Raw genomic sequence first — 54,853 nt, forward strand, 5'->3', positions numbered from 1 at the left:
CAGGGCTCTACAGAATCATTGCCGTTTCCATCCCGTTGTCGACCTCGGCACCCTCCACACAAACCCCACGAGTCTGACGCAGCGCCTACATGGACAAATGTTGACCCTCGACAAGGACCGGAACAGAATGATCGAACAAACCGCCCATATCGGATGTCCGACCACACCTCATTGATGCCAGAATGACCTGACTACACAAGGAGGTCCACAACATGTCTGTTTATCGATTCAAGTCCCGTGAAACCGGTGATCTGGTGATGCTGAAGCAGCACGGCCAGCGCGTGCTGGAGATCATTGGCAAAGACCCGGCGCCCCAGGGCATTGTGCTGCCACAGCAGATGCCGGCTGCGGTACAGGCCCTGCGTGACGCAGCGGTTCAGGAAGAGGCCGATCAAACGCGTCAGCGCGAAGAAGCCCAAGCCAAGGGCGAGCCACCGCCCGAGTTCGATCACGTCAGTCTGCGCATGCGCAGTGCGCCTTTCATTGAGATGATGCAGCGATGCGAACAGGCTGGGGTTGAAATCGTCTGGGGGGTGTGACTAAGAACACCCCCCTGCGCTGCTGACGCGGCTTCCCCCCTCTCTGGCGCGCCGTCGGCGCTTGGAGGGGAGACGCACCCAGTGGCCCGGCGAAGCCGGTTCCACAGGCGCCCTGGACTTGGGGCATTTCGCTCCGGAAGGACTTTCGCGCTCCCTGCGGCATGCGCCAGTTCTGTCCGCGACGCGACAGGCCGGTCTATTTTTACAAAGCGTTTGCTTGCTGAAAATAAAGCGGCCTGCTAAGGTGCGAAGTCATGAGCATCGAGACCGACGTATCAAAACCCTCGCAGGCCGAGCCCGTGCGCCGCGCCCGGGGCAGACCCCGCAAGGCTGTGCATGAACGGGACGACGGAAACCGCCGGCAGGAACTGCTGCGGGCCGCCGCACGCTTGTTTCGTCAGCAGGGCTTTGGCGCCACCAGCACCCGTGACATCGCCACCGCCGCAGGCATGCGGTCCGGCTCGCCCTTTTATCACTTCGAGAACAAGGAAGCCTTGCTGGCGGCGGTCATGCAGGAGGGCATGAAAAGTGCGCTGCAGCGCCAGGCGAGCGCTATGGACACGGCAGTTGCGCAGGCGGCGGCATGCGGCCACACGCTGAGCGCACGGGAGTGCTTCAGGGTACTGGTGCGCAGCCATTTCGAGGTGTTGCTGGGCCCCGACAGCGACTTCATTCCCGTGATGCTTTACGAATGGCGTTCGCTCTCTGCAGCGCAACGCAGCGAGGTGAACCGGCTGAAAGACAGCTACGAGGCGGTTTGGGTGCCGGTGCTCAAGGCCTTGCACGCCAGCGGCGAGTTGCATGGCGATCCGGCGCTGGCGCGCATGATGCTGTTCGGCGCGCTGAACTGGTCGGTGCAGTGGTACGACCCGGCGCGCCAGGCCACGCTGGACGACCTGACGGCGTCCGTGGTGCACCTGTTCCTGAAAAGGCTGGAATGATCCCCTGTGCTGTTCGGTGGCTGCCCTCTCGGTACGTGTTGTGTGGCCAACCATCTGCCGTGGAGCCGATCTTGAAACGTGGAGGAATGACATGAGTCCATCGAACCAGTTGCAACCAGGCTACCGATCGGTCTTTTCCCCTCGCCTGATGGCAGGGAAGGTCGTGATCATCACGGGTGGTGGCTCGGGCATCGGCCGGTGCACCGCACACGAACTGGCCAGCCTGGGCGCCCACGTGGTGCTGGTGGGACGCAATCTGCAGAAGCTGCAGGACACGGCGGCAGAGATCGTGAGCGACGGCGGGCGCGCCAGCTTTCACAGCTGCGACATCCGCAACGAGGCGGCGGTCCAGGCGCTGGTGACGGCCATCGTGGTCGCCCATGGCCGCATCGACGGGCTGGTGAACAACGCCGGCGGCCAGTACATGACCCCGCTGGAGAAAATCAGCGCCAAAGGCTGGCAGGCGGTGATCGACACCAACCTCACCGGTGGCTTTCTGATGGCGCGCGAATGTTATGTGCAGAGCATGGAAGCGCATGGAGGCGCGGTGGTCAACATCGTGGCCGACATGTGGGGCTCCATGCCCGGCATGGGCCACAGTGGTGCGGCCCGCGCGGGCATGGTGAACTTCACCGAGACCGCTGCGCTGGAATGGGCAAAAAGCGGGGTGCGCGTGAACGCGGTGGCGCCGGGTTACATCGCTTCCAGCGGCATGGACCACTACCCGGAAGAGGCCGGTCCCATGCTGCGTGAGATGCGCACCACGGTGCCGCTGGGCCGCTTCGGCAACGAAGCCGAAACCAGTGCGGCCATCGTGTTCCTGCTCAGCCCGGCCGCGAGTTTCATCAGTGGCAGCGTGGTACGCGTGGACGGAGCGCGGCCTCAGGTGCGCATGGGTTGGGGGCAGGTGGCGGCGCCAGCGGATGTGCAGATGCGCGATGCGGTGAAGGCGTTTGAGGGGTTTCACCGGTATGTGATGCCCAAGGTGTTTGCGGGGGACAGCCCTCCATCCAACCCACTACCGCCAGCGGGAGAGGTGGCATGACTCGGCGCGTCGCTGGAAACGTGAGTTTGGGCGCCCAGGGGAGAAGGGCGCAGTGGATCAGCAAGGGCAGTCACTCCCTCTCCCGCATGCGGGATAGGGTTGGGGTGAGGGCCATCGCATGAGCTTCAGCACGGCCTTCAACCCCCACACCGAAGCCGCGCAACAGCGTCGAGCCGCCATGCTCGACCGCATTGCCCAACTGCGCGCACTCGAAGACCGCGCCGCAGCCAAGTCGGCCCAGTCCAAAACGGTGTTCGACAAGCGCGGCCAATTGCTACCCCGCGAGCGCATCGCCCTGCTGCTCGACCCCGGTGCACCCTGGCTGCCGTTGTGCTCGCTGGCAGGATTTGGTCAGGACACCAGAGACCCGGAAAAATCCGTACCCGGTGGTGGTGTGGTGGCCGGCATCGGCTTTGTCAGTGGCGTGCGCTGCGTGGTGGTGGCCAGCGACTCGGGCATCGAGGCGGGTGCCATCCAGGCGCGCGGGCTTGAAAAGATTCTGCGGGTGCAGGAGCTGGCGCTCGACAACAAGCTGCCCTTTGTGCACCTGGTGGAAAGCGCAGGGGCGAACCTCACCAAATACAAGGTCGAAGGCTTTGTGCACGGTGGCTCGCTGTTCCGCAACCTGGCGCGGCACTCCGCTGCTGGCTTGCCGGTGGTCACCGTGCAGCATGGCTCGGGCACGGCGGGGGGCGCCTACATGCCGGGGCTGAGCGACGTGGTGATCATGGTGCGCGGGCGCTCAAGGGCGTTTCTGGCGGGGCCCCCTTTGTTGATGGCCGCGACTGGTGAGGTTGCAAGTGAAGAAGAGCTGGGTGGTGCCGAGATGCACACCAGTGTGTCTGGCTTGGGGGAGTACCTGGCGGAGGATGACCGTGAGGCGCTGGGTTTGGCGCGGCGCGTGGTGGCTACCCTCACCCCCACCCTCTCCCGCACGCGGGAGTGGGAGCAAGGCACCGCACTCGGCGCAAAGGGCGGGGGTGAGGGCGTGTGCGAACCCAAGCTTTCCACCGACGACCTGCTCGCCCTCATGCCCCCCCACCACCGCGAACCGGTGGACATGCGCGAAGTCATGGCGCGCATCGTCGATGGATCGGACCTGCTCGAGTTCAAGCCTCTGTACGGCCCCGCCACGCTGTGCGTGCAGGCCCGCATCGGCGGCCATGCGGTGGGCATCATCAGCAACAACGGCCCCATCGACGTGGCTGGTGCGAACAAGGCCACGCACTTCATCCAGTGGATGTGCCAGCTCGGCCACCCCATCGTCTACCTGCAGAACACCACCGGCTACATGGTGGGCAAAGACAGCGAGCAGGGCGGCATGATCAAGCACGGCAGCAAGATGATCCAGGCGGTGACAGGCGCCACCGTGCCGCAGGTCACCATCCAGTGTGGGGCTTCATTTGGCGCCGGGAATTACGGCATGTGCGGACGCGGCTTCAACCCGCGCTTCCTCTTCAGCTGGCCCAACGCGCGCACCGCCGTGATGGGCGGCGAGCAGGCCGCGCGCACCATGCGCATCGTGGCCGAGGCCGGCATGGCGCGCAAAGGCATCACGCCCGACGAGTCCCAGATGCAGCAGCAGTTCGACCAGATCGTGCAGGTGTTCGAGAGCCAGGCCGACGCGTTTCACACCAGTGGCCTGGTGCTGGACGATGGTGTGATCGACCCGCGCGACACGCGCGCGGTACTGATCTTCTGCCTCGACACCTGCGCCGAATCAGCGCAACACAACCCGCGACCGCTGCCCTTTGGCGTGGCGCGCATGTAAGAAAGCACCCAGGAGACAAGGCATGCAATTCACCCACGAACACCGCGAAATCCAGAAAACCCTCAAACGGTACATCGACGAGCACATCAACCCGCATGTGGACGAATGGGAGGCGGCCGAGATGATGCCCGCGCACGAAATCTTCAAGGGCCTGGGCGATCTGGGCTTGCTGGGGCTGACCAAACCCGAAGCTTATGGCGGTGCCGGTCTCGACTATTCGTATGGCATGGCCATGGCCGAAACGCTGGGCCACATCCACTGCGGCGGCGTGCCCATGGCCATCGGCGTACAGACCGACATGGCCACGCCCGCACTCGCGCGTTTCGGCAGCGAAGAGCTCAAGCGCGACTTCCTGACGCCCGCCATCGCCGGTGACACGGTGGGTTGTATCGGCGTGAGCGAACCCGCGGCGGGCAGCGACGTGTCGGCCATCAGGAGTGTGGCCCGCAAGGACGGTGACGACTATGTGATCTCCGGCCAGAAAATGTGGATCACCAACAGCCTGCAAGCCGACTGGATGTGCATGCTGGTCAACACCAGCGATGGCCCGGCGCACAAGAACAAGAGCCTGGTGATGGTGCCCATGCGCGAAAACGGCAAGCTCCTCAAGGGCATCGAGGTGGCGCAGAAGATCCGCAAGATCGGCATGAACAGCAGCGACACCGGACTCATCTATTTCGACGAAGTGCGCGTGCCGCAGCGCTACCGCATTGGCCAGGAAGGCGCGGGCTTCATCTACCAGATGCAGCAGTTCCAGGAAGAGCGCCTGTGGTGCGCCGCCAGCACGCTGCAAAGCCTCACCAACTGCATCGAATGGACGGTCGAGTGGGCGCAGGAACGCAAGCTCTTCGGTGCCAGTCTGGCCGATCAGCAGTGGGTGCAGTTCAAGCTGGCCGAACTCAAGACCGAAGTTGAAGCCCTGCGTGCACTCACCTACCAGGCATGTGAACACTATGTGGGCGGAGCCGATGTGACCGAATGGGCCACCATGGCCAAGCTCAAAGCCGGACGCCTGAATCGCACCGTTCCCGACACCTGTCTTCAGTTCTGGGGTGGCATGGGCTTCACCTGGGAAAACAAGGTTTCACGCATGTTCCGCGATGGACGCCTGGCGTCGATCGGGGGTGGGGCGGATGAAGTGATGCTGGGCATACTGGCGAAGACCATGGGGATCGCGAAGAAGGCGATGAAGTGAAACCCCTTCACGCGGGCCCCCACCCCAACCCTCCCCCAGAGGGGGAGGGAGCCGAACGCCCGGCACTCTTTGGACAGAGCCGAGACGCCGCTGTCCCCCTCTTTTCCCACACGGCAGAAGGGGAGAGAGCAGAACCTTCCCTCTTTCCCCCTCCCCCTCTGGGGGAGGGCAGGGGTGGGGGCTACCCCGCCCACACATCACAGGACCACCAACCATGACCACACCTCTCACCGTCGAACGCCACGGCGACGTCGAGCACTGGACGCTCAATGACCCCACGACCCGAAACGCCCTCACCGACACCATGGTGCTGGGCCTGTTTGAAGCCTGCATTCGCGCGAAGGCCGATCCCACACTGCGTGGCATCGTGCTCACCGGCGCAGGCGGTGCCTTCTGCGCCGGCGGCAGCCTGAGCAGCCTGGCCGGCGTCATCGGCCAGCCGCTGCAGCCCGGCGAAACCGACCCGCTGATCGCGCTGAACCGCGCCTTTGGCGACGTGCTGCACGCCCTCACCGAACTGCCGCAGTGGCTGCTGTGTGCGGTCGATGGCCCAGCCATGGGTGGCGGCTTCGGGTTGGTGTGTTGTGCCGACATCGTCGTGGCCACCGAGCGCGCGAGCTTTGGCACGCCCGAGGTGACCCTTGGCCTGCCACCGGCACAGATCGCGCCCTTTGTCTGGCAGCGCCTGGGCGACGCCACCGCAAGGCATTGCCTGCTGGGCGGCCTGCGCTGGACCGCGACACAGGCGCAAGCCGCTGGACTGGTGAACCGCGTGGTCGACGACGACGTGCTGGACACCGCCGTGGCCGAAGCCACGCAGGCATTGAATCGCGCTGCCCCGGGAGCGGTGGCTGCCACCAAACAACTGCTTCATCGCCTGCGCGACAAGATGCCCGACCTGCGAGACGAAGCAGCGAGGGCCTTCGCAGCGGCCTTGCGCAGCCCTGAAGCTGCAGCCGGTCTGGAATCGTTCGCCAAGAAGCTGCCACCGCCATGGCTGAAACAACCATGAAGCGGCTGCTGATCGCCAACCGGGGAGAGATCGCCCGCCGGGTGATCCGCACCGCCCACACCATGGGCATCGAAACCGTGGCCGTGTTCAGCGACCCTGATGCCGTTGCCCTGCATGTGCGCGAGGCCACTACGGCCTTCGCGCTCGGCGGCACAAGCTCAGCCGAATCCTATTTGCGCATCGACCGTCTGCTGCAAGCCGCACGCATCACCGGCGCCGATGCGGTGCACCCCGGCTACGGCTTCCTCAGCGAAAACGCGGACTTCGCCCAGGCCGTGATCGACGCTGGCCTGACCTGGGTCGGCCCGCCGCCGGCTGCCATTCGCGCGCTGGGCAGCAAGTCGGCCGCCAAGGCGCTGGCGCTGCAGCACCGTGTGCCGGTGTTGCCTGGCTACTTCGGCGCCGACCAGAGCGACGCCACTTTCATGGCGGAGGCCGAACGCGTTGGAACGCCCTTGATGGTGAAGGCCGTGGCCGGTGGCGGTGGTCGCGGCATGCGTCTGGTGCATCGCCTCGAAGACCTGCCCGCTGCCTTGAAGAGCGCAAGATCGGAAGCGCTGGCAGGCTTTGGCAACGGCGACCTGCTGATCGAACGCGCCGTGCTGCGCCCGCGCCATGTGGAGGTGCAGGTGTTTGCCGATGCACACGGCCATTGTGTGCACCTGGGCGAGCGCGACTGTTCGGTCCAGCGCCGTCACCAGAAGATCATCGAAGAAGCCCCCAGTCCCGCGGTGCCGCCTGATCTGCGCGAAGAGCTGGGGCGCTGCGCCGTGGCGCTGGCGCAGGCGGCGGGTTATGTGGGGGCGGGCACGGTGGAGTTCTTGCTCGAAGAAGCAGATGCTGTAGAAGCCACCACCCCGGCCAGCTTCTTTTTGATGGAAATGAACACGCGGCTGCAGGTGGAACACCCGGTGACCGAGATGCTTACGGGGCTGGATCTCGTGGAGTGGCAGATCCGCGTGGCGCGCGGCGAATTGCTGCCGCTCAACCAAGATCAGATCATCTTCAATGGGCACGCCATCGAAGTGCGCCTTTGTGCCGAGGATGAGCACTTCACCCCGCATACCGGCACAGTGCAAGCCTTCCAGCCGCCGCCGCTCACCCCTGGCCTGCGCTTCGACCACGCCCTGGAAGCTGGCAGCGAAATCACACCCCACTACGACGCCATGCTGGGCAAGCTCATCGCTCACGCACCTACCCGCACTGAAGCCATACAACATCTGTCTCACGCACTCGACGCCACCACCGTGCTGGGCCTGCCCACCAACCGCGTCTTTCTGGCTGCATGCCTGCGCCATCCGGTGTTCGTGGCAGGTGACGCGCTCATTCCTTTTCTGGCTGAACATGGGGACGAGCTGCGCGAACAACTCCAACCCTCACCCGATGCTGTGCTTGCCGGTGTGCTGGCTGCCACCTACCACGCGATGACCCCCGCCGCTGCCCTGCCATCCCCCTTCGCCCGCCCGCTGCGCTGGCAACACGACGGGCACACGCTCGAACTGGCGGTGCAGGAACGAGGGCATGGTGCCCTGAGCGTGACGCTGGGCGAGCGCAGCATTCAAGCAGGCGTAGCCCAGGACAGCGTGACCATCGACGGTGTCTTGTGGCGGGTGCATGCCGTGTCACTCGGTGGCGGCCGCTGGCAGGTCCAGGTGGGCGCACACACGCTGGCACTTCAAGACCTCAGCCACACGCCCCGCGAACGCGAAGGCGGTGCCTCAGCCGCACGCGAGTTGCGGGCACCGTTCAACGGCAAGCTCATCGCCGTGCATGCGTTGGCCGGCGCCGACGTGCAGAAAGGCACACCGCTGTTCGTCATTGAATCCATGAAGCTCGAACACCAGATCACTGCCCCACGCGATGGTCGGGTGGAGGCGGTGTCGGCCTCGCACGGTCAGCAAGTGGCGCCCGGTCAGATCCTCCTTACCTTTTCTGCGTAGCATGAAACAGCCCCTACGCTCACTTTGTTCGCTGCCCCCGGAGGGGGCACGTCAGTGCCCTCGGGCGGCCGGGCGTCACTGACATGACCTCCCAACCAGACTTCAACGCCGAAGACCGCACCGCACTGATTGACACGGTTAAGCGCTTCGCGCGCGAAGCGATTGCACCGAACGTGAATGCGTGGGAGGAAGCGGGTGAATTCCCGAAGGCCTTGTACCCAACGGCCTCACAGCTGGGCCTGTTGGGGCTGGGCTACCCGGAACACCTGGGTGGCACGCCCGCGCCATGGAGCGCACGCAACGCCATGTCGCAGACACTCGCCCGCTTCGGCGGCAGCGGCGGGGTGATGGCCAGCCTGTTCACGCACAACATCGGCCTGCCGCCAGTGCTGGCCCACGGCACAAACGAGCTGCAGGCAGAGGTGATTCCGCCGGTGCTGCGCGGCGAGCAGATCGCCGCTCTGGGGATCACCGAACCCGGTGGGGGCTCCGACGTGGCCGCGCTGCGCACCACCGCAAGGCGGGACGGTGATCACTACGTGATCGACGGCGAGAAGGTCTTCATCACTTCCGGCATGCGCTGCGACTGGATCACGCTCGCCGTGCGCACAGATCTTCAGAGCAAAGGCGCGTCAGGCATCTCCATGATCGTCGTGCCCTGCCACCTGCCCGGCATATCGCGCACCCGGCTGCACAAGATGGGCTGGCTCTGCAGCGACACCGCCCACCTGCGGTTCGACGGCGTTCGCGTGCCCTCGCGCTACCTGCTGGGTGAAGAGGGAAAGGGTTTTCGCATCATCATGGGCAACTTCAACGGCGAGCGCCTGGCCCTGTCTGCGATGGCGCTGGGCTTCGCTGAGGCCTGCTTCGACGAGGCCCTGGCCTGGGCACAACAACGTCAGACCTTCGGTGCAACGCTCATCGAACACCAGGTGATCCGCCACAAGCTCGTTGACATGCAGATGCGCATCCAGTCCACACAGGCGTGGGTCGATACATTGGGTGCGCGTGCCGATGCGGGTGATGTCGGGCCAGACTGGGTGACCGGTGTGTGCCTTCTGAAAAACCACGCCACCCAGGCGATGCAGTTCTGCGCCGATGCCGCGGTGCAGATTCTGGGCGGCATGGGCTACATGCGCGGCACGGTGAGCGAACGCGTCTACCGCGAAGTGAAGGTGATGATGATCGGCGGCGGTGCCGAAGAAATCATGAAAGAACTCGCCGCCCGCCAGCTGGGTCTGGGCTGAAACGCGCCATCTCCGGCACGTTGGCGCACTCCCCCACAATCACCCCACCATGAGCAAAACCATCACGCCTCCCACCGAATTCGAAGCCGAGTTCATCAACGGTCTCAAAAACATCTTCGAAGAAAAGATCGTGTTCAACCAGGTGCTGGGCCTGAAGATCACCAGCCTGCTACCCGACCGGGTGGCCGGGCGCATCGACATGAAGCGCGAGCTGGTGGGCCACTACAGCCACAACCGCGTGCACGGCGGTGTCATCAGCGCCTGCCTCGACGCCATGGGCGGCCTGGCCTGCATGGCCGCCATCGGCGCGCGCCACATGGACGAAGCGCCCGAGCAGCGCCTGCACCGCTTCAGCAAACTCGGCACCATCGACCTGCGCATCGACTACCTGCGCCCCGGCATCAGCGACCACTTCGAACTGCACGCCGAAGTCATGCGCCTGGGTTCGCGTGTGGCCAGCACCCGCATGGAGTTCCGGGGGGCGGACGGAAAACTGCTGTCGACCGGGGCGGGGGCTTATATCGTTTCCTGAGCGCGGCCCCACTCAGGTTCGGGAAGATGCCGGCAGGTCAGCGTTTGCCACCACCGTTTCCGCCGCCCTTGCCACCTCCATTGCCGCCGCCTCGGCCGCCACCGCTGTTGCCACCGCCTTTGCCGCCACCACCGGAACCCCCGTTGCCAGCGCCGCCGCCCTTGCCGCCACCGCCGGAGCCACCGTTGCCGGCACCACCGCCTTTGCCGCCGCCGCTAGACCCCCCATTGCTGGCGCCGCCCTGGTTGCCTGATTTGCCGGCGCCCAGACCGCGCGTGGTGATCGTGTCGCCCGCAGCGGCCAGTCGCTTGTCGCCGGGAGGGTTGCGCTGCGTACGGTCCGCCGTGGTGTCGGTTTCAGTGTCGGAGTCCGTTCTGGTCTTGATGGCGCGCGGCGACTTGTTCGCGGCGCTCACCACATCGCCCAGGCGGACGTTCATCGAGTTGGCGATGGCGCCCCATCCCATGCCACTGTCGCGCATCGCCTGAACACTCGCCTCAGCCGCGCCCAGTTCGGTGCCGCTCGGGTCGGTCACGCCCTGCTGCGCCAGGCTTTCGGCGGCGATCAGGGAAGTGAAGGTCGGCTTCTTCTGCGGTTGGAGCACCGGCGCGGTCACTGGATCGACCGGGTTAACCACCACCACCACGTCCTGGGCCGTGGCAGCCAGACTGGTGAATGCGACGCCCGTGACCAGGGCGCGAAGAAGCTTCGAGAGTTGCGGGTGCATGTGTTGTTCTCCTGAGAGTGGTGGGGAACGCGATGCTAGGTCCACCGAGCCGGCAGAGGCGCGAGCAATTGTCAACAGATGTAGCAATGCCCAAAACGACTTACTCAATCGAGGCGCTTGTGGGCCGCTGCACGGACTTTCCACCTCGCAGGTTGGGTTTCTGTGGCTGTGGCCCCACAGCATGGGCGCCCTCTAAAAAAGGCCATCCTTTTGCTCGGGTTCTGCATCGAACAGATCGGCCTGCGGCAGCTTCAGCAACGCCTGCGCCTGCACCACGGTGCCGGCCAGCCATTGCTCCACATCACCTTGCTCGATGGGGATCACGCTGCGCTTGTCCTGCAGCGCCAGTGGCAGCGGCTGTCGCGAGGCCGGGTCCATTTCCGGCTTGTGCATGCGGCTCATCAGGGGGTGGCTGTTGGCGCCCAGGGTGAGCATGGTGTAAGACTCGTGAACCTCGCCGGTCTGGCGGTCCAACCAGCGGCTCCACAGCCCGGCCAGTGCCCATGGCCGGCCGTCGGCGCGCTTGAATTGCCACCACACGTTCTTGCCCGTTTCCCAGTTCGGTTCATAGAACACGGTGGCCGGCACGATGCAGCGTTGGCCGCGCGCCCACGCATCGCGAAAGCTCGCTTTGCCCGCCATCTCTTCAGATCGCGCGTTGTAGGTGGCGAACTTCACATCGGGTGTGTTCGAGAACGGGGGAATCAATCCCCAGCGCCCGGCCACCAGCTCCAGCGAATACCCCGCATCGTCCCGCGACCTCCGCACGAACGGCCCCTGCTGCCTGGGGTACAGCTCCTGCGCGAACACCTTGGTCAGCCAGGGATCGCTGTTGGCGCGTCCTATGTGCCATTCGCGTTCGATGCAAGCCTGGTCGGGGGAGATGTAGCGGGTGCACATGAGCGGCAGGATATCGCAGGCTCCTGGCCCGGATTCGTCAACCGACTTCGGGTGATAGTTCGCGAATGGCCTGGTAGTGGGTGAGGAACACTTTGCCACTCAGGGCGTGCAGAAACTCGGTCGCTTTCAGCCGGTCCATCACGGGTCCCTTGACTTCTGACAAATGCAGCCGAATGCCGGCGTCGCGCAGGCGCAAGTCGATGGCTTCCAGGCTTTCCAGGGCGCTGCCGTCGATCTCGTTGATGGCCGAACACTGCAGCACCACATGCTCCAGGCCGGGGCGGCTGGCCATGGCGCTGTTGATGCGGTCTTCCAGCGCACGCGAATTGGCGAAGTACAGGCTCTCGTCTACCCGCAGGCTCAGCAGCCTGGGGCTGACCAATACCGTATGCCTCTGAACGTTGCGGAAGTGTTCGGTGCCCGCCACCAGGCCCACCTCGGCCATGTGCGGGCGGCTGGTGCGGTACAGGTACAGCGCCAGCGACACCGCCACACCCACCACCAGCCCGGTCTCCACCCCCACACCAAGGGTGGTCACCAGCGTGGCCACCACGGCGATGAAGTCGGACTTGGCATAGCGCCACGTCTTGCGCAGGATGCTGAAGTCCACCAGCGACAGCACCGCCACCACAATCGTGGCGGCCAGTGTGGCCTGCGGCAGGTAGTAGAGCGCCGGCGTGAGGAATAGGGAGGCCAGCAGAATGCCAAACGCGGTGAAGACACCGGCAGCTGGCGTTTGTGCACCGGCGTCGAAGTTGACGATGGAACGGGCAAAACCACCGGTGACGGGAAAGCCCCCCGTGAAAGCGGCCGAAAGATTGCTTGAGCCGAGCGCCACCAACTCCTGGTCGGGCTCGATGCGCTGGCGGCGTTTGGCCGCCAAGGTCTGCCCGACCGATACAGACTCCACGAAACCGACCACACTGATGAGCAGCGCCGGCACCAACAGTTGCTGCCAGAGACCGAAGTCCCAGACCGGCATGGTGAAGGGGGGAAGACCCTGTGGCACGGTGCCGACGATCCTCACGCCATGCGCCTGCCAGTCCATGCGCCAGGTCAGCAGCGTGGTCACGGCTATCGCCAGCACCGGACCGGTCTTGGCGATGATGTCCGCAGCTCGCGGCCGCAGACCCAGGTTCATCATCAGTGGTTTGAGCCCACTGCGCACCCAGAAAAGAAACGCGATGGTGAGCGAACCTATTGCCAGGGTGAGACCATGGATGTCACCCACCTGTGACAGCAGGGATCGGGTGAGTTCGAAGAAGTTGTGACCTTCGGCCTGCACACCGAAGAGCGTTTTGAGCTGGCTGGCCGCGATCAGGATGCCCGAGGCCGAGATGAACCCCGAGATCACCGGGTGGCTGAGGAAATTGGCCAGGAACCCCAGGCGCAACAGCCCCATGGCCAGCAGCAGAAGGCCGGAGAGAAAGGCCAGCGTGATGGCCACGGCCCAGTAAGCGTCTGATCCCGGTACGGCATGCTGGCCGATGGCTGCTGCCGTCATGAGCGAAACCACCGCCACCGGGCCAACCGCCAGCACACGGCTGGTGCCGAAGATGGCGTAGAAGATCAGGGGAGCCACGCTGGCGTACAGCCCCACTTCGGGAGGCAGGCCGGCGAGCATGGCGTAAGCCAGGCTCTGCGGGATCAGCATGATGGTGACGATCAGCGCCGCCACGCCGTCGCTGACGAATGTTTCCCGGTTGTAGCGACGGCCCCATTGCAGCACAGGCAGCGCAGGCAGCCACTGGCGCCAGGCGGGAGGTGGGGTCATGAGAGGTGCCTCAGGCTGCCAGATTGAACCGATCTGCCGCTGCAAAGAGCCCCGAGGTATGAGATAGCCCCAATGTTGGCCATGGCTTACGGTCTTTCACACACACAGAACTGCTCGTACAGCACCTGGATCACAGCCAGTGCCTTGGGGCTGGTCAGGCCGTAGACGATGTGCTTTCCCTCGCGGCGCGTGCTCACCAGCGCCTCATCTCGCAACACAGTGAGTTGCTGTGACAAGGTGGGCTGGAGGATGCCGAGCAGTTCTTCCAGTTCGCCCACGCGGCGTTCACCCTGAGACAACTGGCACAGGATCAACAATCGATCGGGGTTCGACAGCACTTTCATCAACCGGCAGGCCCGCCCGGCGGCCGACTGCATTTCTTCCAGGTCCATCTTGACGTTCTCCATCGGTGCACTCACTCGTTGGGTTGGTGGGATTGACAAACAATATATTGACAAATATATTGTTTGTCAATATATTGTTAACAGCTCATTCAACAGAGGACACCATGAACACGAAGACAAGCGCAAACGCACAACCCCAGGTGCATGGCATGTTTGATCCTGCCACCTGGACGGTGACCTACGTGGTGCACAGCGGTCCCGGAACCGATTGCGCCATCATCGATTCGGTGCTCGATTACGACGCCAAATCCGGACGGACCCGTCACACATCGGCCGACAAGGTGGTCGACTACGTGCGCGCCAACGATCTGCATGTGCAATGGATTCTGGAGACCCACGCCCACGCCGATCACCTCTCTGCTGCACCCTACCTGCGCGCCGAGCTGGGTGGAAAGATCGCCATCGGCGGAAAAATCACCCAGGTGCAAAAGGTGTTCAAGGACCTCTTCAATCTGGAACCCGAATTCAAGCTCGATGGCTCGCAGTTCGACCACCTTTTCAAGGAAGGCGAGACCATTTCGCTTGGCGCGATGGCGGGAGAGGTGATGTGCGTGCCAGGCCACACACCCGCTTGCGTGGCTTATCGATTCGGCGACGCGGTGTTCGTGGGCGACACCCTGTTCATGCCCGACGTGGGCACCGCGCGATGTGACTTTCCCGGTGGCGATGCCCGTGCGCTCTACGCCTCTACCCGCAAGCTCCTGAGCCTGCCGCCCGAAACGCGCCTGTTCATGTGCCACGACTATCCACCCGACGACCGTCCGGTGGCGTTTGAGACCACGGTGGCCGAGCAGCGGGCGAAGAACATCCACGTGCACGACGGTGTGAGCGAAGACGAGTTCGTCGCCATGCGCACGCAGCGCGATGCCACCCTGGAAATGCCCACGCTGATCCTGCCCTCGGTGCAGGTCAACATCCGCGCAGGCGCGCTGCCGCCGAAGGAAGACAACGGCGTGGCCTATCTGAAGATTCCCTTGAACACACTCTGATCCACCATCCACACGCACCCAGGGCAGCACCATGACCACCGTTTCTGTTTCGCTTCAGCAACAAACCGACTACCGTTTCGAGATCCACTTCGGCAACGAACTGCCCATCCTGATCGCCGATGAACCCGCCCCGCTGGGCAAGGGGGAAGGTCCTTCTCCGGCGCAGTTGCTGTGTGCCGCCGTGGGCAATTGCCTGAGCGATTCGTTGTTGTTTTCCCTTCGCAAGTTCAAGCAGACCCCTGAGCCCATCCGCTGCGACGTGCAGGCCGAAGTGGGACGCAATCCGGAGGGCCGGCTGCGCATTCTCACCATTCACGCCAGCCTGACGCTGGGCGTGCCCGCGAGTTCGCTGGAGCACCTGGACCGCGCCCTGGCGCAGTTCGAAGAATTCTGCACCGTCACCCAGAGCGTCCGGCAGGCCATCCCGGTGCAGGTCACCGTGGTCGACGCAGAAGGTGTCACTCTGCATGACCAGAGCTGACATCAAGATGTCTCGGGGCAGCAGCTCATGATCATGGGTGCATTGACCACTGTCGGTGGTCTTTGGGCCCTGCAGAAGTGTGCCCATCTGGGCATCGTCAGGGGCTTGCGTGCACCACGCGTCAGCCATGAGCTTCGATCGCACGCCTCAGGCCTGCCGCGTGATCAGGTCACGGAGATTGATATCCCGACTACCGGCGGCAAGCGCTTGTCAGCCTGGCTGGTGATGCCGCCGAGAAGCTCCGGGACACCTCTGCCAGCCGTGCTGGTGATGCACGGCTGGGGGTCGAACGCCGCGATGATGTGGCCGGTTGTGCCGCCGCTGCATGCGGCCGGTTTTGCCGTGCTGCTCATGGACGCGCGGTGTCACGGGCACAGCGATGACGAGACTTTCACCTCGATGCCGCGCTTCGCGGAGGACATGGCTTCGGGGCTTGCCTGGTTGAGAACGCAGCCCGCCATTGCGGGCGACCAGCTGGCGCTGCTGGGCCACTCGGTTGGCGCGGCCGCCGCTTTGCTGCACGCTTCGCAGCATGACGACGTTCGCGCCGTGGTCAGCCTGTCTGCTTTCGCACACCCCGAAGAGGTGATGCGACGGTTCATGGCTGAAAAACGAGTCCCGTATCCCTTGTTGGGCTGGTACGTTCTGCGCCATGTACAGAAAGTGATTGGCACCTCCTTTGACAGAATCGCCCCCCTTCGAACATTGGCCGCCGTGAACTGTCCCACCTTGCTGGTGCACGGTTTGTCCGATCGCACGGTCCCGGTGGAGGATGCCCGACGATTGGTGGCTGTGTCCAGCAAGGCGCGGTTGATGCTCGTGGAAGGTGATCACGATCTGCGCGACGCCCTGGCACCCCATGGCCCTGCGCTGGTGGCGTTTCTGCGCGACGCCATCGAAACGCCAACTGACAAACCCCACAGCGGAGCCGGCTGACCCATGTTGTCCCTCTCACTCGGCCCGATCGCACTGCCGGTGGCACCCCTTGTGCTGTTGTGCGCCGTCTGGGGCACATCCTTTCTCGCTTCTCGCCTCGCGCGCAAGAGCGAAGACGCGGCTCAGGGCGAGGTGGCTGGCAACACCGTGTTCCACGCCGCGCTGGTCGGCTTGCTGGCAGCGCGCCTGGCCTACCTGGTCATCCATGCCGATGCCTACCTCGCGTCGCCGCTGTCGGCGCTGGATGTGCGTGACGGCGGCTGGAACGCACCTGCGGGACTGGTCGCTGGTTTGGTCTGGTTGGCATGGCGCAGCCTGCGCTGGCCCAGGCTGAAAAAAGCCTGGCTCGTGAGCAGTCTGGCCGGTGTGACCGTCTGGTGGCTCGCATCCACCGCGATCGGTCTGGCTGGCTCGCCGTCCATGCCGGATGTGGAGCTGGCCGGACTGGAAGGGGGCGAATCCCTCACCCTGTCGCAGGCGGCTCAAGGGCGACCCGTGGTCGTCAACCTGTGGGCGACCTGGTGCGCGCCCTGCCGCGTCGAGATGCCCATGCTGGCCGCCGCGCAACAGCGCGAAACAGCCGTGGGCTTTCTCTTCGTCAATCAGGGCGAGTCGCCCGCTGCGGTGCAAACCTACCTGCGCCAGGAGGGTTTGCCGCTGCGCGAGGTGCTGCTTGACAAGGGATCCAGACTCGGCGAAGCCATTGGCTCACGCGGTATTCCTGTCACGCTTTTCTACGATGCACAGGGCAGGCAGGTCGATGCCCACTTTGGCATCCTCAATGCTGCCGCACTGGAGAGCCGCTTGCGCCAGCTTCGACCAACCAGATGAATACCGTCACCCCATGAATACCAACACCAAGACCTCCTCACCATTCAACTCGCCCGCCCAGACCTGGAACCAGCGCTTTGCCGCGCCCGGTTTCCTGTTCGGTTCCGCGCCCAATGCCTGGCTGCGTGAGCACGCATCCGTCTGGTCGCCGGGCGAGCGAGTGCTGTGCGTGGCCGATGGCGAGGGCCGAAACAGCGTCTGGCTGGCCGAACAGGGGCTCGACGTGGAGGCCTTCGACATCGCAGAGGTGGGCGTGGCCAAGGCCCGTGACCTCGCTGCGCAGCGGGGTGCGACGGTCAACTTCTCAGTTGCTGACTGTGACGACTACGCCTGGCCCGAGGCGGCCTGTGACGGGGTCGCTGCCATCTTCGTGCAGTTTGCAGACCCGGCCCTGCGCGAGCGGCTGTTCGCGCGCATGGTTCGTGCGCTGAAGCCTGGGGGCCATCTGGTGCTTCAGGGGTACACGCCCAGGCAGCTGGAATACAAGACCGGCGGGCCGCCGCTGGCTTCGCATCTGTATACCGAGGCCCTGTTGCGCGAGGCGTTCGCCGAGCTCGATATCGTGGCGTTGCGTGAATACGAAGAGGATCTGGCCGAAGGCAGTGGCCACCATGGCCGTTCCGCCCTGATCGGGCTGGTCGCCCGGCGTCGCTGATCGCGACATGTCCATGCACCTCCCCGACAAACGCTTTGCCAACCGCCTGGGCACCACACTGGTCGTGCTTCAGTTCGGTTGCATCCTCCTTCTGGCCGGGTGGGCCGCACCGGCATTCCTGGCGGGGCAGGTGCCAATGGGTGCGTGGTTCAGCACCGTGCTGGGTGTGCTGCTGGGCGCGTGGGCCTTGTCCAGCAATCGGCTGGGCAACTTCAACATCCGGCCGGTACCGCGCGAGGGCGGGACGCTGGTTCAACAAGGACCCTACCGCTGGATCCGCCACCCGATGTATTCCGCTGTGATCGCCTGTGGACTGGCATGCGCGTGGACCAGCGCCACCTGGGGCGCCTGGCTGGTGCTGGCTTTGCTGGTGGTCGTGCTGGTGGTCAAGGCCGCCTTCGAAGAACGGTGGATGGTCGCCGCGCATCCCGGCTATGCCGGCTATCGCCTTCATACAAAGCGCTTCCTGCCATGGATCGTCTGACTCTTTGTGCGCCAACCTGTTGTCAGGTGGTCCTTGCACGGATTCTGGCGACGCGATCCCAGACCGCGTCAGCATCCTGCGCATCCCGGCCACGCCACGCGATCACCTGATCGGGCCTCACGATCAGCAGACCCGCGTCCAGCAGGGCGCCCACCTGGTCCGTAGTCAGCATGAGCAGCTTCACATCGAGTCCTGCCGCGTGTCCTGCGTCTGCGAGCGCTTGCGCCTCGGCTTGCAACTGGCTGGGCGCGAGCACGGTCCATTCGAAGCCCAGCAGGTCGTACAGCGAGCGCTCACCCTCGAGCCAGCAATGGGGCAGGCGCCCACCCGGGTTCGTGGTGGGGATGTATTCGTTGGCCTGGTCGGTGGGTATGTGCGCTGGGTCGCTGTACACCAGCGGCGAGTGGTCATAGCGTTCACCGAACGTGACACCCGGAATGTTGAACTCGCGACGCACGTGCGCGCCCAGTTCGGCGCTTGCGTGGGCGCGCAGCTGTTCGCCCTCATTTCCATCGGCCTCCAGCGCGGGCGTGGCTTCGAACAATCCCACCGAGTCGGCAAACTGACGCGCATACGCTGTGTTGCGCAGGCCGATGGGTCGGCGTTCCTGCTCATAGCTGTCCAGCAGCGATGGGTGTGACTGCCCCTTGACCACGGCGGCGAGCTTCCAGGCCAGGTTGACCGCATCGCCCACAGCGGTGTTGTAGCCCAGACCGCCCGTGGGCGTGAACAGGTGGGCGGCGTCGCCTGCAAGGAACACGTTGCCTTGCTGGTAACGCTCGGCCACCAGCGAGTGGCCTGCGATCCAGATGCCGGTTGAAAGAATCTCGATGTCGAGGTTGGCCATGCCGCTGGCTTCAGCAAAAATGCGCCGCGCGTCCTCGTGCGTCCATTGTTCCGGGGTTTCGCCAGGTTGAACGGCCGCGTGGAAGGCGAACTCGCCCCGGCCATCCACCGAAGCCATGAACACCCGTCGCTCGTGATTGACCGACACGTACATCCAGGCGATGTCGTGCGGAAACTGCTGGTAGAAGGCGGGGGCACGCAGGTAGATGGCAAACATTTTGCCGCCCATGAACTGGCGCTGCAGACCGGTGGCCCCCACCATGCCGATGCCGAGTGCATTGCGCACGGAGCTGCGGGCGCCATCTGCACCAATCAGGTAGCGGGCGTGCACCGTGACCGGCTTGCTTTCCTTCGCTACAGGTGTCACCTGCGCGGTCACGCCATCGGCCGTGTCTTCAAACGACTGCAGTCGCCAGCCAAATCCGATTTGTCGGCCTGTGCGCTTTTCCGCGTGTTCACGCAGCACCGCTTCCACAAACTTCTGCGATACGCGGTGGGGCAGTTCGGCCGCGCTCCACGATCCGCCCAGCTGTTTGATCTGCTGCGTGGCCTGGGCGGCGGTGGGCAGCCGCAGGCGGGCCAGTTCATGGTGCGCGAATCGGGTGAAGTAGGCGATGTCGGTGGGGTGATCACCGGGCAGGCCGAGTGCGCGCACCTGTTGTGAAATGCCGATGCGCCGGAAATGCTCCATGGTGCGCGCCTGGGTGGCATTGGCCTGCGGGTTGAAGGCGGTGCCCGGCTTCGGGTCCACCACCAGACAGGCTACATTCCTGAGGCCAAGTTCGTTTGCCAGCATCAAGCCGCATGGACCCGCGCCAGCGATCAGGACGTCCACATTCAGCTCGAGGCCTTGAGCAGTGAGCAGATCCATCGGCAGGTGGTCCGGCAAGGTCTGGTTTGGCATGTCTCGGTCCCATATAGTTAGGTTACCTTAGTAATTCCATTCTACGCATGAAGCCGGTTTCAACAAGGCCCCCCCGGGCCAGCGATGCCTGGCGCCTTGGCAATGCCGGTCGGGTGCTGGGCGACGCGCTCACGCGTTTCGAAGCCCGGGTGCTTGAACTCATGACCCTCGCCGGCCATGGCCACACACGGCTTTCTCACGTCAATCTCACCCGACATCTGGATCTGGAGGGAACACGCATCACCGAACTGGCACGCCGTGCCCACATGACGAATGCGGCCATGACCGAGTTGATCGATCAGTGTGAAGCCCTCGGACTGGTGGCGCGAGCCGTGGATGCCAGCGACAAGCGCGCCCGCATGGTGCGTTTCACCGATGCAGGGCGCGACTGGTTGATCGCCTTCGGAAAGGCGGTGAAGAAGGCCGAGCGCGAACTGTTCACAGAGATCGGCCCCGAGGCCTGCGCAGTGCTGCTGGATGGCCTGGGACGCTACGCCGGCAAGGTGCGGTCAATCCGGGTGGGCACCAGCAACGATCCCCAGTGATTGCTGGTGCGAGGTTGAAGCGGCCGGTGGTGCCAGGAGCCTGCGCGGCAGAACGACATCGGCTGCAACCCATGGAGAAAAGTCCCACTTCGCCCCCGTTTTTCCGGCTGTGGCTACGGCCACAGTCCTCAAAATCGGCGCCGAATTGGGCTCTTTTCCCACGCGTTTCGCTTCGATGCCTTCTGCCGCGCAGGCTCCTAGGTCCGTCAGCGGCACTTTGGGTTGCGCTGGTGGTTAGGCGAAAGGGCGTGAGCGCCTCCTGTCAGGCCGGTTCCGTTCCGGCGCCGCCAATGGCAGACTGCTTGTGGCTCACGTGGTACGCCGTCAGCACATGGGCCGCGATCATGTCCAGGCTGGGGCGGGTGTTGCCCTGCTTGTCGGTCCACACCTTGGGTGTGAGCGAGCCGGAGAGTGCAATGGCGTCGCCATCAGTGAGGGCGAGCAGGGCGGCGCAGGGAGCATCGTCAAAGGCGATGACGTTGACGATGTGTTCCTCATCGGCCTTGTTGCGTGCCAATACCCTGGCCACCATATACGAGCGGCCCGTCTTGTCCACGCGGCGCGAGGCATCTCCCATCAGCCGACCTGCGATCAATCCGTCAATCATGTGTGGGCCTTTTTTTTGGCTGAAAAGAATCAGCTCCGCCGCCTGAAAAAGCGCCATCCAGGGCACCGCCGGGTCGGCTCTGCCGAACGGCCATTGCCGCCCCCTTGAGGGGGTCGCGCGAAGCCCGACGCGGGTGATTTGTTGTACTCACCTCGGCTTCACAAAGTCTGAGGCGATCCAGGCTTGCGCGCTGTCCACCGTCAGTTTGAAGGTGGGTGGCGCCGGCACGCAGGCCAGCAATTCCTGGAACTCATCCAGCGCTCTCAAGTTGGCGGTGGCGCCTTCTTCGTCGGGAACAATGGCCAGTTCCACCCGAATGCGCCGGCCATCGACCGACACGCTCACGTTCTTGTTGAGTTCGGCATGGCGCTGCTGTTCGGACCGGCGAATCACCTCCTTGGCCGTTTTGACCAGGGTGTTGAAGGTGCCGGTGTCCAGCGGCTTGGGGTTCTTCTTGTCGCGGCCCATGGTCCAGGGGCCCACCAGGGCGGGCTCTGCCTCGCCATCGAGGTACATGGCCACCGCCCAGCCGTCATCGTCTTCGTTCTTGATGACGCGGGCGGTCCAGTGTTCGTCGCTCCATACGCGGTCTTCGTGCACGGGCTCGTGGGTGTCAGCGCTCATTTGTGCGGTGGGCGTAAAACTCATTGGCCCTGGACGGCCAGCAGCTGCACCTGGAATTTCAATGTGCTGTTGGGCGGGATCACGCCGGGAATACCGCGCTCGCCGTAGGCTGTTGCGGGTGGGCAGGTCAGGTCGGCGGTGTCACCCACTTTCATTTCCTGCACCGCCTGCGTCCAGCAGGGCACCACCCGGTTGAGCGGAAAGCTGGCGGGTTGGCCGCGCTTGAACGAGCTGTCGAACTCGGTGCCGTCGAGCAGCGTACCGCGGTAGTGCACCTGCACCGTGTCGGTGGCCCTGGGCTTGGTGCCCTGGCCGGCGGCGCTCCATTTCATGGCCACACCGGAGGCCAGTACCTTGTCAGCGGGCAGTGCAGTGGTCTGGGCGTGGGCGGTGAAGACGCTCGTGGCAAGGACGGTGGACAGGAGAGCGACCAGGGTGTAGCGGTGTGTCATGGTTTGAAGGTGGGTGGCATTGGGGGGAGGCAGGTAGGGCGTGCGCAGGTCTGCAGTGGTTCAAGAACCGGATCTGCATTCTGCAGAACGAAGGCTTCCGTGGGCCCATCGCCTGCGCCAATGAGGCGTGTGACCGCAGACCCGACGGTCAACTGCCCGTTGCTGAAACATGCAAGGGTAGCCGAAGCGCAGGCTACATGTTGCTCTGGGTCTGGAAGACCGGTGCCGTTCTCGCATCTTTGCCATGGAAATGCGCGATACCAGCACCCCTGACGCGCCTGCCGGGTGTGGTCTTTTTTTGTGTTCGCCCGCGGGGCGCTTTCAGCCGCTGGAGCCATGGTGCGTGAAAGCGCTGACGCAGGTGCTGCGATCCCTGGACAGCAACTCGCTCGCCACGGTTGCCCGCCCCCCATCCACCAGCCAGGCGTCACCTCATGGCATTGATCTTTTCCAGCATGCCCGCTGGCCATTGTTTGGCTTCGGCGGACGCCAGATAGATCTTTTGCGCGTGCTCGCGGAAGGCGTCAATGTTGGGCTCGTACACGTCCAGACCCTGCTGGCGGAAGCTCTCGGCCAGTTCCTTTTCTCGCTTGAGGTGTTCGGCCGTGCTCCAGGCGATGGCCTTGTCGGCGGCAGCCTGGAAGGCTTGCTGCCTGGCGGGCGTCATGCTTTCCCAGATCTTCATGCTCACCGTGAGCAGGTCGTAGCCCACCAGGTGCGAGGTCAGCACGATCTGCGACATGACCTCGAAGAACTTCATGTTCTGCACGTTGGGCAGGGGATTGTCCTGGCCGTCGATCGCGCCGGTCTGCAAGCCGGTGTAGGTCTCGGCGTAGGCCATGGGCGTGGGGTTGGCACCCAGCGAGCGGCCCAGCAGGGCCCAGCTTTCGCCGGGAGGCATGCGCAGCTTGATGCCGGCCAGGTCGGCAGGCACGTTGATTTTTTTCTTGGGCTTGAGGCCGACCTGGCGCGTGCCGAAGAACGTGGGCCCGAGGATCTTCACCTTCAACTGGTCTTCGACCATCTTCTTCATCTCGGTGCCCATGTCGCTGGCGAAGAAGGCACCGAGGTGGTTGGCGTCGCGGAACAGGTAGGCCGAGGTGAGCAGCGACCAGGCGGGCACCTGTTTGGAAATGTCCTGTGGCCCGATGTTGCCCATGTCGAGGTTGTTGCGCTGCAGGGCCACGAGCTCCGTGCCCTGGCGGTACAGGGTGGAGTTGAGGTAGACCTCGAGCTTGAAGTCGGCTTCCACGTCTTTGCCGAACATGCGCATCATGTCGGCGCGAATGTCGCGGTCGGAAAACACGGCGGCAAAGCGCAGCGGGGTGGTGCCCTGCGCCCATGCGGGCAGGAAGGTGGTGGATGCCAGGGCAGCGCCGGCAGCGATGGCGTGGCGGCGGTTGATGTGACGGTTCATGGCCAATGTCTCCTGTGGTTTGGGGTGAAAAGCAAGCAGAAAAAACTCAGTCGGCGCGCAGTTGCTGGTGCACGGCCCGGATCGCCAGTTCGTAGCCGAACGCACCGAAGCCGCAGATGACGCCCGTGGCGGCCAGCGACACCAGCGATTTCTGGTACAGCTCGTCGCGGCGGTGGATGTTGGTGATGTGCACTTCCGCGAGCGGCTTGTCCAGCGCCTTGAGCGCGTCCAGCAAAGGAATGGAACGGAACGACAGCCCCGCCGGGTTGATGACCACGGCGGCCGCGGTTTCGCGCGCTTCGTGCACCCAGTCGACCAGCACCCCTTCGTGGTTGGATTGGCGAAATTCGCAGCCCAGTCCGAGTTCGCTCGCCACCCGGCGGCAGAGCTGCTCAACCTGGGCCAGCGTGGTGCTGCCATACAGCGTGGGCTCGCGCACCCCTAGCAGGTTCAGGTTGGGTCCGTTGAGGATGTGGATGGTGTCGGTCATGGCGATGATGTATCGGGTCGTCGGCCGGGATGGGTCGGGTGACTGGTCAATGGCGCGGAGTGCGCATACATTGGTGGCTGCGTTTTTCAGTCCATCAAGGGGTGCCACCAGGTTCTTGCCGCCGATTCTTGACCCGGACCAGGAAAGACTTTCCAAACTGGAAACCGATTCCGCCATACAAAAAACCCACATGAGCCTTGCACTGGATCGCGGACTTTCCCTGCTGGAACACCTGGCCGCCCATCCCGGCGGTTTGGCGCTGGCCCAGATGGCGTCCGATCTGGACATTCCACTGAGCGCCTGCCACCGCCTGCTGGACGACCTGCAGCGCCGCGGCTATGTGCGGCAGCTGCGCGCGCAGGGCGACTACATGCTCACCACCAAACTGGTGTCGATGGGTCTGGGCTACCTCAGCACGGCGGGCATCGTCGACATCGCCGAACCGTTGCTGGAGCGGCTGGCTCAAAGTTCGGGGGAACTGGTTCGCCTGTCGATCGTGGACGACGACCGCCTGACCTGGATCGCGAAGGCACAAGGCATGCGCCAGGGCCTGCGTTACGACCCCGACATGGGCATGGACGCGCGTCTGTCCTGCACAGCGTCTGGTCATGCCTGGCTGCTCACGCTCAGCGACGAACGCGCGCTCGACCTCGTCACCCGCCAGGGCTTTGGTTTGCCCGCCGACTACGGGCCCAAGGCGCCCACCACCGTGAAAGCCTTGCTGGGCTATCTGCACGCCGCGCGTGTGCGGGGCTACGCCATGATCGACGAGGTGTTTGCCCCCGGCATGAGTGCCATGGCCGCTCCAGTGATGCGCCGGGGGGAAGCGATCGGTGTGCTCAGTATCGCGGGGCCGCGCATCCGGCTCACCAGTGAGCGCATGCACGCCCTTGCGTCTTCACTGCTGGCTGCAGCGGCCGAGCTGGGCCCGATCAGCAATGGTTCCAGCCTGTTCGGGCGACCGCCACTGGGCAAGGGGTGAGCCTGCGCCTTTTCAACCAGCTGTGGCACAGTGCCCCATCTTTTCCCATTGCCCAAAGGAATCCACTCCATGACCTCATATGCAATCGTCACCGGCGCCGGAAGCGGCATTGGCCGTGCCTGTGCCCTGGGCCTGTTGGCCGAAGGCTGGCACGTGGCCTTGATGGGTCGGCGTGCCGACGCGCTGCAGGCCACCGCTGAAGCCGCTGGCGCAAACGCCGCCCATGCCTTGGTGCTGCCCTGCAACGTCGCCGACGACGAGGCGGTGGCGGCCGCCTTTGCGGCCGTGCGAGAGCGCTTCGGCCGACTCGACCTTTTGTTCAACAACGCCGGCGGCGGGCTGGGCGCGAAGACACCAGATCTGGTGAGCGCTGCCGAATGGCGTCAGGTCGTGGACGTGAACCTCAATGGTGCGTTCTACTGCCTGTCGCAGGCTTTCAAGCTCATGAAAGAGCAGGCGCCCATGGGCGGGCGCATCATCAACAACGGCTCCATTTCGGCTTACGCGCCCCGGCCGGGCTCCATTGCCTACACCGCCACCAAGCACGCGGTCAGTGGCCTGACCAAGACGGCTGCGCTGGACGGTCGACCTTATGGCATTGCCGTGGGTCAGATCGACATCGGCAACGCCGCCAGCGAACTCACGGCCCGCATGGCCGATGGTGTGCCCCAGGCCGACGGCAGCGTCCGGCCGGAGCCGCGGATGGAACTGCAGGCCGTGGTCGAGACGTTCATGGGCATGGCGCGATTGCCTCTTTCGGCCAATGTGCTGTTCACCACCGTCATGGCCACCAACATGCCCTACATCGGGCGCGGCTGACCCTGTTGTGCGCAGTCCCCTGGCCAGGCCATCGTCGCGCAGAGTCGCCTGCGACCCCGGGGGATGCCGTCTTGCGTGACGGAGTTGGCGTCAGACGGCTTCTTGCGCGCGCCGAACCGCACTATGCTTGACGCCATGCGTGCGCAGGGGCCTGAGTTTCGCCAGCGCGACCGAATTGGACGGATTCCACCCGCGGAGAACACATGGCGAGCGATTTGGATACGGTCAGGGTGCTGAGGGCGCTCTTCAACGACATGCCGCGTGCGCCGGAAGGCCTGTCGCAGGAAGAGACGGTGGCCTGGGTGCGGCAGTCGATGATCGACTACGAAGGTGGCGACATGGCCTACATGCTCGAACACGTGACCCGCAACGCCATGCTCGACATCGCCTTGCGCCTGCGCGAAGACGGCAACCTGCAGGACGACGCTGCCTTTGACGAAACGGTGGAAATGCTGTCCACCCCGGAGGGCCGCAAGACCTTCATGGATCGCATCATTGCCGCCCAGAAAACCGTGGACGCCACGGCGCGCTTGCTGCGGCGCGCCAAGCGCATGCCGGGAGAGCCCGAACCGCATTTCAGTTCGCTGCCTGAAGAGATCCAGCGCTTCATTGATGGGGGGCCCAGTGGCCCGGGGCCGCTGTATGCCGAGTATTCAGCCCGGGAAGACGTGATTGAAATCGGCGTGTTCCATGCCGCACCGGCGCAAGTGCATGAGTTTTCTTGGGGTTTCGTGACCGAGCACGAGCAGGCCTGGCACATCTATGTGGCCGATGTCTGGCGCCGGGGAACGGTGGGCTACTTCGACCGCTTCGACCGGGTCTGGCAAAGGGAAACAACCGCCCCGCGTGGTGGCCCTTTGCTGGCCTCTCCTGTGCCGCCAGGCATTGCCATGGACGATGGCATCGGCAGCTTCTGCAGCCTGGTGCTGACGTCAGAGGCAGGGCTTTCCGATCCTGACCTTCGTCACTGGGTGGGCGAGGTGTTCATCCAGCAGGTGCTGCCCTACATGGTGAGCCAGGTGCTGGACGATGATGACGATCTTCCCTTGCCCACTGGGGCCTGAAAGAACAGGACCAGGTCTCCTGCCGCTGGCTATCCGGTGTGAAGGGCAGCGAACCGGCGCTGCATTTCGCGCCGCATCTCGCGCCGGATCTCGGCGGCCGCATGGCGACGGTGCTCGTCGGGCGTGACGGGTGCCAGTGCCGGCACCGCAGCGGGCTTGCCATCGTCGTCCACCGCCACCATGGTGAAGAAGCAGCTGTTCACATGCCGCACCGACTGCGCGCGGATGTCTTCGGCCACTACCTTGATGCCCACCTCCATCGACGAGTTGCCGGTGTGGTTGATGGAGGCCAGGAAGGTGACCAGTTCACCCACCTGGATAGGCTGCCTGAACATGACCTGATCCACGCTGAGCGTGACCACGTAACGGCCGGCGTAGCGGCTGGCGCATGCGTAGGCCACCTGGTCCAGCAGCTTGAGGATGGAGCCGCCGTGGACCTTGCCGGAAAAGTTCGCCATGTCGGGCGTCATCAACACGGTCATGGTCAGTTGGTGTGCAGGCAGGTTCATGGTGCGGGATGGCTCTGAGAGGGTGTCGGGGGAAAAAACGAAGTATGGGGGAAATGGAACCTGGAACCCATGGTGGAGCGGGTGCGACGAACGGCGCACGCTCGCGACAGCCACTTGCGCTTGCTGGGTCGAGAATGGCGCATGCCCATGCCGCACGATCCCCATTGGCCGCCCAGTCTGCCGCGCAAGCTCACTCTGCCTGAAACCAGTCTGTTCTACAACGCCGAGGTCTCGGCCCGGCGTTTTCCGGACAAACCCTTCCTGCTCTACTACGGTGAGCCGCTGAGCTTCTCCCGCTTCCACGATGAAGCCACCCGGCTGGCCGGCTACCTGCAACACGACTGCGGCGTGAAGGCTGGCGACCGCGTGCTGCTGTACCTGCAGAACAGCCCGCAATGGGCGCTGGGCTACTACGCCATCCTGCGCGCCAACGCGGTGGTGGTACCGGTGAATCCCATGAACATGAGCGAGGAACTCGCGCATTACGTGGCCGACAGCAGCGCCACGGTGGCCGTGGTGGCGCAGGACCTGTTGCCGCAGGTGCTGCCGCACCTCCGGTCCCCTGGCGGCACGCAAGAAGCCCCCCTCGACCACCTCGTGGTCGCCACCTACAGCGACTACCTGGGCCAGCCCGACGGTCTGCGCCTGCCCGATTTTGTGACAGCACCGCGCCAGCCAGTGCAAGGCACAGGCCTGCACGCCTGGCACAAGGCGCTGGCCGCGAACCGCGTGCCCGGCCCTCACACCGCCGGGCCCGATGACCTGTGCGTGATGCCCTACACCTCGGGCACCACCGGCCACCCCAAGGGCTGCATGCACACCCACCGCAGCGTGATGTGCACGGCGGTGGGCGGCATGCACTGGTTCTCCCGCACGCAGGACGCGGTGATGTTGTCGGTGCTGCCCCTGTTCCACGTGACCGGCATGACCGGCGGCATGAACGGCCCGTTGCTGATGGGTGCCACTGTGGTGCTGATGTCGCGCTGGGACCGCGAGACCGCAGCCGAACTCATGCAGCGCCACGGTGTGACCAGCTGGCAGGCCATCGCCACCATGGTGGTGGACTTTCTGGCCAATCCCCGCATCGGTGAAGTCGACCTGTCCGCTCTCAACGGGATTCGGGGCGGCGGAGCCGCCATGCCCGAAGCGGTGGCTCACAAACTCAAGGAGTTGACCGGGCTGGACTACGTGGAGGGCTACGGCATGTCCGAGACCATGGCCGCCACCCACCTCAACCCGCCGCACCGGCCCAAGCCGCAGTGCCTGGGCATTCCACTGTTTGGCGTGGATGCCCGCATCCTCGATCCGGTGACGCTGCAGGAAATGCCTCAGGGTGAAACCGGCGAGATCGTGGTGCACGCGCCGCAGGTGATGCAGGGTTACTGGCGCAACGCCAAGGCCACGGCCGATGCATTCATCGAGCTGGACGGCAAACGCTTTCTGCGCACCGGCGACCTGGCCCGTGTCGACGAAGACGGCTATTTCTTCATGACCGACCGCCTCAAGCGCATGATCAACGCCAGCGGCTTCAAGGTCTGGCCGGCCGAGGTGGAGGCGCTGATGTACCAGCACCCGGCGATCCACGAAGTCTGCGTGATAGGCACGCAAGACGACAAGCGCGGTGAAACCGTGAAAGCGGTGGTGGTGCTCAAGCCTGGACACCGAGGCCAGGTGAGCGAGCAGGATATCGTCGACTGGGCGCGAGGCCACATGGCTGCCTACAAGAGCCCTCGCGTGGTGAGTTTCGTCGACAGCCTGCCCAAGTCGGGTACCGGCAAGATCATGTGGCGTGAACTGCAGGAACGCCAGGCCAAGGCCGACGCCCGCAGCGCCAAGCCCCGGCCCAAACCCTGAACCACATCAGGCGCCTTCTGATCGCCCGGTGCGGTGGATGCGATGGCGGGCACCAGTCATCGAGCCAGCGCTGCACAAGCTGTCAGTCCTGCTTGATCTCCCAGTTCGGTACCTCCTTGGGCGCCGGCATCACGTTGTGGCCCTCCAGCCGCAGGGCTGTGAGCCTGGCGGTGAGTTCGAGTGTTCTCAGGTCATCGGGATTGGGGTTGTCGTGTGGACCGAACGAGAAGCTGCACAAAGTGCCGTAGATTTCGCCGTTTTTCAGAATGATGGGGGTGCTGATGTGGGTGCCAATGGGGAAGGGCAGTTGGTCCAGCAAAGCGCCCACGGCTGGATGGGTCCTGGCGTCGGCAATGAAGCGCGGCAGGCGGCCGTCGACCACGCGCTGGCACCAGCTGGCCTCCAATGCGTCTGACTGGCCTACGCAGACGGTGGGACGAGCGTCGGTGGCGGACACCTGGCGGAACACGCGCCTGCCATCGACAAACTCCGAGACGAACACCACGTCCATCTTCAAACGGTCGCGCAAGGTCTTGAGCACTTCGGTGAGTGTGCGATCCAGTGATTCGTCAGCGTGGTCGGACGTGGCCACCATCAGATCGGAAATGGTCACGTGGAGGTCGGTGGGTTCGTATCCCAGGTCGTAAAGATTCGAGCTCATGGAGTGTGATTTTCGCCAGAAAGAGCAAATTTGAGAGGTTCTGGGCCTTCCGGAACGCCGGCAAATCGTTGAGGATGCAAAGAGGGCAGGCGACGGGGCCGTACCACTTCACACATGCTTACCCGGATTTTGCAATGGAAATATCACCCGAATCGAGTCAGGTGGCATCGCTGCGTTCGGAGCAGATCGGGATGATGTGGTGACAAAATGCAACCGAATACAGAGGGCTGGACATGTTGCAATCGGCAGCGTTCCCCAAGCGGGAGCAGGTACCCTGGGTGGTGAGAGCATGGCAGGGCTTGTCCCCTGCCGTAAGGGTCGTGGGTGAATGGATGCGCGTGACGCTGAAAAAGCCGTTCGTGACGCACGCTCCCCTGCTTCGGGAGGGTTGCCGCCTGGCGAAGGTTTGCGCCAGAGTTTTCCGTGGTTGGCGCTTTGCCCGCCGGCCCGCAGGCGGGTGTGTGCCGCCACGGGGACGGGTTCGGCGCAGCCTTGCACATGCCGGGTCGGGGATGGTGCTGGGCCTGGGTCTGCTGATGGCCGCCTGTGAATCGCCACTGCCCCCACCGCTGGTGGTGGGCATGAACAGCTGGGTCGGGTACGACCCGCTGGTCCTGGCGCGCGATCGCAACCTGATTGACACCACGCAGATCAAGGTGGTTGAGCTCACTTCGAGTACCGAGGCCATGCGCGGCTTTCGCAACGGACTGATCGACGCGGCCGCCCTGACCCTGGACGAAGCGCTGCGCCTGGCCCATGAAGGGCAGGACTTGCGCGTGGTGGCGATGCTGGACGCATCGGCAGGCGCCGATGCGGTCGTGGCCCGCCCGGGCATTGAATCGCTGGAAGCGCTCAGAGGCGAAACCATTGCGGTGGAGCGCTCCGCTGTGGGTGCACTCATGTTGACGCGGCTGCTTCAGGAGGCGGGGCTGCGGCCGGCTGATGTGAACGTGCTCAACCTCGAAGCCAGCCTGCACCTTGAAGTACTGAACAATGGCAAGGCGGGCGCCGCCATCTCCTACCAGCCACTGGTTGGCGCGCTGAAAAATGCAGGCTTTCACGTTGTTTTCGACAGCACCGGTCTGAGCGAAGAGTTGTTCGACGTGCTGGTGGTGCGCGCCAGTACCTTGAAAGAACGGCCTGGGCAGGTGGATGCCCTGATCGCGGGCTGGCGCGACGGCTTGGACGCACTGACCGGGGACAGGCCTTCCGTGGCCGCCGACATGGCCAGAGGCAGCGACATGACACCCGATCAATACCTGGAAACCCTGGGAGGGCTGGTTTTCTACGATCCTGCTGCGTCGCTGCAACTGCTGGCAGGCCAGCCCCCGCCCTTGGTGCATGGCGCGCAACGCCTGGTGCAGACGCTGATCGCGGCGGGTTTGCTTGACCAGGAGCCAGACTGGGGTCGGCTGATCGATCCGGAACCCGCAAGGCGTGTCATGAGCGCGGGGAATCCGTCTTGAGCTGGTCCAACTGGTCTTTGCCGCTGACCGCGCGTTGGTTGGTGCCCCTATTTTTGCTGCTGGCGTCGCTGCTGGCGTTGTCGGTGCGTTACGTGCATGAGATGGAGCAGGCCGAGACCCTGGTCATTGATCAGGAGGTCTTGCGTTTGCGGGAGCGCCTCAACACCGAGCAGACCCGACTGGACCGGGCGGCAGGCATGGGTCAAGACCTTCTCTTTCGCCGCGTGGTCGGTGGGCTGGGTCTGCACAGCGGGATCGAACATGCGCTGCTGATCGACCAGCGCGGCAGGGTGAAGGCATCGCTTGCCCGACGCGACCTGGGCCAGCCGATCGACAAGGTGCTGGAGCGAATGTCCGACGTCGACCTGGCGCTGAATCACGTGCTGACCCGGCCGACCGGCACGATGATCGAGGTGGAGCGATTCGGCGATGAGCCGATCCTGACGGGTCTGGTGCCCATCCAGACGGGTGACCGGCTGGTGGTGGTGGCGAACGCTGCGCTGCCGTTGTCCGTTCGACGTGCAGCGGTGGAATCGGAGCTGATGCGCGAGGCTTTGGTGATGCTGGCGGCCGCCGCTGTGCTGGCTGCACTGCTGCACCTGGCCTGGTTCCGGAGAGCCGAGCGTTTGGCCAGGGCGTTGGGCGAAATGGGATCGGGCCAATTGTCGGTGCGCACCGGCGTGGCGGGTCGTGATGAACTGGCGCTCATTGGCGCCCAGGCAGACCGGATGGCTGAACGGCTGCGCACCGATCAGGAGCGGTTGCGAAAGATGAATCAGGTGGTCGATCGCTCGCCGCTGGTGGTGATCGAATGGCGCAACGCGCCCGGCTGGCCGGTGTCGTACGTGAGCGATTCGCTGCGGCACTGGGGCTACGCGCCAGAGGACCTGATGGGTGGAAAGGTTCATTACAACGACCTGTTTCATCCGGACGAAGTGGAGCGGGTCAACGCAGAAATCGCCCACTACTTTGCCCAGGGACCCGACGAGTACCAACAGGAATACCGGTTGCGCTGTGCCGACGGGCGCTGGGTCTGGGTGGACGACCGCACCGCCCTTGAGCGCAACACCGCCGGTGAGGTGGTTCGCATCAGCGGCGTCTTGCTGGACATCACGGCGCAAAAGGAAGCGCAGCGGGCCCAGTTCGAGCAGGCGCAGATGCTGCGGCTGTTTTATGAACTGCCCTTCATTGGCATGGCGATCTCGTCGACGGCGGACAAGCGGTGGCTGCAGGTGAACGACCGCCTGTGCGAAATACTTGGCTATCCCCGTGCAGAGTTGCTGGAGTTGCCCTGGACCGACATCACACACCCGGACGACCTGAAGTCGAATCTGAACCTGTTCGATGACCTGAACGCCGGCCTGATCGACAGCTATGGCATGCAGAAGCGCTTCGTGCGCAAGAACGGTGAGGTGGTCGACACAGAAATCAACGTCAGGCCGCTGCGAAATCCGGACGGCAGCATCCTTCATCTCTTTACCACCGTCCAGGACATCACCGAGCGGCTCCGAGCCAACGCCCAGCTGAGCGAGCACAGGGACCGGCTGGAACAGGCCGAGTCGCTGGCCAGGCTGGGTAGCTGGACCTTTGATCCAGATACCCGGCAGGGGTGGTGGTCGCCCCAGCTGTTTCACAATCTCGGCCTGGATCCTGCCAACGGGCCTCCTTCACTGGACGATTATCTGGAGCGACTGCACCCGGACGACCGAGCGGGTGTCGCCCGTTTCATGCAGGCCATGGCACGGGGTGAGTCGGTGGCCAATTCGGATTTCCGGACCAACCCTGCCCATGGCGACGTGCGCTGGCTGCAGGGCACCGTGCGCAGGCAGGAGCGGGATGTGGCCCAGTTGCCCTTCTACACGGGCACCCTGCTCGACATCACACCGATCAAGCAGGCCGAAGAGATGCTGCGGCGTGCCAATGAGGTGCTGGAACAGCGCGTCCAGGAGCGCACGGCGCAGCTCAGTGAAGCCAACCACGAGCTCGAAGCGTTCTCCTACACCGTGTCGCACGACCTGCGGGCACCACTGCGCGGCATCGACGGCTACAGCCAGTTGCTGCTGGAAGAATACGGCCCGCAACTGGACGAAGAGGGGCGGCATTTCGTGGAGCGGGTGCGCGCCGGTGTTTCGCAGATGAGCGAGCTGATTGCCGACCTGCTTGATTACTCCCACCTGGACCGCCGGACCATGGGATCCGATTCGGTGGAGGTGCAGGCCCTGATCGCGCGCTTGATGGAGCTGTACGCGCCAGATATCGAGGGCAGTGGCGTCGAAATCGTGCAGCAGGTGGAGCCACTCACCCTTCGGCTGGACAGGGAAGGTTTGAAGCTTGCGATGCGCAATCTGATCGGCAATGCGCTGAAGTTCAGTCGCAGCGCAAGCTCGCCATGCGTTGAGATTGGCGCAAGGCGGCAAGGGCAAAGCTGCCTGATCTGGGTCAAAGACAATGGCGTGGGTTTCGATATGCAATACCATGACCGCATATTCGGCATCTTCCAGCGGCTGCATCGCGCCGAAGATTACCCTGGGACAGGCGTCGGTCTGGCTCTGGTGTCCAAGGCGGCGCAGCGAATGGGTGGCCGTGTGTGGGCCCAGAGCGAACCGGGCCAGGGAGCCACTTTCTATCTGGAGTTTCCTGCATGAATCCGTCTCCCCAAGTCCCTCCCATCATGCTGGTCGAGGACAACCCGATGGACCTCGACCTCACCCTGAGAGCGTTCAGCAAGAAGCGTTTGGGCAACAACATTCTCGTGGCGCGTGATGGCGAAGAAGCACTGGCTTTTTTCCCCCGCTGGGAGGCCGGCGATCCGATCCCGGCGGTGATTCTGCTGGACATCAACATGCCCAAGGTCAGTGGCCTGGAGGTGCTGCGCCAGCTCAAGGCGCATGAGCGGTTTCGCCGCATCCCGGTGGTGATGCTCACGTCTTCCCGCGAAGACCGTGACCTCAAGGCGGCCTACGATCTGGGTGTGAATTCCTACATCGAGAAGCCGGTGAGCTTCAGCAAGTTCATGGAAGTGGCCGATCACATCGAGCTCTATTGGTGTGTGTTGAACGAGCGACCGTATTGAACGGGTCCACCCCCCGCCGCGCTTCGCGCGACCCCATCGAGGGGGCACACCATTGGACCGGCAGAGCCGGATCCTGGGTGTTGCTTGATTGAGGCACTACGCTCCGGAAGTTTGCCTCGATCCTTGAGCCTGCCATTTCCGGCTCCATGCATCGCACGGGGTTCTGCAGGTTTCGAGCAGGAGCAAACGTGGTATGAACGGGTTTCGGTTCAATTCATTCCCAGGATCCCTGCATGCTGAAAATTCTCATTCCCACCGATGGTTCCCAACACGCCTTGCTGGCTGTGCACCACGCGCTCAAGCTGGTGGGCGCGGGCTTGAAGGCCCGCTTCGTAGTGGCCAATGTGCAAGAAAGTGCGACGCTGTACGAGTTGGTGGTGGCGCACGATCCCAACGTGTTGCAGAAGGTCAGCGAGGGCGCGGGGCGTGACCTGGTGCGTCCGGCGATGGGATTGCTGTCCGCAGCGGCCCAGCAGGTGGAGGCAGACGTGAGCAGCGGCGATCCGGCCCAGATGCTGGTTGAAGCGGTGGAGCGTCATGATTGCGATGCGGTGATCATGAGCACGCGCGGCGGGGGCGGTCTGCGCGCTGCGGTGCTGGGTTCGGTGTCACAGGAGATGGTCCAGATCTCGCCAGTGCCTGTCACGTTGGTCAAGCCGCCCGAAGAGGCTGAGGACTGAACCACTGCCCTGGTGTCACCTGGACATTTCCGATCTTGGCCGGACGCAGTCCGGCCAAATCGTTTCTGCGCCTTGGGCCCGCACTTTTCACGAATCTCATGACGGCATGGCCCTGCCCGATTCCTGAGTAAAACATTACGAATAGAGAAATCGATTTACTGATAGTGAATTATTGGGTACAGTTGCGCCATTCCAAGAGGAGCACAGATGGCCACCTACACCTACCCCACTTTCCCTTACCACCCTCCCCACGACCTGATGCAGGCCGCACCACAGCGCAAGCCGCTGGTGGTCATTGGCGCTGGCCCGGTGGGCCTCGCCGCTGCGATCGATGCCAGGCTGCACGGTCTGGACGTGCTGCTGTTCGACGAAGAAGACAGCGTGTCCGTCGGTTCGCGCGCCGTCTGCTACGCCAAGCGCGCGCTGGAAATCCTTGATCGCCTGGGTGTGGGCGATCCCATCGTGGACAAGGGCGTCGGCTGGAACGTGGGCCGCACCTTTTTGCGCGAAGAGGAGGTCTACCATTTCGATCTGGTGCCCGAGGCCGGCCACAAGCGCCCGGGCATGATCAACCTGCAGCAGTACCACCTGGAAGAAGCCATGGTGCGACGGGCCGAAGAACTCGGCGTGGATCTGCGCTGGAAATACAAGGTGGCTGGCGTTCAGCCTTTGGAAGATGGCGCCCGTGTGAGCGTGGAAACGCCGGATGGTGCCTTCGAGATCGATACCGACTGGCTGATCGTGGCCGACGGCGCGCGCAGCAACGTGCGCCGTCAACTGGGGCTGGACATTGAAGGCCACGTGTTCAAGGACCGCTTTCTGATCGCCGACGTGATCATGGAGGCCGACTACCCGGCCGAACGCTGGTTCTGGTTCGACCCGCCCTTCCACCCCAACCAGAGTGTGCTGCTGCACAAGCAGAGCGACAACGTCTGGCGCATCGATTTCCAGCTCGGCTGGGACGCCGATCCGGAAGAAGAGAAGAAGCCCGAGAACATCATTCCCCGCGTGAAGGCCATGCTCGGCGACGCGCGCCCGTTCACCCTGGAATGGGCCAGTATCTACACCTTCCAGTGCCGGCGCATGAAGAACTTCCGGCACGGCCGCCTGCTGTTCGTGGGCGATGCGGCCCACCAGGTATCGCCCTTTGGTGCGCGCGGCGCCAACTCCGGTTTCCAGGACACCGACGACCTGGTGTGGAAGCTGGCGCTGGTGATGAAGGGCCTGGCACCTGACGCCTTGCTGGACACGTTTGATGCCGACCGCACCTATGCGGCCGACGAGAACATCCGCAATTCGACCCGGTCCACCGACTTCATCACGCCCAAGAGCACGGTCAGCCGGCTGTTTCGCAACGCGGCGCTGGAACTGGCGCGCACTCAGCCGTTCGCCCGCAAGCTGGTGAACTCAGGGCGGCTGAGTGTGCCGGCTTTCCTGGTGAACTCGGCGCTGAACACGCCAGACGCGGACGAATTCGAGGGCAACATGGTGCCCGGCGCGCCACTGGATGACGCATCGGTTCGCGTGGCAGCCCAGGACGGCTGGTTGCTGGACCAGCTGGGTAACCGTTTTCAGTTGCTCGTCTTCGCCGACAAGGTGGAGCTGGTCGACCCGGCCGTGCTCGCACACGCGGATGCGCTGGCGGGCGCGGCCATTCCCGTGGAAACCGTGGTGGTCACGGCCCACGCCGGAAACCACCCGGCCAACCTGACCGTGCTGCACGACAGCGATGGTCTGGTGGCGCGGCGGTTTGACGCCCGGCCTGGCACCTGCTATCTGATCCGCCCGGACCAGCATGTGGCCGCGCGCTGGCGCCAGTTTGACGTGGCTGCGGTGCGCAGCGCGCTGGCCCGCGCCACCGCGCAAGACGCGCCCCCGCCCGCAGCCCGCCGCCCCGCCACTGAGGCGGCCGCCGCCTGAAACCAAACACACCGAGGAGACATCCATGCCCCTGCAATGCCAGCCCAACCTCGCCGAGCCCGGCCAGCGCTACTTCCGCGACTTCACGCCCGGAGACGACTTCTACGAAGCCCTGATCAACACGCATCGCGACCTCAGCGATGAACAGAGCCAGTTGCTCAACGCCAAGCTGATCCTGCTGCTGGCCAACCAGGTCGGCGACATCTCGGTCTTGAATGACGCCCTCCGCACGGCCCGTCAAGGCATCTGAAACCCACCCAATCGAGGACACTGCCATGAGCATCAGAAAAATCCACCACGTCGCCTACCGCTGCAAGGACGCCAAAGAAACCGTCGAGTGGTACCAGAAGCACCTGGGCATGAACTTCGTGCTCGCGATCGCGGAAGACCAGGTGCCGTCCACGCACGCACCCGATCCGTACATGCACCTCTTCATGGATGCCGGTGGCGGCAACATCCTGGCTTTCTTCGAATTGCCCAACTCGCCCGCCATGGGTCGCGACCCCAACACCCCTGAATGGGTGCAGCACATCGCGCTGGAAGTGGACACGGTCGAAGAACTGGAAGCCACCAAGGCGCGACTGGAGGCTGCCGGCATCGCGGTGGTGGGCCTGACCGATCACACCATTTTCAAGAGTATCTACTTCTTCGATCCCAACGGTCACCGCCTGGAACTGGCGGCCAACACCGCCACGCCCGAGATGATGCAAAAGCTCGACGCAGTGAAGTGGGACATGCTGAGCGAATGGAACCAGACCAAGCGTGCACCCAAACACGCGGCCTGGATGCACGAAAAGGCATTTGCTACCTGAAAAAACAGGTGGCGAAAGGTCAATAAAGTCCTCAAGTTCAGCCCAGTTCAGCCGAAACAGGCTCTAGAACACCCGGCTTGTCTGCCGCGTGCCTCCTGTCGAGGGTGACCGCCATGCTGAACTTTTCCGCTTCCAATGTCGTTTCCTGGCCGACGCCGCAGAGCACCGCTGTGCCTGCGGTGACGCCGATCACGCCGGTGCAACCTGCGCCCGGTGCCGGCCGCGACGCACAGGCCGGGCTGGGATTCGATCAGAAGCGGCAATCCGCGCAGCAGTCCAAGGACGGCAGCAGCCCGCAGGGTGCGCCGAAGCTGCCCAGAGATGCCGACGCTTCAGCCCCGGCGCAAAGCACCCAGAGTCGCGAAGCCGAGGCGGTGGCCCAGCGCGCGGCGCGGGAAGCCTCTGCGCGGGAAATCGAGCAGCGCGCCAGCGAAAAGGAAGCCATCCACCAGCACTTGCGGGAGGTCCTTTCCAACGTGTGGCAGGCCAGCGCCGCGGTGGTGGACCGGGCTTTGGGCCGTGATGCCGCTGCCGAGCTGCCCGGACCGTCCAGCGGTTCTTCGTCCGCTCTGGCGGCCGTGGCCGCCTCGCTGACCGGTCGCCGACCCGTCCTGCTGGCGCCCGAGTCTCTCTCTGCGCCCGTTGTTCAGGCCCTGCCCGCCCCCGACACCAGCGACGCCCTGTCGGGTGCCAAGCAGATCCAGACAATGACCGATGTGGTGGCTTACGACGAGCGTGGCAATGGCACTGTCACGCCCCATGAGGCCGGGAGTCTGGTGGATCAGCGCGTTTGAACAGGGGAATTCGGGCGGCAAGCGATGCCGTCAGAGAACAACGAATGGCAGCAGCATCGCCGCAATAAGCGACCTGCCAACCTTCAGCGCCATTCGCGCACTCCGAACTGGCTCAGCGCTTTCTGTGTGTGCTCCATGTCGTGCCGGAGCTGAAAGCTCAAGCCGCCCACGCACGGGTCTTCGCCCTTGCGGACCATCTCTTCGATCCGCGCCGCGGTTTGCACGATGGCACGAAAACCCATGAGCATGGCCGTGCCCTTGAGTTTGTGGGCGTTGTAGCCCACTGCAGCCAGATCGTGATTTTCAAGTGCCGTCAGCAACACATGCACCGACCCTTCAGGGGGTTTGAACAGCGTGGTCAACAGTTCCGCGAGGGTGTCTTCCGGCATCAGTGAAGCGATGTCGGTGAAGGACTCGGAATCAATCAGAATTGAAGGGTCCTTCTCGTCTGGAAGTCTCACAGGGAGTTCGTAGGCTGAGATCGGGAACAGGCCGCCCAGACTGGAGTGTGCACTGCCCCCTTCTGTGTCGCTTGAGCCCGTCTCAAGCAGGCCGCAATGCTGCAGCGCACGCTGCAGGTCTTGCGCCTGCAGCGGCTTGCTTGTAAAAGCGTCGACACCCACCTCGCTGGCCCGTTTGCGTGTGTCGTTGACCACGTCGGCGGTGATCAGGACCACTTTGGTGCGGGCCGCCGGTCCGTCCAGTGCGCGGATGGCCTCGGTGGTGGCCAGCCCGTCGAGCACCGGCATGTGGTAGTCGAGCAGCACCACGTCAAAGCTATCCTTCCCCAGCAGGTCAAGCGCCTGCTGACCGTTTTCGCAGAACACCGCGTTGTGCCCCATGTTCTCCAGAAGGATGCTCATGTACTTGAGGTTGATGGGGTGGTCTTCGGCCACCAGAACGCGCAGCGGCGTTGCGCGCCGGTTCGCCTTCGGCATGTCGGGTACGTCCTGAGGCGGTGCTGCGGTCTCAGGAAGGGCCAGCGTGACGGTGAACACCGACCCCACTCTGGGCTGGCTTTGCACTTCAATGTCGCCACCCATCATGCGGGCGAGGTTGCGGGAGATCTCGAGACCCAGGCCGCTACCGCCCGCGCGCCGGCGGAGTGAACTGTCCGCCTGGTAGAAGCGGGTGAACAGGCGATTGAGTGTCTCTTCGTCCATGCCGGTGCCGGTGTCGCGCACGGTGATGACCACGCCATCGCGCTTGTCTGGCGCCCGCGCGACCTCTGCAATCACGCTGCCTGAAGAGGTGAACTTGATGGCATTGCTCAGCAGGTTGAACAGAATCTGGCGCAGACGCGCGGCATCCGTCAACACCCATTCGGGCAAGTTGCCGGCGGTGTAGACATCCAGGGCCAGTCCCTTGTCGCGGGCCGATTCCTGCATCAGCGTTTCCACCTCATGCACGAGTCTTCGCAGGTTCACCGGTGTGTGCGCGAGCTTGAGCGTGCCGGAGTCCATCGTGGCCACGTCCAGGATGTCGTTGAGCACGCCGAGCAGGTGCAGCGCCGAGTCGCGGGCGGTCTGGATGTAGTCGCGCTGGCGGCCAGTCAGGTTGGGCTCCTCCAGCAGGTCGAGCATGCCCAGCAACCCCTGGAACGGTGTGCGGATCTCGTGGCTCATGTTGGCCAGAAACACACTTTTGCTGTGGTTCGCAAGTTCGGCTTCGTCGCGGGCGTGCGCCAGGCGATTGCTGAGTTTCTGCAGCTTCTGGAACTGTTGGCGCTGGCGGCGCATGCGAAGTGCCACCAGCGCGACCAGACCCGTTGCGCTCAGCGCGAGCAGGGCGATGAGCAGTGCCTCGGTCACGGCCAACTGCCGGCCCCTGCGCTCGTGCTGCTGCAACACCGTGGCCCTCTGGAGCTGAACGTCTGTCGCGAGCGCCGCGAACGAGGATCGAACGCCGTCGGCCATGCTGGAGAGTCGGCCCAGTGCATCGCGGTCGCTGACGGGTTCGGCTGGACTGGCCAGCAACGCCTCGGAAGACGCCAGCAAGGCACGCAACACATCAAGGGCCGGCACGGCGATCGGCTGAACATCCGTGGGTTGTGCGAGGTCCTGCAATCGCCGGGCTTGAGTCGTGAGGGCTTCATGATGCAAGCGCAGAGCTTCTCTGGAAGCGGTGGCTTCCGGACTGAGCGCAACCTGAATGCGGTCGTTCAACCTGTCAAGCGTGCTGTCCATCTCGCTGAGCTGGTCTGCCAAAGCGTCCAGTGGCTGGATGTATGTCGGCGACAGCAACTTGAACTGCTGCCACTGGACCCAGCCCAGCGGCAGAAGGGTCAGCGACAGCAGTACCACCAGGGCGGCTGCCCAGTGACGTCCTCGCCAACGCGCCACGTTCCATGTCTCACTCATGGCGGCTTTCTGCATGGGCCCTGGTGCCAACAAGCGCACAGGCATTCCCCAGCCACTGGCCGCGAGGCATGGCATTCCGGAACGGGTGGCAAATGGGCGTCATTCAGGGTATGGCGTGTCGGGCTGGGTCGCAGGAAAAATGGGGTGAAAGGAAGTGCCGAGCGGGAGCGAAAGAACCCGGTTCTTCCGATCAGAAGTGTCTCACCATGAGGTTAGCACCTCGGGTTCCTCCGTTGCAGTACGAAGGTACGACCGCTTCGCAAGTTCATAGGTGCTTGGTGTTCACCCTGCGGTTTCGGTGCATTTTCCCCACATATTCAATGCGTGTTTTGCACATGCCCCAGCAAGGCACGCCTTGGTAACGCGGGGGTCCCTCAAATCCGGTGGCGCACGGCCGATGGGTTGCTGGCCAGACGGTTCAGCAAGGCTGGAGCGATCTGCTGCAAAGCCAATACTTCATGGGCTGCGCCGTACTGAATGGCCATGCGCGGCATGCCGAACACCACGCAGGTGGCTTCGTCCTGCACGTAGTTGTAGCTGCCGGCGTCTTTCATTTCCCGCATGGCCTGTGCACCATCGGCGCCCATGCCGGTGAGCATGATGCCCAGAGCGTTGGGCCCCAGCACGCGCGCGGCAGATTTGAACAGCACCTCGACCGACGGCCGATGGCGATTGACGGGCTCGCTGTCTTCGACCACAGCAACGTAGTTGGAACCACTGCGATCGATGCGGAGGTGACGTCCACCGGGGGCGATGTAGGCGTGGCCAGGCAGGATGCGCTGGCCGTCCTGCGCCTCGGCCACGCGTATCTTGCACAGGCCATTCAGGCGTGCGGCGAAGCTGGTGGTGAAACCTGGCGGCATGTGTTGGGTGATCACAATGGCGGGCGCGTCGGGTGGCATGGGCACCAGCACTTCGCGAATGGCCTCGGTGCCGCCAGTGGACGACCCGATGCAGATGATTTTTTCTGTGGACATGCGCGGCAAGGGGGCGCGCGGTGGCTCGGTGCCGGGGCTCGCGCCAGCGCTGCCGTGGGCATTCGCCGCGCCGCCGGGTGGGGCCGCCAGGCGGCGCACCTGGGCGGCGGCAGCCACGCGGATCTTGTCGACGATGTCCCCGGCGAGTTCGTTCAATCCGCTCGACACACCGATGCGCGGCTTGGCCACGAAATCCACTGCACCCATTTCCAGGGCACGCAGGGTGATGTCGGCGCCCTGTTCGGTCAGCGTGGAGACCATCACCACCGGCATGGGTCGCAGGCGCATGAGGCGCGAGAGAAACTCCAGCCCGTCCATGCGCGGCATTTCCACGTCCAGCGTGATCACGTCTGGGTTGAGCTCGCGGATCATCTCGCGCGCGACCAGCGGGTCGGCGGCTGCGCCCACGCACTGCATGTCGTGCTGGCGGTTGATGATCTCGGTCAGCAGGCTGCGCACCAGCGCAGAGTCGTCCACCACCACCACACGGATCTTGGCCATTGTTTTGTCTCCCTCGGTTTTAGAAGAGGTCCACAGAACCACCCGATGTGGTCTTGGCCACGGTCGCAGCGCTGCCTTTGCGCTCCTGTGTTTCCAGTGTTTCGGGGTGCGAATGCGCCAGCCGCTTGCACATCGCCTTGCCTGAGGACGGGAAGTAGCACACCTTGCGCGGGTGGATGTCGAGCACGTCCTTGGAAATGATGGCGATGCGCTCTGTCTGCAGGTAGTCCAGCACAAACTGGGTGTTGCGCTCGCCGACGTTCATGGTGGTGAAGGTGTGCATCACCTGGCCACCACCGAACACCTTGGCCTGCATGTGCTCGCGCCTCGCGCCGAGTTTCATCATCTCGTTGATCAGCAGTTCCATCGCGTAGGAGCCGTAGCGCCCGGAGGTGTCGCCACTCCCTTCGGGGAGCATGAAATGGTTCATGCCTCCCACGCGAACCCGCGGATCCCAGATGCAGGCCGCAATGCAAGAACCCAGCACCGTCATGATCAGCATGTCGTCCGCCGTGACGAAATATTCGCCAGGCAGCACCTTGACCGCGTCGTGCTGGAAATGGTGGTCGTGATAGAAAAAGGAGGCCTCACCCGGTTTCGTGCTGCGGGCCTTCAGTACGTCCAGCCTGGTTGTGCGCGGGGGAATGGCGATGCCGCTCATGCGGTTCGCAGCGAGGGCAGAGGCCGATTCAAACGCGCTCATAGACGGTCTTTCCCCGCAGAACAAAGAGGTTGCGCGCGTCGCTGAAGTTCTCTGCGTGACCCACGAAGAGCATGCCACCCGGTTTCATCACGCGGTGGATGCGCTCCAGCACCTGGCGCTGGGTGGTCGCATCAAAATAGATCATCACGTTGCGGCAGAACACCACGTCGAATGGCTCGCGGAAGGGCAGGTCCTGGATCAGGTTGACCGTGAGGAACTCCATGTGCTTCTGCAGTTCGGGCTTGACCCGCATGAAGCCGGCGTTCGCGCCCTTGCCGCGCATGAAGTGGCGCTGCAGCTGTTCCTGCGAAAGGCCTTTGACGCCTTCGCTCTTGTAAACACCGCGTGCGGCCGTGGACAACACCTTGGTGTCGATGTCGCTGTTGACGATCTGGAACGTGCCGCTGGCACCGAGGGTCTCGGTGGCGGTGATGGCGATGGAGTAGGGCTCTTCGCCGGTGGAGGCTGCCGAGCACCAGATGCGCCACGGCTGCGTGCGCTTCGCGGCCATCAGTTCAGACAGGATGGCGAAATGGTGCTGTTCGCGGAAGAAAGCAGTGAGATTGGTGGTCAGTGCATTGATGAATTCCTGCCACTCGGCGCCATCGTGCTGTTCCAGCCAGTCAAGATAGGTCTTGAAGCTGGCGTGACCGGTCTCCCGCAGTCGGCGCGACACGCGGCTGTAGACCATGGCGTGTTTGCCGTCGTGCAGACTGATGCCCGCCTTCTTGTAAATCAGCGCCTTGATGCGCGAGAAGTCGGCATCGCTCCAGACGAACTCCCGGCCTTCCACCAGCGGGCCTTCTTCCGCCATCGCTTGACGAGCCGACACCTGGCGCGCGCGCTGGGTTGGAGTGGTCTGCTGCAGCATCGAAGGATCCTGTCTGTGGGGTGGCTGGCTGGGACGGGCGCAACAGGCATTTCTGCGCCGCAATGGCTCGCCGGAAAATTCAATGTCTTGAACGACGGATCAGACCGGAGGTGTCGAGGATGAGTGCGACCTTGCCGTCGCCCAGGATCGTGGCGCCCGACACGTTGGGGACCTTGCGGTAGTTCGATTCCAGGTTCTTGATCACCACCTGTTGCTGGCCCAGCAGTTCGTCGACCATGAGCGCCACGCGGGAGCCATCGGCTTCGACCACGACCATGATCGGGCTGGTGCCGTTGAATTCGAAGCGCGGCACCTGGAACACGCGCTCCAGCTCGATCACCGGCATGTATTCGTCGCGAACCTTCACCACCTGGGCACCCTGGGCCACGGTGTTGATGTCGCTGGGCTTGATCTGGAACGACTCGATCACGCTGGCCAGCGGGAGGATGTAGACCTCTTCGCTCACGCGCACCGACATGCCGTCCATGATGGCCAAAGTGAGCGGCAGGCGCACCTTCACGCTCATGCCGAAACCTTCGGAGGAATCAATCTCGACTGTGCCGTTGAGCGCGGTGATGTTTTTCTTCACCACGTCCATGCCCACGCCACGGCCCGACACGTCGGTCACTTCCGCAGCGGTGGAGAAGCCGGGTGCAAAGATCAGGTTCCAGACCTCGTTGTCGCTCATGCTGTCGGGCGCGTCGATGCCCTTTTCGCGCGCTTTGCTGAGCAGCTTCTCGCGCGACAGGCCCTTGCCGTCGTCGCGCACCTCGATGAGGATGCTGCCACCCTGGTGGCTGGCCGAGAGGGTGATGGTGCCGTGTTCGGACTTGCCGCGTGCGCGACGGTCCTCAGGCATTTCAATGCCGTGGTCGCAGCTGTTGCGGATCAGGTGGGTCAGCGGGTCGGTGATTTTTTCGATCAGCCCCTTGTCGAGTTCGGTCGATTCGCCGTGGGTGATGAGCTCGACCTTTTTGCCCAGTTTGGCGGCCAGGTCGCGCAGCATGCGAGGAAAGCGGTTGAACACCACCGACATGGGAATCATGCGGATCGACATCACCGCCTCCTGCAGGTCGCGGGTGTTGCGGTCCAGGTCGGCCAGATCGGCCAGCAGCGGCTGGTTGGCGCCGTTGTCCAGCGCGCGGCTCTTCTGGGCCAGCATGGCCTGTGTGATGACGAGTTCACCCACCAGGTTGATGAGCTGGTCAACCTTGCTCACCGAGACGCGCAGCGTGCTCGATTCGAGCTGGGCCGGGGCCGCAGCACGTGCTTCTGCCTTGGCGGCGGGCTTGGCGACTTCGCCAGCAGCGGCTGCAACGGCGGTGGGCGCAGCGGCTGCCGGGACGCCAGTGGCTGGTACACCGGGTGCGCCATCAAAGAAGCCGAAGTCCTTGCCTTCCTGGGAGGGAGGCGCTGCATCGGCCGCCGGGGAGTCGGCACCAGGAGGTGCGCCGGCGTCCACGATGCGGATCTGTTCGCGGCTCACATGGAAGGTGAAGAGGTCGAGCAGGTCGGTGTCGCTGGCGGTGGTCTGCGCGCGGAAGATGCGTTTGTCTGTCTGGTCGCAGGGCAGGGTGTCGATCGTGCCCAGGCCGGGTATGTCGCGGAACAACTCGGCGATGCCGTCGGCCTGTGCCAGGTTGTCCACCGGGCCGATGTGGATTTCCAGATCGCGTGCCGTGCTGGCGGGTTTTGCTGCGGACACAGGAGCGGGTGCCGGAGCTGCCACAGGGGCGGGTGTGGACACACTCACTGGTGCGGTGGCCAGGGTGGAAGGCTGCAGCACTTGCACTTCTTCAGAGGGACTGCCGTTGGCCAGAATGCTGATGCGGCTCACCAGATCGTGGGTGGCGGGGGTCTCCACGTCGCGGCCCTGGTGACGTGCCAGCAACAGACGCAGCGCATCTGAGGATTCCAGCAGCACGTCGACCATGGCGGCCGTGGGTTGCAGTTCGTGGCGACGCAATTTGTCCAGCAGCGACTCCATCTGGTGGGTCAGTTCGGCCACGTCGGCAAAGCCGAAGGTGGCGGCACCGCCCTTGATGGAGTGCGCACAGCGGAAGATCGCATTGAGCTCTTCGTCGTCGGCCTTTTCCAGGTCGAGCTGGAGCAGCATCTGCTCCATCTGGTCCAGGTTCTCACCGGCTTCTTCGAAGAAGATCTGATAGAACTGTGTCAGGTCGAAGTTGTCGCCAGCGGCCTGGCCTTCGTTCATCATTTCACCCATGGTGAAGCTCCTTGAATGCTGCGGCAACCGCACGAGGTTTTTTGTCCAGGGACGCCGAAGATCCGGCTTTGCCGGTCAAATGGCGTCGCCCCCTTGAGGGGGTAGCGCAAAGCGCTGCGGGGGAGGGCTTCATCATCGAATCACCTTCTGGATCACTTCGATCAGTCGGCTCGGATCGAATGGCTTGACCAGCCAGCCGGTGGCCCCAGCGCTGCGGCCAGCCTGTTTCATCTGGTCGCTCGACTCCGTGGTCAGGATCAGGATCGGGGTGGCCTTGAATTTGGGGTGATCGCGCAGCTTGCGCGTCAGGCCAAGGCCGTCGAGTCGGGGCATGTTCTGGTCGGTCAGCACCAGGTCGATCGTGTGGGTCTGGGCCTTCTCGAAGGCGTCCTGTCCGTCCACCGCTTCCACCACGTGGAAACCCGCTCCCGTCAGCGTGAAAGAGACCATTTTTCGCATGGAAGCCGAGTCGTCTACGGCAAGAATCGATAGCATGGAGCACTCCGTGTTTCGAACAAATATCGACAGAATCTGGGGGGACTTGAACGGTTCCGGGTCAAAACAGTTCGATGGAGCCGGCGTCCATTTCGTTTTGCGCGACCGGGCTGGGGCGATCCGGCATGGGATTCAGGCTGGCCATCGGAATTTCGTCCTCTTCGGGTTCCATGACTTCTTCGGCCAGGCGCCAGGCGCAACCCTGCAGAATCTTTCCGGTGTGGCCCAGCAACTGGGTCGCCATGTCGTGAAACTGCAATTCCGTCACGGCCTGGTGCAACTTCAGGCGGATCTGGCCGACATCGTCGTTCTGATCCATGGCCAAATGACCCAAGGCCTTTTCTGCGGCCCCAAAACGCTCCAGCAAGTTGCCGGTGGCGTGATCGAGCAGGCCTTCAAGCCGGTTCAGATCGGTCATGGCCATGAACAGGGCATCCTGCAGGTCGGCCACCACGCTCACGGGCAGGCTGACGGACGGCAGGGTCTGCGGCATCGGTGACGGGTCCATGGTGTGATGTGGTTCGGTCATTGGGGTGGGCAGTACAATTTTCTGCAACTGGTTGTTGCTGTATCGGCAGATAACCGGCCAAATTCAGCGGCATCTCTGCGCATAAGTGCACGCCGACGCGGCTGACAGCGTTCAGAGTCGGTCCCCCACCTCCTTCAACACGACCGGTATGAGCGAGACAAGCGACAAACCCACCGTCCGCATCCTTCATCTGGAAGATTCCCGGGTGGACCACGCGCTCGTGAAATTCGCCTTGCAGCGCAGCCAGCTGAACTGCGAGCTCGCGCTGGTGGACACGCTTGAGGATCTCTTGAAGGAACTGGCCACCGGTGGCTATGACATCGTGCTGGCCGACTACCATTTGCCCGGCTTCACAGGCCTGGACGCGTGGGATATCGTGCGTGAAACAGGCAGCAGCGACCTGCCCTTTGTGATCCTCTCTGGCGCCATTGGCGAGGCGGCAGCGGTAGAGGCCATGCACCGCGGTGTGAGCGATTACTTGCTCAAGGACAGCATGCACCGGCTCTCGCACGTGATCGAGCGCGCGCTGGAAGTGAGCCAGACCCGGCGCGCCAAGGCCCAGGCCGATGCCGAACTGGCCGACTCACGACAGCGGCTGGCCGAGCTGGCCGAACACCTGCAGGCATCGATCGAACAGGAGCGGGCCGACATCGCGCGCGAGATTCACGATGACATTGGCGGCGCGCTGGCTGCGGTGAAGCTTGATCTGGCCTGGGTCGGGCGGCATGCCAAGGATGAAGGCACCCTCAGCCATCTCAACACCGCCATGGAAATGCTGCAGCACGCCCTGGGCGCGAGCCAGCGCATCATGATGAACCTGCGCCCGCCCATCCTTGACCAGGGCCTGGTCGCAGCGGTGCAGTGGCTGGCCTCCAGTTTCGAGCGGCGCACCGGCCAGCGTGTGGTGGTGCGTCGCTCGTCCGAATTCATTGACGTGCCCCGCGACGTGCAGCTGGTGGCCTACCGCACCGCACAGGAAGGGCTCACCAACATCAGCAAGCACGCACAGGCCAGCCATGTTGACATCGACCTGAACGATCGCGAGGGCGTGCTCACCCTCGAAGTCACCGACAACGGCCGGGGCATGGGGCCTGATGCGCTGCGCAAGGCCAAATCATTCGGTCTGCTCGGCCTCACCGAACGGGCCGCCAAAGTGGGTGGCTGGCTCGATGTGAGCTCATCCCCCAGCGGGACGGCGCTGATTCTCTCGGTCCCCTTGTCGCCGGAAGCGATGCCGGGCGACACCGACCACAACCTACAGGAGCCTCATGATCAAAGTGATTTTGTGTGACGACCATGCGGTGGTGCGTCGCGGCATACGCGACACCATCTCGGAGGCGGTGGACATCCAGGTCGTCGGTGAAGCAGGCAGCTATCCCGAACTGCGCGATCAGATGCGCAAGACCCCATGCGACGTGCTGGTGCTGGACCTGAACATGCCTGGGCGCGGCGGTCTGGAGGTGCTGGGTGCGCTCAAGGAAGAGGGCTCCACCGTGAAGACGCTGGTGGTCTCGATGTACCCTGAAGACCAGTACGCCATCCGCTGCCTGCGCGCAGGCGCCCGGGGCTACCTGAACAAGGCAGGCGAGCCAGCCGAACTGGTGGCAGCCATCCGCACCGTGCAGCAGGGCCGCAAGTATGTGACGGCCGAAGTGGCGCAGATGCTGGTCGACACCCTGAACAAGCCGGAAGACGAAGAGCTGCACGCCAGTTTGTCCGAGCGCGAACTGCAGACCCTGCAGAAGATCGCCACCGGCAAGAAACTCTCCGAGATCGCTGAGGAACTCATGCTCAGCCCCAAGACCGTGAGCGTGTACCGCGCCCGGGTGCTGGAGAAGCTCCACCTGGCGAACAATGCCGAACTGACGGTGTACGCGATCCGGAATGGGATAGTCTGACCCCCCGCGCCGCCTTCGGCGTCACCCCCCTGGAAGGGGGGCGCACCCAGTGGCCCGGCTAAGCCGGTTCCACGGGTGCCCTGGAATAGCTCCCCCTCGCTCGTGGCCGTGCTTTTCTCCCTAGCCCCTTTTTTGGGCTGGGGTGAGGGGCCCGAGAGTGAGGTGGCCACTTCAACGCCAATGAGTGCCTTCAGGCACGAAGACAGCGCCTGCGGAATAATGGGTTGATGTCAACTTCCCATTCGATATGGAGCCCCCTTCGACAGCCCGCCTTCCGCGGGCTGTGGCTTTGTGGGGCCGTGTTCTTCATCGGGGCGGGCATGCAGACCATGGCGGCTGCCTGGCTCATGGTCGAACTCACGGGGTCTTCGTTCCTGGCCGCGCTGGTGCAAACCGCGGTGTTTCTGCCCATGTTCCTGCTGGCTCTGCCTGCCGGCGTGCTGGCCGACACCACAGACCGCAGGCGACTGATCTCTGGCGCCTTGCTGGCCCAGGTGGCGGCCTGTTTGTTGCTGGCGGTGCTGGTACTGGCGGGCTGGGGCGGGCCGGCTTCGGTGCTGTTTCTGGTGTTCGTGTGTGGCTGCTGCACCGCTGCCATCACGCCGGCCTGGAACTCTTCGGTGGTGGACCCGGTGCCCCGCGCCGAATGGCCGCAGGCCATCACTGCCATCGGCATCGCCTACAACGCAGCGCGCGCCATCGGCCCCATGCTGGCGGGTCTGCTGTTTGCCCGGCTGGGCGCAGGCTGGGTGTTCATGGTCACGGTGTTCACCACGCTGGTGATGTGGGAGTCGATCCGGCGCTGGCCGCCCAAGGCGCACCCGCCTTCCACGTTGCCGCCCGAGCGCCTGTGGGGCGGCACGCTCAGCGGCCTGCGGTTTGCCTGGCACTCGCGCATCATCCTGGCCCAACTGGTGCGGGTGATGGCCTTCAGTGCCGCGGGTTCTGCGTTGTGGGCATTGCTGCCGGTGATCGCTCAGCGCCAGCTGGGCACGGGCGCCGAAGGCTTCGGTCTGCTCATGGGCTGCCTGGGCACCGGGGCGGTGGCGGCGGGTCTGGTCATCGGTCGGATGCGGGCGCGCTTCTCGCTGGACAGCATCGTCGCCACCAGCTGTGTGGTGTTTGCGTCCGTGATGCTGGTGGCCGCCTTCATCAACCTGCCGTGGCTGGTGTACGGAGCCATGGCCATGGGCGGCGCGGCCTGGATGTCCACCATGTCCACCTTCAACACCGCGACCCAGGCCAGCGCCCCACCCTGGGTGCGCTCGCGTGCGGTGGCCCTGCACATCGTTTCGGCACTCGGCGCGTTCGCCATCGGGTCGGCGTTCTGGGGAGCGGTGTCCGACATCGTCGGCCTCACGCCTGCGCTGGTGGCTGCCGGCGTGCTCATGGCGGCCGGTCTGCTGCTGGTGCGGCCGTTTCCCTTGCGCGTGGGCGCCGACCACGAAGTGACCCAGGGCACGCCCTGGGACGAGCTGTTTCTGGAAGCCGAACCCAGCCCGGAGGCGGGGCCGGTGGCGGTGGAGGTGGGCTACCGCATCCGCCCCGGCGAAGACAAGGCGTTTCTGGACACCATTGCCCGCATGAAGGCGCCACGTCGACGCGACGGCGCCACCTTCTGGCGGGTCTACAAAGACCTGGGTGAACCCTCGCGTTATGTGGAGCGCTTCATCGTCACCTCATGGGCCGACTACCTGCACCAGCGTGCCAGAGCCACCATGGCCGACCGGGTCATCGAGGTGGACGTGCGCGCCTTTCTGGCGCCAGGCGAGCGTGCGCTGATGTCGCACTACATCGCGGAGCGCTGACCCACCAAAGACCAATGCACGGAGAAATATCAATGCCCCTGGTTCAGATCCCCCTGGCGCGCCGTGACACCCCCACCACGGCCGGGCAGATAGCCGCCCTGATTGCCGGCATCACCGACCTGATGCAAAGCGTGTTCGACCAAAACCGCGAAAGCGTGGTGGTGATCATCGACGGGGTGGACCCCGTGAACTGGGGTGTAGGCCGTGAGCCGGTCACCAGCATGCGGGCGAGGCGGAAATCAGGTCGATCGCCGCGCCTTTGCAGCATCTGGATACCGCCGCCGGGTGGCCGGGCGTGCGCACCACCCTGTTCTTCGAGGCAAAGGCTCCTTCCATTCGAGGGTGCCATGCTGGCCCGTCATTGACCACACACGGAGGCACTCCATGCGAGGCATGCTCGATTTCAGTTCGTGGTCCACCGTGTTGACCACGGTGCTCAGCCTTGTGCTGGTCTCCCTCGTGTTCGTCGGCGTTCGGCTGGTGTTCATGCAGACCTTCCAGCGGCGGCGTGAACGCGAAAACCGCCAGATCAACGAGCGTCTGAAGGTCCTGATCGCCGCCTACAAAACCCTGGGTGGATCGTTCACCGGTGTGTTGACCGTCGATCCTGCTCACCTGCGTGAGTTGCGACCGGACACTGCCGCAGACGAAGGCGCAGAACCCGACACCCTCGCCACCGCCTCCGAGCGCCGCAGGCGGATACGCGATGCCGTGGAGGCGGCACTTTCCGATGTCATTCTGCTGGGTACCGAAGAACAGGTGCGGCTTGCTGCGCATGCCGCCAATGAAATGGTGATGGGACGCCATGTTGAAGTGGCCGCGCTGGTGGTTTCGCTGCGGGACTTCATCCGCCAGGCGCTTGACCTGACGCCTGTTCCGCCCGGCACAGTGGTGCCCAACCAGGGGCCGCTTCGCGTCAGCGCAGGCGGAGGCAGCGCCCGGCGCGGTGGTGGTGCCGGTGGACGAGGTGGCGGGGGTGCCGGTGGAGGTGGTGCCGGCATGGGGATCGGCGTGGGAGTGGGAGCCGGAGGTGGTGCGGCTGCCGGAGGCGCCGGGCGGGTGGGCGACACGAGCTGAGCCAGGCGCTGGTTTGCGTGGGCGGATTGTCTGCGCCGGAAGCCGCTCAGAGTGGCCTGCACACGGCCGAGGTGCAAACGCTGGTTCTCATGCGCCACCCCCTCGGGTCAGCGCAGTTGCAGCGTGGTGATGAATGGGGAGCCTCGGCGCGCTGGCCGAAGCCGTCTGTTTGGACGACCTGGCACCGCGCGGCGGTTGTGGTGCAGGCAACTGCCTAACCCGGCTCCGCGGGGGGGCGATCCAGGAAGTCCATCTGGCAAGGCAGATGTGCAGGTGTGGGTTCATTCGCCGGATAACCCAAAACCGTGAATGGATATGTCCCTGCGCAAGGCTGCTGGAATGTGCTGACCATAAAATTACCGATCAGTATAGATACATACCAATCGTTATATTTCGAAAGCCTCCTCCATGAAGACCACCTCCACACGGCTCCCAGTTTGGGGCTCATCCCTGGCTTTGACACTGTTTGCAACTGCCATGCCGCTTGCAGCGCAAAGCCCGGCGGCGCCAACAGACGAAGTGGAGTCAAGTTTGCATCCGTGGGTGGTGCCGGCACCGCGTGCAGCTGAAACCTATTTCACCAACCTGAAGGATGGCGGTACTTACGAGTCGCCCTTTGTCGCGCGGTTTGGCCTCTCCATGCGCGGCTTGGTGCCTGCGGGCGAAACCGCCGGACGCGCCGGCCATCACCATTTGCTTGTGAATCAGGATTTGCCTCTCGATTTCGAGAGGCCGCTGCCTTTCACCGACCAATACATTCACTTCGGCAAGGGTCAGATGGAAATGGTTGTGGACCTGCCGCCGGGCAAGTACAAGTTTCGCCTGCTGCTGGCGGACCAGGGGCACATCCCTTACTTCGTCTACAGCAAACCCCTGAACGTGACCATCAGCAAACAAAACAAGGATGTGACACCGGCCTCTGTGCAAGGCCCTGCCCGTGTTGAGCTGTTGAGTCCGGCGGATCGTGAGACGGTGAAAGGCCCGTTCCGGGTGCAGTTCCACGCAAGTGGCTACAACGTGTCGCATGTCAGCCCCAAGATGGCGGATACCGGGCACTTCCGGCTCACGATGGAGCGCGCTGGACGCAGGCCTGAGGTGATTGATTTCACCGCCGGGCAAACCGAAACCTGGCTCAATCCACCGGCGGGGGACTACAGCCTGCGTCTCGAGATGATCAGCAACACCGACGCGGGAAAAGTACTCAGCGCGACCAGAACATCGACAGTGTCAGTCGCCGCGCGCTGAGCCTGTGAAGCGATGGCTGCAGGACATGCCCCGGCTCACTGAGCACTGAGGTAAACCAGCCGCGCCACCTCCCTTTGTCTTTTCAAAACTTCACTGGAGATCCGCTCATGGTCAATCGTCGACAGTTCATTTCCAGCAGCCTGGGTGGATTTGCTGCTTACGCTGCCGGCACGTTCGTACCGGCGTGGGCCCAGAACGCTCCCAACCTTGGCACGCCCGTGTTGCCCAATCCTGGCTTTCGACGCGTCAAGGTGGGACAAGTAGAGGTGGTGTCGCTGCTCGACGGCGTCTCGCGCCGGCCGCTGGGCGAGGAATTTGTGGCCAACGCGCCTTTGGCCGAGGTCAAGGCACTGTTGGCCTCGCAGGGGTTGTCCACCGACTATGTGGATGTACCTTACACACCGTTCCTGGTGGTTGCAGGACAACGCCGGATCCTCATGGACACTGGCCTGGGCGACTGGGGAGGCCCCACCACCGGCAAGCTGCTCGAGAACCTGCGAGCCGCTGGCTTTGGCGCCGAAGACATTGATACGGTGCTCATCAGTCACTATCACGGCGACCACATCAATGGCTTGCGAAATCGGGCTGGCGAGTATGTGTTCAGGAACGCGACGGTGATGGTGCCCGCCGGTGAACACGCCTACTGGATGGACGAAACCCGCGCCGCTCAGGCGACGGCCGGGCGCATGAAGGGCCTGTTTGACAATGCGCGCCGCACGTTCGGGAGCATGCCTGCAGGCATGCTCCAGATCTTTGAGCCTGGCTCCGAAGTGCTGCCCGGTATCACATCCGTCAACGCCTATGGCCACACGCCGGGGATGACGATGTTCGATGTGCGATCAGACGGTGAGTCCTTCATTTTCCTGGCCGACCTGACCAACATACCTGCACTGTTTGCGCGCAATCCGGATCTGGCAGTGGCTTTCGACATGGATGCTGAGGCGGCACGGCAGACACGCCGCATGGCGTTTGAACGCATCGTCGCCAACAATGCCATGGTGGGAGGGTTTCACTTCCCGTTTCCTGCCGTGGGTCACATGGTGGCGGTGGGTGCGGGCTACGACTTCAAACCGGTGGCACCGGCCTGAACCGCGGAGCGTTCAGCCGTCACGGGGTCTCCTCAGCTCAGGTCTTCTGGCGGCGCAATATGAACGCCTGCAATTCCCCAACAATGCCTTTGCGGAATGCGAGCACGCAGACGACGAAGATCACACCGATGATCACGGTGACCCAGGAACCC

General features: G+C 64.0%; 55 protein-coding genes (1 of these 55 cut by a window edge). 35 read left to right on the plus strand and 20 right to left on the minus strand.

The window, feature by feature from the left end:
• The first annotated feature begins 212 nt into the window (after positions 1 to 212).
• The 9 genes from Q7V46_RS16155 to Q7V46_RS16195 all read left to right on the plus strand — a co-directional run bounded on the left by Q7V46_RS16155 (position 213) and on the right by Q7V46_RS16195 (position 10,222).
• On the plus strand, positions 213 to 539 hold the full coding sequence (locus tag Q7V46_RS16155) for a DUF1840 domain-containing protein (protein ID WP_304914585.1): 327 nt from the start codon (positions 213 to 215) through the stop codon (positions 537 to 539).
• A gap of 254 nt (positions 540 to 793) precedes the next feature.
• Positions 794 to 1,480 (plus strand): TetR/AcrR family transcriptional regulator, encoded by a 687-nt coding sequence (locus Q7V46_RS16160; protein ID WP_304914586.1) that lies wholly within the window; start codon positions 794 to 796, stop codon positions 1,478 to 1,480.
• Positions 1,481 to 1,571: 91 nt separating this feature from the next.
• Entirely contained in the window at positions 1,572 to 2,525 is a 954-nt protein-coding gene (locus Q7V46_RS16165) for an SDR family oxidoreductase (protein WP_304914587.1), read from the plus strand.
• A gap of 118 nt (positions 2,526 to 2,643) precedes the next feature.
• On the plus strand, positions 2,644 to 4,296 hold the full coding sequence (locus Q7V46_RS16170; protein WP_304914588.1) for an acyl-CoA carboxylase subunit beta: 1,653 nt from the start codon (positions 2,644 to 2,646) through the stop codon (positions 4,294 to 4,296).
• A 22-nt stretch (positions 4,297 to 4,318) separates the two neighbouring features.
• Entirely contained in the window at positions 4,319 to 5,491 is a 1,173-nt protein-coding gene (locus Q7V46_RS16175; protein WP_304914589.1) for an acyl-CoA dehydrogenase family protein, read from the plus strand.
• A 214-nt stretch (positions 5,492 to 5,705) separates the two neighbouring features.
• On the plus strand, positions 5,706 to 6,503 hold the full coding sequence (locus Q7V46_RS16180) for an enoyl-CoA hydratase/isomerase family protein (protein WP_304914590.1): 798 nt from the start codon (positions 5,706 to 5,708) through the stop codon (positions 6,501 to 6,503).
• Positions 6,500 to 8,443: a biotin carboxylase N-terminal domain-containing protein gene (locus tag Q7V46_RS16185; protein ID WP_304914645.1), complete on the plus strand. Its 1,944-nt coding sequence runs from the start codon at positions 6,500 to 6,502 to the stop codon at positions 8,441 to 8,443. Before Q7V46_RS16180 ends, Q7V46_RS16185 begins: the two co-directional genes overlap by 4 nt.
• 83 nt (positions 8,444 to 8,526) lie before the next feature.
• Positions 8,527 to 9,690 (plus strand): acyl-CoA dehydrogenase family protein, encoded by a 1,164-nt coding sequence (locus Q7V46_RS16190; RefSeq protein WP_304914591.1) that lies wholly within the window; start codon positions 8,527 to 8,529, stop codon positions 9,688 to 9,690.
• Between the two features lie 49 nt (positions 9,691 to 9,739).
• Entirely contained in the window at positions 9,740 to 10,222 is a 483-nt protein-coding gene (locus tag Q7V46_RS16195; protein WP_304914592.1) for a thioesterase family protein, read from the plus strand.
• 37 nt (positions 10,223 to 10,259) lie between these two features.
• On the opposite strand, the gene Q7V46_RS16200 is transcribed toward Q7V46_RS16195, so the two are convergent.
• The 4 genes from Q7V46_RS16200 to Q7V46_RS16215 form a co-directional block, all read right to left on the minus strand.
• Positions 10,260 to 10,949 (minus strand): hypothetical protein, encoded by a 690-nt coding sequence (locus Q7V46_RS16200; protein ID WP_304914593.1) that lies wholly within the window; start codon positions 10,947 to 10,949, stop codon positions 10,260 to 10,262.
• Between the two features lie 192 nt (positions 10,950 to 11,141).
• Positions 11,142 to 11,849, minus strand: a complete 708-nt coding sequence (locus Q7V46_RS16205; RefSeq protein ID WP_304914594.1) for an SOS response-associated peptidase — start codon at positions 11,847 to 11,849, stop codon at positions 11,142 to 11,144.
• A 37-nt stretch (positions 11,850 to 11,886) separates the two neighbouring features.
• Complete coding sequence (locus tag Q7V46_RS16210; protein WP_304914595.1) at positions 11,887 to 13,623, minus strand: SulP family inorganic anion transporter; 1,737 nt, start codon at positions 13,621 to 13,623, stop codon at positions 11,887 to 11,889.
• A gap of 86 nt (positions 13,624 to 13,709) precedes the next feature.
• Complete coding sequence (locus Q7V46_RS16215; protein ID WP_304914596.1) at positions 13,710 to 14,030, minus strand: helix-turn-helix transcriptional regulator; 321 nt, start codon at positions 14,028 to 14,030, stop codon at positions 13,710 to 13,712.
• Positions 14,031 to 14,131: 101 nt separating this feature from the next.
• Between Q7V46_RS16215 and Q7V46_RS16220 the strand changes: the two genes are divergently transcribed.
• Genes Q7V46_RS16220 through Q7V46_RS16245 form a run of 6 tightly spaced genes read left to right on the plus strand, consistent with a single transcriptional unit; the run spans position 14,132 to position 18,403 of the window.
• Positions 14,132 to 15,016 (plus strand): MBL fold metallo-hydrolase, encoded by an 885-nt coding sequence (locus tag Q7V46_RS16220; protein WP_304914597.1) that lies wholly within the window; start codon positions 14,132 to 14,134, stop codon positions 15,014 to 15,016.
• 31 nt (positions 15,017 to 15,047) lie between these two features.
• Positions 15,048 to 15,497, plus strand: coding sequence for an OsmC family protein (locus Q7V46_RS16225; RefSeq protein ID WP_304914598.1), 450 nt, complete (start codon positions 15,048 to 15,050; stop codon positions 15,495 to 15,497).
• Positions 15,498 to 15,530: 33 nt separating this feature from the next.
• A complete protein-coding gene (locus Q7V46_RS16230) occupies positions 15,531 to 16,433 on the plus strand; it encodes an alpha/beta hydrolase (protein ID WP_304914599.1) in 903 nt (300 codons plus the stop codon).
• Positions 16,434 to 16,436: 3 nt separating this feature from the next.
• Positions 16,437 to 17,264 carry a TlpA disulfide reductase family protein gene (locus Q7V46_RS16235; RefSeq protein WP_304914600.1) on the plus strand — a complete coding sequence of 276 codons (828 nt, stop codon included), beginning with the start codon at positions 16,437 to 16,439 and terminating at the stop codon, positions 17,262 to 17,264.
• Between the two features lie 13 nt (positions 17,265 to 17,277).
• A complete protein-coding gene (locus tag Q7V46_RS16240) occupies positions 17,278 to 17,919 on the plus strand; it encodes a class I SAM-dependent methyltransferase (protein ID WP_304914601.1) in 642 nt (213 codons plus the stop codon).
• Positions 17,920 to 17,926: 7 nt separating this feature from the next.
• The gene (locus tag Q7V46_RS16245) at positions 17,927 to 18,403 is read left to right on the plus strand and encodes an isoprenylcysteine carboxylmethyltransferase family protein (protein WP_304914602.1); all 477 of its coding nucleotides are present in this window, start codon (positions 17,927 to 17,929) and stop codon (positions 18,401 to 18,403) included.
• A gap of 22 nt (positions 18,404 to 18,425) precedes the next feature.
• On the opposite strand, the gene Q7V46_RS16250 is transcribed toward Q7V46_RS16245, so the two are convergent.
• Positions 18,426 to 20,153, minus strand: coding sequence for an FAD-dependent oxidoreductase (locus tag Q7V46_RS16250; RefSeq protein ID WP_304914603.1), 1,728 nt, complete (start codon positions 20,151 to 20,153; stop codon positions 18,426 to 18,428).
• A gap of 47 nt (positions 20,154 to 20,200) precedes the next feature.
• Between Q7V46_RS16250 and Q7V46_RS16255 the strand changes: the two genes are divergently transcribed.
• Positions 20,201 to 20,698, plus strand: coding sequence for a MarR family winged helix-turn-helix transcriptional regulator (locus Q7V46_RS16255; RefSeq protein ID WP_304914604.1), 498 nt, complete (start codon positions 20,201 to 20,203; stop codon positions 20,696 to 20,698).
• 262 nt (positions 20,699 to 20,960) lie between these two features.
• Here the strand turns inward: Q7V46_RS16255 and Q7V46_RS16260 are convergent, their stop codons facing one another.
• From Q7V46_RS16260 to Q7V46_RS16280, 5 genes are all read right to left on the minus strand, one after another.
• A complete protein-coding gene (locus Q7V46_RS16260; protein WP_304914605.1) occupies positions 20,961 to 21,305 on the minus strand; it encodes a single-stranded DNA-binding protein in 345 nt (114 codons plus the stop codon).
• Positions 21,306 to 21,452: 147 nt separating this feature from the next.
• Positions 21,453 to 21,929, minus strand: a complete 477-nt coding sequence (locus Q7V46_RS16265) for a hypothetical protein (RefSeq protein WP_304914606.1) — start codon at positions 21,927 to 21,929, stop codon at positions 21,453 to 21,455.
• 20 nt (positions 21,930 to 21,949) lie between these two features.
• Positions 21,950 to 22,381, minus strand: coding sequence for an FKBP-type peptidyl-prolyl cis-trans isomerase (locus Q7V46_RS16270; protein ID WP_304914607.1), 432 nt, complete (start codon positions 22,379 to 22,381; stop codon positions 21,950 to 21,952).
• Between the two features lie 427 nt (positions 22,382 to 22,808).
• Positions 22,809 to 23,798, minus strand: a complete 990-nt coding sequence (gene dctP / locus Q7V46_RS16275; protein ID WP_304914608.1) for a TRAP transporter substrate-binding protein DctP — start codon at positions 23,796 to 23,798, stop codon at positions 22,809 to 22,811.
• Between the two features lie 46 nt (positions 23,799 to 23,844).
• Complete coding sequence (locus tag Q7V46_RS16280) at positions 23,845 to 24,288, minus strand: type II 3-dehydroquinate dehydratase (protein ID WP_304914609.1); 444 nt, start codon at positions 24,286 to 24,288, stop codon at positions 23,845 to 23,847.
• Positions 24,289 to 24,478: 190 nt separating this feature from the next.
• Here Q7V46_RS16280 and Q7V46_RS16285 point away from each other — a divergent pair, with 190 nt between their 5' ends.
• From Q7V46_RS16285 to Q7V46_RS16295, 3 genes are all read left to right on the plus strand, one after another.
• Positions 24,479 to 25,270: an IclR family transcriptional regulator gene (locus tag Q7V46_RS16285; RefSeq protein WP_304914610.1), complete on the plus strand. Its 792-nt coding sequence runs from the start codon at positions 24,479 to 24,481 to the stop codon at positions 25,268 to 25,270.
• Positions 25,271 to 25,339: 69 nt separating this feature from the next.
• Positions 25,340 to 26,089 carry an SDR family oxidoreductase gene (locus Q7V46_RS16290; RefSeq protein ID WP_304914611.1) on the plus strand — a complete coding sequence of 250 codons (750 nt, stop codon included), beginning with the start codon at positions 25,340 to 25,342 and terminating at the stop codon, positions 26,087 to 26,089.
• A 203-nt stretch (positions 26,090 to 26,292) separates the two neighbouring features.
• Positions 26,293 to 27,153 carry a hypothetical protein gene (locus Q7V46_RS16295; RefSeq protein ID WP_304914612.1) on the plus strand — a complete coding sequence of 287 codons (861 nt, stop codon included), beginning with the start codon at positions 26,293 to 26,295 and terminating at the stop codon, positions 27,151 to 27,153.
• A gap of 29 nt (positions 27,154 to 27,182) precedes the next feature.
• Here the strand turns inward: Q7V46_RS16295 and Q7V46_RS16300 are convergent, their stop codons facing one another.
• Positions 27,183 to 27,662, minus strand: coding sequence for an acyl-CoA thioesterase (locus Q7V46_RS16300; RefSeq protein ID WP_304914613.1), 480 nt, complete (start codon positions 27,660 to 27,662; stop codon positions 27,183 to 27,185).
• A gap of 141 nt (positions 27,663 to 27,803) precedes the next feature.
• On the opposite strand from Q7V46_RS16300, the gene Q7V46_RS16305 reads away from it, so the two are divergent.
• A complete protein-coding gene (locus Q7V46_RS16305) occupies positions 27,804 to 29,516 on the plus strand; it encodes a long-chain fatty acid--CoA ligase (protein WP_304914614.1) in 1,713 nt (570 codons plus the stop codon).
• Positions 29,517 to 29,598: 82 nt separating this feature from the next.
• On the opposite strand, the gene Q7V46_RS16310 is transcribed toward Q7V46_RS16305, so the two are convergent.
• Positions 29,599 to 30,177 carry a GAF domain-containing protein gene (locus Q7V46_RS16310; protein WP_304914615.1) on the minus strand — a complete coding sequence of 193 codons (579 nt, stop codon included), beginning with the start codon at positions 30,175 to 30,177 and terminating at the stop codon, positions 29,599 to 29,601.
• Positions 30,178 to 30,410: 233 nt separating this feature from the next.
• Here Q7V46_RS16310 and Q7V46_RS16315 point away from each other — a divergent pair, with 233 nt between their 5' ends.
• The 8 genes from Q7V46_RS16315 to Q7V46_RS16350 all read left to right on the plus strand — a co-directional run bounded on the left by Q7V46_RS16315 (position 30,411) and on the right by Q7V46_RS16350 (position 38,922).
• A complete protein-coding gene (locus tag Q7V46_RS16315) occupies positions 30,411 to 31,643 on the plus strand; it encodes an ABC transporter substrate-binding protein (RefSeq protein WP_304914616.1) in 1,233 nt (410 codons plus the stop codon).
• Positions 31,640 to 34,288 (plus strand): PAS domain-containing protein, encoded by a 2,649-nt coding sequence (locus Q7V46_RS16320; protein WP_304914617.1) that lies wholly within the window; start codon positions 31,640 to 31,642, stop codon positions 34,286 to 34,288. The genes Q7V46_RS16315 and Q7V46_RS16320 overlap by 4 nt, the downstream gene beginning before the upstream one ends.
• Positions 34,285 to 34,716, plus strand: a complete 432-nt coding sequence (locus Q7V46_RS16325) for a response regulator (RefSeq protein ID WP_304914618.1) — start codon at positions 34,285 to 34,287, stop codon at positions 34,714 to 34,716. The genes Q7V46_RS16320 and Q7V46_RS16325 overlap by 4 nt, the downstream gene beginning before the upstream one ends.
• Positions 34,717 to 34,949: 233 nt before the next feature.
• Positions 34,950 to 35,396, plus strand: coding sequence for a universal stress protein (locus Q7V46_RS16330; RefSeq protein WP_304914619.1), 447 nt, complete (start codon positions 34,950 to 34,952; stop codon positions 35,394 to 35,396).
• Between the two features lie 207 nt (positions 35,397 to 35,603).
• Positions 35,604 to 37,316 carry an FAD-dependent oxidoreductase gene (locus Q7V46_RS16335; RefSeq protein ID WP_304914620.1) on the plus strand — a complete coding sequence of 571 codons (1,713 nt, stop codon included), beginning with the start codon at positions 35,604 to 35,606 and terminating at the stop codon, positions 37,314 to 37,316.
• A 25-nt stretch (positions 37,317 to 37,341) separates the two neighbouring features.
• Positions 37,342 to 37,566, plus strand: a complete 225-nt coding sequence (locus Q7V46_RS16340; protein WP_304914621.1) for a DUF2783 domain-containing protein — start codon at positions 37,342 to 37,344, stop codon at positions 37,564 to 37,566.
• Positions 37,567 to 37,591: 25 nt separating this feature from the next.
• On the plus strand, positions 37,592 to 38,128 hold the full coding sequence (locus Q7V46_RS16345; RefSeq protein ID WP_304914622.1) for a VOC family protein: 537 nt from the start codon (positions 37,592 to 37,594) through the stop codon (positions 38,126 to 38,128).
• A gap of 113 nt (positions 38,129 to 38,241) precedes the next feature.
• Positions 38,242 to 38,922: a hypothetical protein gene (locus Q7V46_RS16350; RefSeq protein WP_304914623.1), complete on the plus strand. Its 681-nt coding sequence runs from the start codon at positions 38,242 to 38,244 to the stop codon at positions 38,920 to 38,922.
• Between the two features lie 83 nt (positions 38,923 to 39,005).
• Here Q7V46_RS16350 and Q7V46_RS16355 read toward each other — a convergent pair whose 3' ends face one another.
• The 7 genes from Q7V46_RS16355 to Q7V46_RS16385 all read right to left on the minus strand — a co-directional run bounded on the left by Q7V46_RS16355 (position 39,006) and on the right by Q7V46_RS16385 (position 47,564).
• The gene (locus tag Q7V46_RS16355) at positions 39,006 to 41,282 is read right to left on the minus strand and encodes an ATP-binding protein (RefSeq protein ID WP_304914624.1); all 2,277 of its coding nucleotides are present in this window, start codon (positions 41,280 to 41,282) and stop codon (positions 39,006 to 39,008) included.
• Positions 41,283 to 41,656: 374 nt separating this feature from the next.
• Positions 41,657 to 42,760, minus strand: a complete 1,104-nt coding sequence (locus tag Q7V46_RS16360) for a chemotaxis response regulator protein-glutamate methylesterase (protein ID WP_304914625.1) — start codon at positions 42,758 to 42,760, stop codon at positions 41,657 to 41,659.
• Positions 42,761 to 42,779: 19 nt separating this feature from the next.
• Positions 42,780 to 43,421, minus strand: a complete 642-nt coding sequence (gene cheD, locus Q7V46_RS16365) for a chemoreceptor glutamine deamidase CheD (RefSeq protein WP_304914646.1) — start codon at positions 43,419 to 43,421, stop codon at positions 42,780 to 42,782.
• 28 nt (positions 43,422 to 43,449) lie between these two features.
• A complete protein-coding gene (locus Q7V46_RS16370) occupies positions 43,450 to 44,334 on the minus strand; it encodes a CheR family methyltransferase (protein ID WP_370690368.1) in 885 nt (294 codons plus the stop codon).
• Between the two features lie 79 nt (positions 44,335 to 44,413).
• Positions 44,414 to 46,561, minus strand: coding sequence for a chemotaxis protein CheA (locus Q7V46_RS16375; RefSeq protein WP_304914626.1), 2,148 nt, complete (start codon positions 46,559 to 46,561; stop codon positions 44,414 to 44,416).
• A gap of 132 nt (positions 46,562 to 46,693) precedes the next feature.
• On the minus strand, positions 46,694 to 47,056 hold the full coding sequence (locus Q7V46_RS16380; RefSeq protein ID WP_304914627.1) for a response regulator: 363 nt from the start codon (positions 47,054 to 47,056) through the stop codon (positions 46,694 to 46,696).
• Between the two features lie 61 nt (positions 47,057 to 47,117).
• Positions 47,118 to 47,564 (minus strand): hypothetical protein, encoded by a 447-nt coding sequence (locus tag Q7V46_RS16385; RefSeq protein ID WP_304914628.1) that lies wholly within the window; start codon positions 47,562 to 47,564, stop codon positions 47,118 to 47,120.
• A gap of 169 nt (positions 47,565 to 47,733) precedes the next feature.
• Between Q7V46_RS16385 and Q7V46_RS16390 the strand changes: the two genes are divergently transcribed.
• The 7 genes from Q7V46_RS16390 (at position 47,734) to Q7V46_RS16420 (ending at position 54,701) form a co-directional block, all read left to right on the plus strand.
• Positions 47,734 to 48,876 carry a response regulator gene (locus tag Q7V46_RS16390; protein ID WP_304914629.1) on the plus strand — a complete coding sequence of 381 codons (1,143 nt, stop codon included), beginning with the start codon at positions 47,734 to 47,736 and terminating at the stop codon, positions 48,874 to 48,876.
• Positions 48,854 to 49,483, plus strand: a complete 630-nt coding sequence (locus Q7V46_RS16395) for a response regulator transcription factor (RefSeq protein ID WP_304914630.1) — start codon at positions 48,854 to 48,856, stop codon at positions 49,481 to 49,483. The genes Q7V46_RS16390 and Q7V46_RS16395 overlap by 23 nt, the downstream gene beginning before the upstream one ends.
• Positions 49,484 to 49,710: 227 nt before the next feature.
• A complete protein-coding gene (locus Q7V46_RS16400; protein ID WP_304914631.1) occupies positions 49,711 to 51,291 on the plus strand; it encodes an MFS transporter in 1,581 nt (526 codons plus the stop codon).
• Positions 51,292 to 51,323: 32 nt separating this feature from the next.
• A complete protein-coding gene (locus Q7V46_RS16405) occupies positions 51,324 to 51,656 on the plus strand; it encodes a 4-oxalocrotonate tautomerase family protein (RefSeq protein WP_304914632.1) in 333 nt (110 codons plus the stop codon).
• Between the two features lie 19 nt (positions 51,657 to 51,675).
• The gene (locus Q7V46_RS16410; protein ID WP_304914633.1) at positions 51,676 to 52,368 is read left to right on the plus strand and encodes a hypothetical protein; all 693 of its coding nucleotides are present in this window, start codon (positions 51,676 to 51,678) and stop codon (positions 52,366 to 52,368) included.
• 408 nt (positions 52,369 to 52,776) lie between these two features.
• On the plus strand, positions 52,777 to 53,613 hold the full coding sequence (locus Q7V46_RS16415) for a DUF4399 domain-containing protein (RefSeq protein ID WP_304914634.1): 837 nt from the start codon (positions 52,777 to 52,779) through the stop codon (positions 53,611 to 53,613).
• A 107-nt stretch (positions 53,614 to 53,720) separates the two neighbouring features.
• Positions 53,721 to 54,701 (plus strand): MBL fold metallo-hydrolase, encoded by a 981-nt coding sequence (locus Q7V46_RS16420; RefSeq protein WP_304914635.1) that lies wholly within the window; start codon positions 53,721 to 53,723, stop codon positions 54,699 to 54,701.
• 37 nt (positions 54,702 to 54,738) lie between these two features.
• On the opposite strand, the gene Q7V46_RS16425 is transcribed toward Q7V46_RS16420, so the two are convergent.
• Positions 54,739 to 54,853, minus strand: the end of a protein-coding gene (locus Q7V46_RS16425) for a branched-chain amino acid ABC transporter permease (protein WP_304914636.1). 830 nt of this gene lie beyond the right edge of the window; 115 of the gene's 945 nt are visible here — the last part of the coding sequence; its start codon lies beyond the right edge, outside the window; it ends in the stop codon at positions 54,739 to 54,741.

The organism is Hydrogenophaga sp. (assembly GCF_030651625.1).
In the GTDB taxonomy this organism is placed as follows: Bacteria; Pseudomonadota; Gammaproteobacteria; order Burkholderiales; family Burkholderiaceae_C; genus Hydrogenophaga.

What these genes read in the sequence shown, in the direction of transcription:
- Q7V46_RS16155 (WP_304914585.1), top strand. Translation starts at nt 213, where the DNA reads ATGTCTGTTTATCGATTCAAGTCCCGTGAAACCGGTGATCTGGTGATG.
- Q7V46_RS16160 (WP_304914586.1), top strand. Translation starts at nt 794, where the DNA reads ATGAGCATCGAGACCGACGTATCAAAACCCTCGCAGGCCGAGCCCGTG.
- Q7V46_RS16165 (WP_304914587.1), top strand. Translation starts at nt 1,572, where the DNA reads ATGAGTCCATCGAACCAGTTGCAACCAGGCTACCGATCGGTCTTTTCC.
- Q7V46_RS16170 (WP_304914588.1), top strand. Translation starts at nt 2,644, where the DNA reads ATGAGCTTCAGCACGGCCTTCAACCCCCACACCGAAGCCGCGCAACAG.
- Q7V46_RS16175 (WP_304914589.1), top strand. Translation starts at nt 4,319, where the DNA reads ATGCAATTCACCCACGAACACCGCGAAATCCAGAAAACCCTCAAACGG.
- Q7V46_RS16180 (WP_304914590.1), top strand. Translation starts at nt 5,706, where the DNA reads ATGACCACACCTCTCACCGTCGAACGCCACGGCGACGTCGAGCACTGG.
- Q7V46_RS16185 (WP_304914645.1), top strand. Translation starts at nt 6,500, where the DNA reads ATGAAGCGGCTGCTGATCGCCAACCGGGGAGAGATCGCCCGCCGGGTG.
- Q7V46_RS16190 (WP_304914591.1), top strand. Translation starts at nt 8,527, where the DNA reads ATGACCTCCCAACCAGACTTCAACGCCGAAGACCGCACCGCACTGATT.
- Q7V46_RS16195 (WP_304914592.1), top strand. Translation starts at nt 9,740, where the DNA reads ATGAGCAAAACCATCACGCCTCCCACCGAATTCGAAGCCGAGTTCATC.
- Q7V46_RS16200 (WP_304914593.1), bottom strand. Translation starts at nt 10,949, where the DNA reads ATGCACCCGCAACTCTCGAAGCTTCTTCGCGCCCTGGTCACGGGCGTC.
- Q7V46_RS16205 (WP_304914594.1), bottom strand. Translation starts at nt 11,849, where the DNA reads ATGTGCACCCGCTACATCTCCCCCGACCAGGCTTGCATCGAACGCGAA.
- Q7V46_RS16210 (WP_304914595.1), bottom strand. Translation starts at nt 13,623, where the DNA reads ATGACCCCACCTCCCGCCTGGCGCCAGTGGCTGCCTGCGCTGCCTGTG.
- Q7V46_RS16215 (WP_304914596.1), bottom strand. Translation starts at nt 14,030, where the DNA reads ATGGAGAACGTCAAGATGGACCTGGAAGAAATGCAGTCGGCCGCCGGG.
- Q7V46_RS16220 (WP_304914597.1), top strand. Translation starts at nt 14,132, where the DNA reads ATGAACACGAAGACAAGCGCAAACGCACAACCCCAGGTGCATGGCATG.
- Q7V46_RS16225 (WP_304914598.1), top strand. Translation starts at nt 15,048, where the DNA reads ATGACCACCGTTTCTGTTTCGCTTCAGCAACAAACCGACTACCGTTTC.
- Q7V46_RS16230 (WP_304914599.1), top strand. Translation starts at nt 15,531, where the DNA reads ATGGGTGCATTGACCACTGTCGGTGGTCTTTGGGCCCTGCAGAAGTGT.
- Q7V46_RS16235 (WP_304914600.1), top strand. Translation starts at nt 16,437, where the DNA reads ATGTTGTCCCTCTCACTCGGCCCGATCGCACTGCCGGTGGCACCCCTT.
- Q7V46_RS16240 (WP_304914601.1), top strand. Translation starts at nt 17,278, where the DNA reads ATGAATACCAACACCAAGACCTCCTCACCATTCAACTCGCCCGCCCAG.
- Q7V46_RS16245 (WP_304914602.1), top strand. Translation starts at nt 17,927, where the DNA reads ATGTCCATGCACCTCCCCGACAAACGCTTTGCCAACCGCCTGGGCACC.
- Q7V46_RS16250 (WP_304914603.1), bottom strand. Translation starts at nt 20,153, where the DNA reads ATGCCAAACCAGACCTTGCCGGACCACCTGCCGATGGATCTGCTCACT.
- Q7V46_RS16255 (WP_304914604.1), top strand. Translation starts at nt 20,201, where the DNA reads ATGAAGCCGGTTTCAACAAGGCCCCCCCGGGCCAGCGATGCCTGGCGC.
- Q7V46_RS16260 (WP_304914605.1), bottom strand. Translation starts at nt 21,305, where the DNA reads ATGATTGACGGATTGATCGCAGGTCGGCTGATGGGAGATGCCTCGCGC.
- Q7V46_RS16265 (WP_304914606.1), bottom strand. Translation starts at nt 21,929, where the DNA reads ATGAGCGCTGACACCCACGAGCCCGTGCACGAAGACCGCGTATGGAGC.
- Q7V46_RS16270 (WP_304914607.1), bottom strand. Translation starts at nt 22,381, where the DNA reads ATGACACACCGCTACACCCTGGTCGCTCTCCTGTCCACCGTCCTTGCC.
- dctP (WP_304914608.1), bottom strand. Translation starts at nt 23,798, where the DNA reads ATGAACCGTCACATCAACCGCCGCCACGCCATCGCTGCCGGCGCTGCC.
- Q7V46_RS16280 (WP_304914609.1), bottom strand. Translation starts at nt 24,288, where the DNA reads ATGACCGACACCATCCACATCCTCAACGGACCCAACCTGAACCTGCTA.
- Q7V46_RS16285 (WP_304914610.1), top strand. Translation starts at nt 24,479, where the DNA reads ATGAGCCTTGCACTGGATCGCGGACTTTCCCTGCTGGAACACCTGGCC.
- Q7V46_RS16290 (WP_304914611.1), top strand. Translation starts at nt 25,340, where the DNA reads ATGACCTCATATGCAATCGTCACCGGCGCCGGAAGCGGCATTGGCCGT.
- Q7V46_RS16295 (WP_304914612.1), top strand. Translation starts at nt 26,293, where the DNA reads ATGGCGAGCGATTTGGATACGGTCAGGGTGCTGAGGGCGCTCTTCAAC.
- Q7V46_RS16300 (WP_304914613.1), bottom strand. Translation starts at nt 27,662, where the DNA reads ATGAACCTGCCTGCACACCAACTGACCATGACCGTGTTGATGACGCCC.
- Q7V46_RS16305 (WP_304914614.1), top strand. Translation starts at nt 27,804, where the DNA reads ATGCCCATGCCGCACGATCCCCATTGGCCGCCCAGTCTGCCGCGCAAG.
- Q7V46_RS16310 (WP_304914615.1), bottom strand. Translation starts at nt 30,177, where the DNA reads ATGAGCTCGAATCTTTACGACCTGGGATACGAACCCACCGACCTCCAC.
- Q7V46_RS16315 (WP_304914616.1), top strand. Translation starts at nt 30,411, where the DNA reads ATGTTGCAATCGGCAGCGTTCCCCAAGCGGGAGCAGGTACCCTGGGTG.
- Q7V46_RS16325 (WP_304914618.1), top strand. Translation starts at nt 34,285, where the DNA reads ATGAATCCGTCTCCCCAAGTCCCTCCCATCATGCTGGTCGAGGACAAC.
- Q7V46_RS16330 (WP_304914619.1), top strand. Translation starts at nt 34,950, where the DNA reads ATGCTGAAAATTCTCATTCCCACCGATGGTTCCCAACACGCCTTGCTG.
- Q7V46_RS16335 (WP_304914620.1), top strand. Translation starts at nt 35,604, where the DNA reads ATGGCCACCTACACCTACCCCACTTTCCCTTACCACCCTCCCCACGAC.
- Q7V46_RS16340 (WP_304914621.1), top strand. Translation starts at nt 37,342, where the DNA reads ATGCCCCTGCAATGCCAGCCCAACCTCGCCGAGCCCGGCCAGCGCTAC.
- Q7V46_RS16345 (WP_304914622.1), top strand. Translation starts at nt 37,592, where the DNA reads ATGAGCATCAGAAAAATCCACCACGTCGCCTACCGCTGCAAGGACGCC.
- Q7V46_RS16350 (WP_304914623.1), top strand. Translation starts at nt 38,242, where the DNA reads ATGCTGAACTTTTCCGCTTCCAATGTCGTTTCCTGGCCGACGCCGCAG.
- Q7V46_RS16355 (WP_304914624.1), bottom strand. Translation starts at nt 41,282, where the DNA reads ATGAGTGAGACATGGAACGTGGCGCGTTGGCGAGGACGTCACTGGGCA.
- Q7V46_RS16360 (WP_304914625.1), bottom strand. Translation starts at nt 42,760, where the DNA reads ATGGCCAAGATCCGTGTGGTGGTGGTGGACGACTCTGCGCTGGTGCGC.
- cheD (WP_304914646.1), bottom strand. Translation starts at nt 43,421, where the DNA reads ATGAGCGGCATCGCCATTCCCCCGCGCACAACCAGGCTGGACGTACTG.
- Q7V46_RS16370 (WP_370690368.1), bottom strand. Translation starts at nt 44,334, where the DNA reads ATGCTGCAGCAGACCACTCCAACCCAGCGCGCGCGCCAGGTGTCGGCT.
- Q7V46_RS16375 (WP_304914626.1), bottom strand. Translation starts at nt 46,561, where the DNA reads ATGGGTGAAATGATGAACGAAGGCCAGGCCGCTGGCGACAACTTCGAC.
- Q7V46_RS16380 (WP_304914627.1), bottom strand. Translation starts at nt 47,056, where the DNA reads ATGCTATCGATTCTTGCCGTAGACGACTCGGCTTCCATGCGAAAAATG.
- Q7V46_RS16385 (WP_304914628.1), bottom strand. Translation starts at nt 47,564, where the DNA reads ATGGACCCGTCACCGATGCCGCAGACCCTGCCGTCCGTCAGCCTGCCC.
- Q7V46_RS16390 (WP_304914629.1), top strand. Translation starts at nt 47,734, where the DNA reads ATGAGCGAGACAAGCGACAAACCCACCGTCCGCATCCTTCATCTGGAA.
- Q7V46_RS16395 (WP_304914630.1), top strand. Translation starts at nt 48,854, where the DNA reads ATGATCAAAGTGATTTTGTGTGACGACCATGCGGTGGTGCGTCGCGGC.
- Q7V46_RS16400 (WP_304914631.1), top strand. Translation starts at nt 49,711, where the DNA reads ATGTCAACTTCCCATTCGATATGGAGCCCCCTTCGACAGCCCGCCTTC.
- Q7V46_RS16405 (WP_304914632.1), top strand. Translation starts at nt 51,324, where the DNA reads ATGCCCCTGGTTCAGATCCCCCTGGCGCGCCGTGACACCCCCACCACG.
- Q7V46_RS16410 (WP_304914633.1), top strand. Translation starts at nt 51,676, where the DNA reads ATGCGAGGCATGCTCGATTTCAGTTCGTGGTCCACCGTGTTGACCACG.
- Q7V46_RS16415 (WP_304914634.1), top strand. Translation starts at nt 52,777, where the DNA reads ATGAAGACCACCTCCACACGGCTCCCAGTTTGGGGCTCATCCCTGGCT.
- Q7V46_RS16420 (WP_304914635.1), top strand. Translation starts at nt 53,721, where the DNA reads ATGGTCAATCGTCGACAGTTCATTTCCAGCAGCCTGGGTGGATTTGCT.